Source organism: Kribbella sp. NPDC003557, assembly GCF_040610805.1.
Classification (GTDB): Bacteria; Actinomycetota; Actinomycetes; order Propionibacteriales; family Kribbellaceae; genus Kribbella.
On the sequence record NZ_JBEXMY010000012.1, the window covers coordinates 108,635 to 165,418 of the forward strand.

The 56,784-nt window shown below is 69.9% G+C and carries 52 protein-coding genes (2 of these 52 only partly in view); 33 read left to right on the forward strand and 19 right to left on the reverse strand.

The genetic code is table 11. The annotated features are described in order from the left end of the window. The 3 genes in view from pdhA to ABZW60_RS37805 are tightly spaced (at most 3 nt apart) and all read left to right on the forward strand, a layout consistent with a single transcriptional unit that may run on beyond the window. A protein-coding gene (gene pdhA / locus ABZW60_RS37795; RefSeq protein WP_355485464.1) for a pyruvate dehydrogenase (acetyl-transferring) E1 component subunit alpha crosses the window boundary here: on the forward strand, positions 1 to 894 show its 3' portion. The gene continues 168 nt to the left of window position 1, outside the view; only the last 894 of its 1,062 coding nucleotides appear in the window; the start codon falls outside the window, past its left edge; its stop codon occupies positions 892 to 894. 3 nt (positions 895 to 897) lie between these two features. Then, positions 898 to 1,875, forward strand: a complete 978-nt coding sequence (locus ABZW60_RS37800) for an alpha-ketoacid dehydrogenase subunit beta (protein WP_355485291.1) — start codon at positions 898 to 900, stop codon at positions 1,873 to 1,875. Then, positions 1,875 to 3,443 carry a 2-oxo acid dehydrogenase subunit E2 gene (locus ABZW60_RS37805; protein WP_355485293.1) on the forward strand — a complete coding sequence of 523 codons (1,569 nt, stop codon included), beginning with the start codon at positions 1,875 to 1,877 and terminating at the stop codon, positions 3,441 to 3,443. The genes ABZW60_RS37800 and ABZW60_RS37805 overlap by 1 nt, the downstream gene beginning before the upstream one ends. Before the next feature lie 75 nt (positions 3,444 to 3,518). Here the strand turns inward: ABZW60_RS37805 and ABZW60_RS37810 are convergent, their stop codons facing one another. After that, a complete protein-coding gene (locus ABZW60_RS37810) occupies positions 3,519 to 4,352 on the reverse strand; it encodes an SDR family NAD(P)-dependent oxidoreductase (protein ID WP_355485295.1) in 834 nt (277 codons plus the stop codon). A 150-nt stretch (positions 4,353 to 4,502) separates the two neighbouring features. On the opposite strand from ABZW60_RS37810, the gene ABZW60_RS37815 reads away from it, so the two are divergent. Further along, positions 4,503 to 4,931 carry a MerR family transcriptional regulator gene (locus tag ABZW60_RS37815; protein ID WP_355485297.1) on the forward strand — a complete coding sequence of 143 codons (429 nt, stop codon included), beginning with the start codon at positions 4,503 to 4,505 and terminating at the stop codon, positions 4,929 to 4,931. Further along, a complete protein-coding gene (locus ABZW60_RS37820; RefSeq protein ID WP_355485298.1) occupies positions 4,928 to 5,884 on the forward strand; it encodes an NAD-dependent epimerase/dehydratase family protein in 957 nt (318 codons plus the stop codon). The genes ABZW60_RS37815 and ABZW60_RS37820 overlap by 4 nt, the downstream gene beginning before the upstream one ends. Here ABZW60_RS37820 and ABZW60_RS37825 read toward each other — a convergent pair. Beyond that, complete coding sequence (locus ABZW60_RS37825; RefSeq protein ID WP_355485300.1) at positions 5,867 to 6,811, reverse strand: hypothetical protein; 945 nt, start codon at positions 6,809 to 6,811, stop codon at positions 5,867 to 5,869. The two genes, ABZW60_RS37820 and ABZW60_RS37825, sit on opposite strands and share 18 nt — an antisense overlap. 60 nt (positions 6,812 to 6,871) lie before the next feature. On the opposite strand from ABZW60_RS37825, the gene ABZW60_RS37830 reads away from it, so the two are divergent. Further along, on the forward strand, positions 6,872 to 7,702 hold the full coding sequence (locus ABZW60_RS37830; protein WP_355485302.1) for an EamA family transporter: 831 nt from the start codon (positions 6,872 to 6,874) through the stop codon (positions 7,700 to 7,702). 328 nt (positions 7,703 to 8,030) lie between these two features. On the opposite strand, the gene ABZW60_RS37835 is transcribed toward ABZW60_RS37830, so the two are convergent. Together ABZW60_RS37835 and ABZW60_RS37840 are read right to left on the reverse strand one after the other, a co-directional pair. Then, positions 8,031 to 9,011, reverse strand: a complete 981-nt coding sequence (locus ABZW60_RS37835; protein ID WP_355485304.1) for a VOC family protein — start codon at positions 9,009 to 9,011, stop codon at positions 8,031 to 8,033. Positions 9,012 to 9,313: 302 nt separating this feature from the next. After that, positions 9,314 to 10,723 carry a S8 family serine peptidase gene (locus ABZW60_RS37840; protein ID WP_355485306.1) on the reverse strand — a complete coding sequence of 470 codons (1,410 nt, stop codon included), beginning with the start codon at positions 10,721 to 10,723 and terminating at the stop codon, positions 9,314 to 9,316. 268 nt (positions 10,724 to 10,991) lie between these two features. Here ABZW60_RS37840 and ABZW60_RS37845 point away from each other — a divergent pair, with 268 nt between their 5' ends. The 5 genes from ABZW60_RS37845 to ABZW60_RS37865 all read left to right on the forward strand — a co-directional run bounded on the left by ABZW60_RS37845 (position 10,992) and on the right by ABZW60_RS37865 (position 15,462). Beyond that, positions 10,992 to 11,723 (forward strand): GntR family transcriptional regulator, encoded by a 732-nt coding sequence (locus ABZW60_RS37845; protein WP_355485308.1) that lies wholly within the window; start codon positions 10,992 to 10,994, stop codon positions 11,721 to 11,723. Further along, positions 11,720 to 13,036, forward strand: coding sequence for an MFS transporter (locus ABZW60_RS37850; RefSeq protein ID WP_355485310.1), 1,317 nt, complete (start codon positions 11,720 to 11,722; stop codon positions 13,034 to 13,036). The genes ABZW60_RS37845 and ABZW60_RS37850 overlap by 4 nt, the downstream gene beginning before the upstream one ends. 119 nt (positions 13,037 to 13,155) lie before the next feature. Then, entirely contained in the window at positions 13,156 to 14,136 is a 981-nt protein-coding gene (locus ABZW60_RS37855) for an ATP-binding cassette domain-containing protein (RefSeq protein WP_355485312.1), read from the forward strand. After that, positions 14,133 to 14,945, forward strand: coding sequence for an ABC transporter permease (locus ABZW60_RS37860; protein ID WP_355485314.1), 813 nt, complete (start codon positions 14,133 to 14,135; stop codon positions 14,943 to 14,945). Before ABZW60_RS37855 ends, ABZW60_RS37860 begins: the two co-directional genes overlap by 4 nt. 73 nt (positions 14,946 to 15,018) lie before the next feature. Beyond that, complete coding sequence (locus ABZW60_RS37865; protein WP_355485316.1) at positions 15,019 to 15,462, forward strand: VOC family protein; 444 nt, start codon at positions 15,019 to 15,021, stop codon at positions 15,460 to 15,462. Here the strand turns inward: ABZW60_RS37865 and ABZW60_RS37870 are convergent. After that, a complete protein-coding gene (locus ABZW60_RS37870; protein ID WP_355485318.1) occupies positions 15,459 to 16,811 on the reverse strand; it encodes a serine hydrolase domain-containing protein in 1,353 nt (450 codons plus the stop codon). The genes ABZW60_RS37865 and ABZW60_RS37870 overlap by 4 nt on opposite strands. Positions 16,812 to 16,896: 85 nt before the next feature. Here ABZW60_RS37870 and ABZW60_RS37875 point away from each other — a divergent pair, with 85 nt between their 5' ends. Continuing rightward, positions 16,897 to 20,142, forward strand: a complete 3,246-nt coding sequence (locus ABZW60_RS37875; RefSeq protein WP_355485320.1) for a BTAD domain-containing putative transcriptional regulator — start codon at positions 16,897 to 16,899, stop codon at positions 20,140 to 20,142. Here ABZW60_RS37875 and ABZW60_RS37880 read toward each other — a convergent pair. From ABZW60_RS37880 to paaI, 5 genes are all read right to left on the reverse strand, one after another. Then, positions 20,139 to 20,765, reverse strand: a complete 627-nt coding sequence (locus ABZW60_RS37880; RefSeq protein WP_355485322.1) for a TetR/AcrR family transcriptional regulator — start codon at positions 20,763 to 20,765, stop codon at positions 20,139 to 20,141. The two genes, ABZW60_RS37875 and ABZW60_RS37880, sit on opposite strands and share 4 nt — an antisense overlap. A gap of 76 nt (positions 20,766 to 20,841) precedes the next feature. Then, positions 20,842 to 21,369 (reverse strand): DinB family protein, encoded by a 528-nt coding sequence (locus ABZW60_RS37885; protein ID WP_355485324.1) that lies wholly within the window; start codon positions 21,367 to 21,369, stop codon positions 20,842 to 20,844. A gap of 162 nt (positions 21,370 to 21,531) precedes the next feature. Further along, the gene (paaK, locus tag ABZW60_RS37890; RefSeq protein WP_355485326.1) at positions 21,532 to 22,830 is read right to left on the reverse strand and encodes a phenylacetate--CoA ligase PaaK; all 1,299 of its coding nucleotides are present in this window, start codon (positions 22,828 to 22,830) and stop codon (positions 21,532 to 21,534) included. 8 nt (positions 22,831 to 22,838) lie between these two features. After that, the gene (gene pcaF / locus ABZW60_RS37895; protein ID WP_355485328.1) at positions 22,839 to 24,041 is read right to left on the reverse strand and encodes a 3-oxoadipyl-CoA thiolase; all 1,203 of its coding nucleotides are present in this window, start codon (positions 24,039 to 24,041) and stop codon (positions 22,839 to 22,841) included. Continuing rightward, positions 24,038 to 24,457, reverse strand: a complete 420-nt coding sequence (gene paaI, locus ABZW60_RS37900) for a hydroxyphenylacetyl-CoA thioesterase PaaI (RefSeq protein WP_355485329.1) — start codon at positions 24,455 to 24,457, stop codon at positions 24,038 to 24,040. Before paaI ends, pcaF begins: the two co-directional genes overlap by 4 nt. 71 nt (positions 24,458 to 24,528) lie before the next feature. Here paaI and paaN point away from each other — a divergent pair, with 71 nt between their 5' ends. The 12 genes from paaN to ABZW60_RS37960 all read left to right on the forward strand — a co-directional run bounded on the left by paaN (position 24,529) and on the right by ABZW60_RS37960 (position 37,640). After that, the gene (paaN, locus tag ABZW60_RS37905; protein WP_355485331.1) at positions 24,529 to 26,202 is read left to right on the forward strand and encodes a phenylacetic acid degradation protein PaaN; all 1,674 of its coding nucleotides are present in this window, start codon (positions 24,529 to 24,531) and stop codon (positions 26,200 to 26,202) included. A gap of 120 nt (positions 26,203 to 26,322) precedes the next feature. Beyond that, positions 26,323 to 27,702, forward strand: a complete 1,380-nt coding sequence (locus ABZW60_RS37910) for a serine hydrolase domain-containing protein (protein ID WP_355485333.1) — start codon at positions 26,323 to 26,325, stop codon at positions 27,700 to 27,702. Further along, a complete protein-coding gene (locus tag ABZW60_RS37915) occupies positions 27,699 to 28,217 on the forward strand; it encodes a flavin reductase family protein (protein ID WP_355485335.1) in 519 nt (172 codons plus the stop codon). The genes ABZW60_RS37910 and ABZW60_RS37915 overlap by 4 nt, the downstream gene beginning before the upstream one ends. 43 nt (positions 28,218 to 28,260) lie before the next feature. Then, positions 28,261 to 28,824, forward strand: a complete 564-nt coding sequence (locus ABZW60_RS37920) for a WHG domain-containing protein (RefSeq protein WP_355485337.1) — start codon at positions 28,261 to 28,263, stop codon at positions 28,822 to 28,824. Next, entirely contained in the window at positions 28,821 to 29,375 is a 555-nt protein-coding gene (locus ABZW60_RS37925; protein ID WP_355485339.1) for a hypothetical protein, read from the forward strand. The genes ABZW60_RS37920 and ABZW60_RS37925 overlap by 4 nt, the downstream gene beginning before the upstream one ends. A gap of 15 nt (positions 29,376 to 29,390) precedes the next feature. Then, the gene (locus ABZW60_RS37930) at positions 29,391 to 30,422 is read left to right on the forward strand and encodes a zinc-dependent alcohol dehydrogenase family protein (RefSeq protein WP_355485341.1); all 1,032 of its coding nucleotides are present in this window, start codon (positions 29,391 to 29,393) and stop codon (positions 30,420 to 30,422) included. Between the two features lie 201 nt (positions 30,423 to 30,623). Next, complete coding sequence (locus tag ABZW60_RS37935) at positions 30,624 to 31,907, forward strand: ABC transporter substrate-binding protein (RefSeq protein WP_355485342.1); 1,284 nt, start codon at positions 30,624 to 30,626, stop codon at positions 31,905 to 31,907. Positions 31,908 to 31,950: 43 nt separating this feature from the next. Further along, positions 31,951 to 32,853, forward strand: coding sequence for a sugar ABC transporter permease (locus ABZW60_RS37940; protein ID WP_355485344.1), 903 nt, complete (start codon positions 31,951 to 31,953; stop codon positions 32,851 to 32,853). Further along, positions 32,850 to 33,743: a carbohydrate ABC transporter permease gene (locus tag ABZW60_RS37945; protein WP_355485345.1), complete on the forward strand. Its 894-nt coding sequence runs from the start codon at positions 32,850 to 32,852 to the stop codon at positions 33,741 to 33,743. Before ABZW60_RS37940 ends, ABZW60_RS37945 begins: the two co-directional genes overlap by 4 nt. Before the next feature lie 130 nt (positions 33,744 to 33,873). After that, a complete protein-coding gene (locus ABZW60_RS37950; RefSeq protein ID WP_355485347.1) occupies positions 33,874 to 35,508 on the forward strand; it encodes a hypothetical protein in 1,635 nt (544 codons plus the stop codon). Positions 35,509 to 35,550: 42 nt separating this feature from the next. Further along, positions 35,551 to 37,332, forward strand: a complete 1,782-nt coding sequence (locus tag ABZW60_RS37955; protein WP_355485349.1) for an NHL domain-containing thioredoxin family protein — start codon at positions 35,551 to 35,553, stop codon at positions 37,330 to 37,332. 59 nt (positions 37,333 to 37,391) lie between these two features. Continuing rightward, complete coding sequence (locus ABZW60_RS37960; protein ID WP_355485351.1) at positions 37,392 to 37,640, forward strand: DUF6458 family protein; 249 nt, start codon at positions 37,392 to 37,394, stop codon at positions 37,638 to 37,640. Positions 37,641 to 39,061: 1,421 nt separating this feature from the next. Here ABZW60_RS37960 and ABZW60_RS37965 read toward each other — a convergent pair. The 5 genes from ABZW60_RS37965 to ABZW60_RS37985 form a co-directional block, all read right to left on the reverse strand. After that, a complete protein-coding gene (locus ABZW60_RS37965) occupies positions 39,062 to 39,829 on the reverse strand; it encodes a DUF4097 family beta strand repeat-containing protein (RefSeq protein ID WP_355485352.1) in 768 nt (255 codons plus the stop codon). 117 nt (positions 39,830 to 39,946) lie between these two features. After that, a complete protein-coding gene (locus ABZW60_RS37970) occupies positions 39,947 to 41,176 on the reverse strand; it encodes a hypothetical protein (protein WP_355485354.1) in 1,230 nt (409 codons plus the stop codon). Continuing rightward, positions 41,173 to 41,820 (reverse strand): hypothetical protein, encoded by a 648-nt coding sequence (locus ABZW60_RS37975; RefSeq protein WP_355485356.1) that lies wholly within the window; start codon positions 41,818 to 41,820, stop codon positions 41,173 to 41,175. The genes ABZW60_RS37970 and ABZW60_RS37975 overlap by 4 nt, the downstream gene beginning before the upstream one ends. Continuing rightward, positions 41,817 to 43,049: a hypothetical protein gene (locus ABZW60_RS37980; RefSeq protein ID WP_355485358.1), complete on the reverse strand. Its 1,233-nt coding sequence runs from the start codon at positions 43,047 to 43,049 to the stop codon at positions 41,817 to 41,819. Before ABZW60_RS37980 ends, ABZW60_RS37975 begins: the two co-directional genes overlap by 4 nt. Before the next feature lie 290 nt (positions 43,050 to 43,339). Then, positions 43,340 to 45,199 carry an acyl-CoA dehydrogenase gene (locus ABZW60_RS37985; protein WP_355485360.1) on the reverse strand — a complete coding sequence of 620 codons (1,860 nt, stop codon included), beginning with the start codon at positions 45,197 to 45,199 and terminating at the stop codon, positions 43,340 to 43,342. A gap of 86 nt (positions 45,200 to 45,285) precedes the next feature. On the opposite strand from ABZW60_RS37985, the gene ABZW60_RS37990 reads away from it, so the two are divergent. Both ABZW60_RS37990 and ABZW60_RS37995 read left to right on the forward strand, forming a co-directional pair. Beyond that, positions 45,286 to 45,801 (forward strand): histidine phosphatase family protein, encoded by a 516-nt coding sequence (locus ABZW60_RS37990; RefSeq protein WP_355485362.1) that lies wholly within the window; start codon positions 45,286 to 45,288, stop codon positions 45,799 to 45,801. Positions 45,802 to 45,850: 49 nt separating this feature from the next. Beyond that, the gene (locus tag ABZW60_RS37995) at positions 45,851 to 46,081 is read left to right on the forward strand and encodes a hypothetical protein (RefSeq protein ID WP_355485364.1); all 231 of its coding nucleotides are present in this window, start codon (positions 45,851 to 45,853) and stop codon (positions 46,079 to 46,081) included. 46 nt (positions 46,082 to 46,127) lie between these two features. On the opposite strand, the gene ABZW60_RS38000 is transcribed toward ABZW60_RS37995, so the two are convergent. Continuing rightward, the gene (locus tag ABZW60_RS38000; protein ID WP_355485366.1) at positions 46,128 to 47,036 is read right to left on the reverse strand and encodes an endo-beta-N-acetylglucosaminidase H; all 909 of its coding nucleotides are present in this window, start codon (positions 47,034 to 47,036) and stop codon (positions 46,128 to 46,130) included. Between the two features lie 189 nt (positions 47,037 to 47,225). On the opposite strand from ABZW60_RS38000, the gene ABZW60_RS38005 reads away from it, so the two are divergent. From ABZW60_RS38005 to ABZW60_RS38025, 5 genes are read left to right on the forward strand one after another with little or no spacing between them, the layout of a single operon-like run. Beyond that, a complete protein-coding gene (locus tag ABZW60_RS38005) occupies positions 47,226 to 48,503 on the forward strand; it encodes an MFS transporter (RefSeq protein ID WP_355485368.1) in 1,278 nt (425 codons plus the stop codon). 1 nt (position 48,504) lies between these two features. Beyond that, positions 48,505 to 49,656, forward strand: coding sequence for an anhydro-N-acetylmuramic acid kinase (locus ABZW60_RS38010; protein ID WP_355485369.1), 1,152 nt, complete (start codon positions 48,505 to 48,507; stop codon positions 49,654 to 49,656). Between the two features lie 15 nt (positions 49,657 to 49,671). Further along, on the forward strand, positions 49,672 to 50,190 hold the full coding sequence (locus ABZW60_RS38015) for an AAA family ATPase (RefSeq protein WP_355485370.1): 519 nt from the start codon (positions 49,672 to 49,674) through the stop codon (positions 50,188 to 50,190). 34 nt (positions 50,191 to 50,224) lie between these two features. Then, positions 50,225 to 51,238, forward strand: coding sequence for a MerR family transcriptional regulator (locus ABZW60_RS38020; protein WP_355485372.1), 1,014 nt, complete (start codon positions 50,225 to 50,227; stop codon positions 51,236 to 51,238). Continuing rightward, entirely contained in the window at positions 51,235 to 52,410 is a 1,176-nt protein-coding gene (locus ABZW60_RS38025) for an MFS transporter (RefSeq protein ID WP_355485373.1), read from the forward strand. Before ABZW60_RS38020 ends, ABZW60_RS38025 begins: the two co-directional genes overlap by 4 nt. Here the strand turns inward: ABZW60_RS38025 and ABZW60_RS38030 are convergent. Further along, positions 52,377 to 52,817 carry a GNAT family N-acetyltransferase gene (locus ABZW60_RS38030; protein WP_355485375.1) on the reverse strand — a complete coding sequence of 147 codons (441 nt, stop codon included), beginning with the start codon at positions 52,815 to 52,817 and terminating at the stop codon, positions 52,377 to 52,379. The genes ABZW60_RS38025 and ABZW60_RS38030 overlap by 34 nt on opposite strands. A gap of 78 nt (positions 52,818 to 52,895) precedes the next feature. Here ABZW60_RS38030 and ABZW60_RS38035 point away from each other — a divergent pair, with 78 nt between their 5' ends. Together ABZW60_RS38035 and ABZW60_RS38040 are read left to right on the forward strand one after the other, a co-directional pair. Next, positions 52,896 to 53,495 (forward strand): DJ-1/PfpI family protein, encoded by a 600-nt coding sequence (locus tag ABZW60_RS38035; RefSeq protein ID WP_355485377.1) that lies wholly within the window; start codon positions 52,896 to 52,898, stop codon positions 53,493 to 53,495. After that, positions 53,492 to 54,016 (forward strand): helix-turn-helix domain-containing protein, encoded by a 525-nt coding sequence (locus ABZW60_RS38040; RefSeq protein WP_355485379.1) that lies wholly within the window; start codon positions 53,492 to 53,494, stop codon positions 54,014 to 54,016. Before ABZW60_RS38035 ends, ABZW60_RS38040 begins: the two co-directional genes overlap by 4 nt. On the opposite strand, the gene ABZW60_RS38045 is transcribed toward ABZW60_RS38040, so the two are convergent. Then, a complete protein-coding gene (locus ABZW60_RS38045) occupies positions 53,994 to 56,498 on the reverse strand; it encodes a polysaccharide lyase family 8 super-sandwich domain-containing protein (protein ID WP_355485381.1) in 2,505 nt (834 codons plus the stop codon). The two genes, ABZW60_RS38040 and ABZW60_RS38045, sit on opposite strands and share 23 nt — an antisense overlap. 131 nt (positions 56,499 to 56,629) lie before the next feature. Then, positions 56,630 to 56,784, reverse strand: the end of a protein-coding gene (locus ABZW60_RS38050; protein ID WP_355485383.1) for a hypothetical protein. 1,975 nt of this gene lie beyond the right edge of the window; 155 of the gene's 2,130 nt are visible here — the last part of the coding sequence; its start codon lies off the right edge, out of view — the gene reads right to left on this strand; its stop codon occupies positions 56,630 to 56,632.

Below are 56,784 nucleotides of genomic sequence, written 5' to 3' on the forward strand. Positions count from 1 at the left end.
CAGGAGGCCGCCCAGATCGGCTCCGGCCGGGCGCTGAACAAGAAGGACATGGTCTTCCCGACGTACCGCGAGCACGGCGTCGCGTTCTGCCAGGGCGTCAACCCGCTGAACCTGCTCGGCCTGTTCCGCGGCGTCGACCAGGGCGCGTGGGACCCCAAGGACAACAACTTCCACCTGTACACGATCGTGATCGGCGCGCAGACGCTGCACGCGACCGGGTACGCGATGGGCCAGCAGCGCGACCACGCGGTCGGCGACCCGGACAACGGCGAGGCCACGATCGCCTACTTCGGCGACGGCGCCAGCAGCCAGGGCGACGTGAACGAGGCGTTCATCTGGTCCTCGGTGTTCAACGCGCCGGTGGTGTTCTTCTGCCAGAACAACCAGTGGGCGATCTCGGAGCCGATCGACCGGCAGACCCGGATCCCGCTGTACCAGCGCGCCGCCGGCTTCGGCTTCCCCGGCGTCCGCGTCGACGGCAACGACGTGCTCGCGACGTACGCCGTCACCCAGCAGGCTCTGAAGCGCGCCCGCGAGGGCAGCGGGCCGTCGCTGATCGAGGCGTACACGTACCGGATGGGCGCGCACACCACCTCCGACGACCCGACGAAGTACCGGCTGAACGAGGACCTCGAGCACTGGAAGCTCAAGGACCCGATCGAGCGTGTGCACGCGTACCTGACCCGGCACGCCGGGGTCGGCAACGACTTCTTCGACGACGTCGATGCCGAGGCGGACAAGATCGCCGCCGAACTACGGGCCGGCTGCCTGGCACTGCCCGACCCGGTGCTCACCGACTTCTTCCAGAACGTGTACGTCGAGGAGACGCCGCAACTGGCCGAGCAGCGCGAGCAGTTCGCCGCGTACGCCGCTTCGTTCGAAGGCGAGGGCTGAGCGATGACCAAGATCACTCTCGGCAAGGCCATCAACGCCGGACTCCGGGCGGCGATGGAGAAGGACGCCAAGGTCGTCGTGATGGGCGAGGACATCGGCAAGCTCGGCGGTGTGTTCCGGGTGACCGAGGGCCTGCAGAAGGACTTCGGCGAGGACCGGGTGATCGACACCCCGCTGGCCGAGTCCGGCATCATCGGTACCGCGGTCGGCCTGGCGCTGCGCGGATACCGGCCGGTCTGCGAGATCCAGTTCGACGGGTTCGTGTTCCCGGCGTACGACCAGATCATCAACCAGGTCGCCAAGATGCACTACCGGTCGATGGGCAAGATCCGGATGCCGGTCGTCATCCGGATCCCGTACGGCGGCGGCATCGGCGCGGTCGAGCACCACTCCGAGTCCCCGGAGACGCTGTTCGCGCACGTGCCGGGGCTCAAGGTGATCTCCTGCGGCGACCCGGTCGACGCGTACTGGATGATCCAGCAGGCGATCGAGTCCGACGACCCGGTGGTGTTCTTCGAGCCGAAGCGGCGCTACCACGAGAAGGCCGAGCTGGACGAGGACGTGCCGCCGGCGCTGCCGCTGCACAAGGCGAAGGTCATCCGTGAGGGCACCGACGCGACACTGCTCTGCTACGGCCCGATGGTGAAGACCTGCCTGCAGGCCGCCGAGGCCGCGGTCGAGGACGGCCGCAACCTGGAGGTCGTGGACCTGCGGACGATCGCGCCGTTCGACCTGCCGACGATCTTCGCGTCCGTGAAGAAGACCCGGCGCGCGGTCGTTGTGCACGAGGCGCCGTACTCGTTCGGGCCCGGGTCGGAGATCGCGGCGCGGGTGACCGAGGAGTGCTTCTACCATCTCGAGGCGCCGGTGCTCCGGGTGACCGGGTACGACACTCCGTACCCGCCGTCGCGGATGGAGGACGACTTCCTGCCGGACCTCGACCGGGTGCTGGACGGCGTCGACCGGGTGATGGGGTACTGATGGGCGTCCAGCAGTTCCGTCTCCCCGACGTCGGCGAAGGACTCGTCGAGGCCGAGATCGTCAGCTGGAAGGTCAAGCCCGGCGACACGGTCAAGCTCAACGACACCATCGTCGAGATCGAGACCGCGAAGTCCCTGGTCGAACTCCCGGTCCCGTTCGCGGGCGTCGTCACCGAGCTGTTGGTACCGGAAGGCGAAACGGTCCCGGTCGGCACACCGATCATCTCGGTGCAGACCGAGTCCGCCGAAGCCGCCGAGGCTCTCGCCGACGACATGGTCCCGTCGGTCCCGGAACCGGAGGAATCCGGCGGTCGCACGGCGGTCCTGGTCGGCTACGGCCCCAAAACCACCGAAGCCAAACGCCGCCAACGCAAGCCCGCAGCCCCCGCCGGCTCGGCTCCGGCTCCGGCTGCTGATGGGGTAGTCGCCCCACCGCCGGCCGCAGGCAGCACACCGGCGGCGTACGCCGCCGCGCCGGGCTCTGCCGTGCCGGGCTCTGCCGCGCCGGGTGCTGGCACGCCGGGCTCCGCCGCCCCAGGGTTCACGGCCCCGGGCTCCACCGCTGGTGGTGTCGCTCCGGCCGCAGTTGCTCCGGCTGCGGCTGCCGCCGCTCCAGTGGGTGCGCAGGGTGGCCTCGGCGCCGCTCCTCTCACCCCGGCGCCGCAGGCGCCGGTTGCTGGAGGCAACGGGTCTGTGCATGTGCTGGCCAAGCCTCCGGTGCGGAAGCTCGCCAAGGACTTGGGGATCGACCTGGCTGCGGTCGCGCCGACGGGCCCAGGCGGGGTGATCACCCGGGCGGACGTGGAGGCGTACGCGGCGGCTCCGGCCGAAGCGCCGGCGGCGTACGAACCTGCTCCGGTCGTCAGTGGACGCGAGGACACGCGCGTCCCGGTGAAGGGCGTGCAGAAGGTGATGGCGCAGGCGATGGTCGCCAGTGCATTCACCGCGCCGCACGTGACCGAGTGGATCACCGTCGACGTCAGCGCCACCATGGAGCTGGTCGAGCGGCTGAAGGGCGACAAGGCGTTCCGCGACCTCAAGGTCTCGCCGCTGCTGATCGTCGCGAAGGCCGTCACGCTGGCAGCCCGCCGTACGCCGATCGTCAACGCGGCCTGGGACGAGCAGGCGCAGGAGATCGTCTACAAGGGTGCGGTCAACCTCGGCATCGCCGCCGCCACCCCGCGCGGCCTGATCGTCCCGAACATCAAGGGCGCCGACGCGCTCACCCTGCCGGACCTGTGCAAGGCACTGAACGACCTGGTCGCGACCGCCCGCGAGGGCAAGACCCAGCCCGCCGACCAAGCAGGCGGCTCGTTCACGATCACCAACGTCGGCGTGTTCGGCGTCGACGCCGGTACGCCGATCATCAACCCGGGCGAGGCCGCGATCCTCGCCTTCGGCGCGGTCCGCAAGCAGCCGTGGGTGGTGGACGACGAGATCGTCCCGCGCTGGATCACCACGCTCGCGCTGTCGTTCGACCACCGCCTGATCGACGGCGAGAAGGGCTCCACCTTCCTCGCCGACGTGGCCGGCATCCTCGAGGATCCGGCCCGCGCACTGATGTTCTGACCCCGACCGGCGAAGCTGGGGAGGATCTTCTGCCCGAACAGGGACGGGATCCTCCCCAGGCCGGCGGCGCCGCGTTCAGCGGGCGTGTGCGCGGGCGGAGAAGTCCTGCCAGTCGGACCACGTCTTCAGGCGATCGGCGTACGCCTGCTCGATCATCGGGTAGAAGCCCTGCCCGAAGAGCACCCGCAGCGGCGGGTTGTCGGCGTCGACGAGCTCGAGCAGTGCCTGAGCCGCCGCGGCCGGATCCCCGGCCGGCTGCTTCCCCACGAGCTGACCGAGACGCCGACGGAGCCCGTCGTACGCCGGGTTGGGCTCGGCCAGGTGCCCGTTGTCGAGCGGGTTCGGGTTCTTGCCGTCGCGGGTCGCGTACCCGGCCGGCTCGATCACGGTGACCTTGACACCGAAGTCCGCGACCTCGCCCGCGAGGGCCTCGTTGAGTCCCTCGAGCGCCCACTTGGATGCGTGGTAAGCGCCGCCGAGCGGCATCGCGACGATCCCGGCCGCCGAGGACAACTGGACGATGTGGCCCGCGCCCTGCGCGCGGAGGTGCGGCAGCACGGCCTGAACGACCCAGACCGCACCGAAGAGATTGGTCTCCATCTGGTTGCGGAGGTCCTGTTCGGTCAGCTCCTCGATCGCGCCGATCTGTGCGTACCCGGCGTTGTTCACGACGACATCGATCCGCCCGAAGTGTTCGACAACCCGCCGAACCCCGTCGAACACCGCATCCCTGTCGGTCACGTCCAGCTCCAGCGGGAGGACGGCGTCGCTGAACGCGGCGACCAGGTTCTCGAGACCTTCGACGTTCCGGGCTGTTGCGGCCACCTTGTCGCCTCGGGACAGCGCGGCCTCGACGAAGTTGCGCCCCAAGCCACGCGACGAACCGGTGACGAACCAGACCTTGCTCATGATGTCCTTCCGTTCTCTCGATCCTTCCTTCGACCATGAGGTGCCGGCCACACGATCCCTGTGACAGCCGACGGACGTGACGCCGGGCACAGGGGACGCGGGACCAGGACTGTTGACCTCAAGCGCTTGAAGTGTGTGAGCGTGGTCGGCATGACGAGCTTCACCATTCAAGAAGTCGCGCGGCGGAGCGGGCTGAGCGAGCCGACCCTGCGGTACTACGAGGACGTCGGGCTGGTCGGGCCGATCAGCCGGGACGAGAGCAGCGGGCACCGCCGGTACGGCAGCACGGATGTGGACACGCTCGAAGCCCTGGCCTGCTTGCGCGCGGCCGGCGTCGGCATCGAGGACATGCGGACCTACCTTGCCAACCGCCTGCGCGGGCGGGAGGCCGCAGCCGAGCAGCGTGACCTGTTGCTGCTGCACGCGGAGCGGATCGAGGCCGAGATCGCCGCGCAGCAGGTGCGGCTCACGTACCTGCGCGAGAAGGCCTCGCTGTGGGACGCCCGCGATCGCGGCGACGAATCCGCGGAGGCCGACGCGATCCGCCGGCTCGTGCCCGTGGTGGGTGAGCTGCGATGATCCTCGTCACCGGCGGTTCCGGGTACTTGGCGACCCACCTGATCGCGCGGCTGCTGCGTGACGGGCAGGAGGTCCGTACGACGGTGCGCTCAGCGGCTCGCTCGGCCTCGGTGCGGGCCGCCGTACGGCGTGGTGCCGCGGACGACGGCCGGCTGGAGATCGTCGAGGCCGACCTGATGTCCGACGACGGCTGGAAGGCCGCGGTCGACGGCTGCGCGGAGATCCACCACGTCGCCTCGCCGATCCCGGTCGCCCAGCCCGACGACCCGGACGAGCTGATCGTCCCGGCCCGCGAGGGAACCCTGCGCGTGTTGCGGGCAGCGCGGGACGCCGGCGCGCGACGCGTCGTACTGACCTCGTCGTTCGCCGCGATCGGGTACACGCCGAAGCCGGGAGCCGAGTTCACCGAGGCGGACTGGACGGACCCCGATACGCCGGGCCTCGCGCCGTACCCCCGCTCGAAGGCCATCGCCGAGCGCGCCGCGTGGGATTTGATGCGCGACGCCCGCACCGAGCTGGTGGTCGTCAACCCGACCGGCATCTTCGGCCCGACGCTCACCGCGGACCTGCGCTCGTCGACGCAACTGATCACGATGATGCTCGACGGCACGATGACGGTCGCGCCGCGCGCCCGCTTCGGTGTGGTCGACGTCCGCGACGTCGCCGACCTGCACGTCCGCGCAATGGCCGCCCCGGATGCCGCCGGCCACCGCTACCTCGCCGTCGCCGACGGCCCGACGGTGAGCTTCCTGGAGATCGCCGAGATCCTGCACCGTCGCCTCGGCGCGGCCACACCGACCGAGGAAGCCCCCGGTCCCGACCTGCCGCGTCCGATCATCCACAACGACCGAGCCCGCGCCCTCGGCTGGCAACCACGCCCCGTGGAAACCACCATCGTCGAAACCGCAGAGAGCCTCCGCGACCTGGGACTGTGGTCACCAGGCGTCTTGTGAACGCCAACGCCACCCCGCGATGGAGGGCCGTCCGCGGCGACCGACCATCATCGAATGGAACGTTGCGCGCCACTTCGCGGGCGGCTGCCGGAGGGTTCGCAGTATCTCCTCGGCCAGCCGCTCGGGGGCTTTCATCGGGAAGCGGAGAAACACCTGGAACTGCTCGGCTTCGACAACCAGCGCAACCAGGAACTGCCGTGGATCGCGATGATCCGGCGCGGCCCAACTGAGCCCCAGGCCCGCAGCGGCCAGGAGCTCGCGGTCAGCGGATTCGAGGACCGCTCGCGCGACGGTGTCCGCCGGGCCCTGCCAACTCCGGTCGCCGCCGATCCGCTCGACCTCGGCGTCGTACGCCCCCGCCTCGAAGGAGACGCCGTGACCCAGGGGTACGTCGACGGACCAGTCCCAGTGGACAACGCCGTCGTCCCGGGTGATCCGGGCCTGGGTCGAGCCGCAGCCAACCTCCCCGCAGGAGCAGCGGGCAACGATCACGTCCCGGGGCTCGGTGGTCGCGACGAGCTGGTTGGCGGGGACGAACAGATCGAACGGGCGCATGCCCATGCCGGCACCGGCTTCGGTGATCTCCAGCCCGTTGACGTGGATCAGGACCTCTTCACCGCTGCTGATCTCGAGCCGGATGGTGTCCGAAGGGAGACGCGCGTACGACGTACCGCTGACGCGCTGACCAGGTGACGTGCCGTCGGGCAGCGGGATGTCGAGCTCTTCCAAGGCGTCGAGGAGGAGGCGGCGGAGCGGCCCGGATCGGGCGGACTGTGGTTCTCCGGCGAGCTGGCGCAGGGCGGGCGAGTCGAGTCCGTCCGCGAGGGCCAGGGCGGCGGCTTCGATCGGGCGTGCGTCGGCCCAGTGCGGATCCGCGGAGCACCGCGCTGCGGCGTCGTACAGGCGGTGCCTGGCTGCGGTGTCCACGTGACCATCATCGCGGCTAATCCAGCTGACCGCCTGGACCGCCGGTGAGAGGGTGTGGGGGTGGTGGTCATCCTGGTGGTGCTCGGGGCGGCGGTTCTGCACGCGACCTGGAACGCGATGGCTCACGGGACGCCGGATCGGGTGGCCGGGCTGGCGTTGTTCGAGCTCGCGGCCGGGGTGATCGGGCTCGTTGCGGTCCTGGTGATGGGGCTGCCGCCGGCCGGGACGTGGTGGTTCATCATCGCGTCTGCCCTGCTGCACCTCGCGTATCTGGGCGGGCTGCTGGCGTCGTACCAGCTGGGGCAGTTCAGCCAGATGTACCCGTTGGCCCGCGGTACGTCGCCGTGGGTCGTGGCGGTGGTGTCGATCGTCGTACTGCATCAGAGCCTGGCCGCTTTGGAGTTGGCCGGAGTGCTGCTCGTATCAGCCGGCCTCATCGCGCTCGTCTTCATCGGCCGGCCCGGTCGCAGTCAGATCCCGGCGCTGTTCGCGGCGATCGGGACTGGGCTGATGATCGCGTCGTACACGGTCGTCGACGGGGTCGCCGTCCACAAGATGCCGGTGGCCACGTACATGGGCTGGGTCTTCATGCTCCAGGGCTTCGCCGTTCCCCTGGCAGTCCTCGCCTGGCGCGGCCCACGAGCTTTCGACCTCCCCCGCTCCGCGATCCTCTCGGGTCTGGCAGGCGGCGTCGTCTCGATGGCGGCCTACGGCCTCGTCCTCTGGGCCCAAACCCGAGGCACCCTCGCCGCCATCGCCGCCCTCCGCGAAACCAGCATCATCTTCGGCGCCATCATCGGCGCCCTCTTCTTCCACGAACGCTTCGGCCCCAAACGAGCCGCCGCCGCAGCCGTAGTAGTAGCCGGCATCATCCTGATCACGACCGGCTAGGGAAGTACCGAAGGGAAAACCTGGCACTGGAAGGGAATCTGGTACTGAACCGGGAAGTGATACTGACGGGGAAAGTGGTCAGCCCAACGCGGTGCTCCGGGCGGCTCCTCCGCGCCGCTCCCACCCACCCCCGGCTTAACGCCGGACCACGCGCTACCGCGCGAGCGACTGCCTGGTGGCCACGCGCGGAGTTGGTCAGCGAGCGACGGCGAGAATCCGAGGACCGGTGGCGCTTGCATCCGAGGCCATCACGGGGGACCACCGCAACGTCAGCGGAGGCGCGTGGCTGGATGACTAGGCTCGACCTCTGGGCTTGGTTGCCGTTGGTTCACTCGCCCTTGTAGCAAAGGCAGAATGGGTGGCCGGCGGGGTCGGTGTATACGGGGCAGCTGCCGCCCTGTGGGGGTAGCTGTGTGCCTCCGAGTTGGAGGGCTAGGCGTTCCTTTTCGGTTCGGTCGTCGAAGCCGACGTCGAAGTGCATCTGTGGCGGGTAGTCGGGGTCGGGCCAGCGTGGTGGTTGGTAGTTGGGGACGCGCTGGAGGGCGAGCATCGGCAGGTGGTCGTCGGCGCGGGCTATCACGATGCGGTCGGGTGAGTGCTCGACCGTACGGGGCATGTCGAGCATCGCGGCCCAGAACTGTGCCAGTGGTCGTGGATCGGCGCAGTCGAGCACCACGCGCGCCAGCGTGCCGAGTCGGTCTGTGGGGTTGGTGAGGCCGGGGTACAGGCAGAAGGGATGGCCTACCGGATCGGCGTACACGCGCCAGCCGGGGAAGTCCTCCAGTTTCGTGGCGCCGTGCTCCAGCACCGCGTGCTCGGCGGCGTCCAGGTCGGCGACCTGTACGTCGAGGTGGATCTGCGTCGGGTTTGCCGGGTCGCCCCAGCATGGAGGGCGCATCGGGCCTTCGCCTGGGCTGATCCGTCCCTGCGTGAGCATCGTGTAGAACGCCCGCAGCTCGTCCTCTCGCTCCTCGGGGCAGCCCATGACGACCCAGAATCGGCCGTCCTGCTCGTCGGAGTCGACCGATGTACCGACGACCCTGGCGGCGTCGTCGAGCACGACGCTCACGAACGCCTGTCCGCGGTTGCCGACCAGGACGACGCGGACCATGTGGTCGTTGATCTGTCGGGCACTGCTCACCGTCCGGTCCGGACCTGCGAACTGCTCCACATCTGGATGCCACGTCTCGGCGATCCACGGACCTGGATCCCATCCGACGAGACCGCTGACCGCGTTGGCCGCTGGTACGTCCGCTCGCTCCAACGCATCGACCCAGCGGCGTGCGGCTTCGACAAGCTCGTCCGGCATCTCCGTAGTCTCACGCCGACACGCCACCCGATCAAGGATCAGCCAGCCGAGGGTGCTGAGCTGGTCGTCGCTCGCGAGCGTTGGCGAGCAGAAGTCGGGCGGCAGCCCGCAGAGCGCCGGCGGCAGCCGGCAAAAGGAAAGACCGGCGCTCAGCCGGGGGTGGGTCGGAGCGTCGCGTAGCTCGGCGACGGAGGAGCCGTGCGTAGACGACGCGTGGGGCTGACCAGCAGTCTGCTGGCAGCCCCACTTATCAAGTCGTTGCTGGTGGAGCGGGGGTCCCGGGCGGGGGACCCCCGCTCGGATCAGGGGGTTACGGCGTCCAGGGCGTCGGCGATGCCTTCGCCGTAGAAGGCGTTGTTGGCGGTGGTGCCGGTGCAGCGGGGGTCGGGGGTGGTGGGGCAGGCGGTGTCGTCGGCTTCGGTGTGGAGGGCTCGTTCGATGTCGCGCGGGCCCCACCACGGGTGGGTGGACTTCATCAGGGCCGCGACGCCGGTGACGTGCGGAGAGGCCATCGACGTACCGCTGGCCAGGCCGTAGCGGCCGCCGGGGAGGGTGGACAGGATCGAGCTGCCGGGGGCGGCGACGTCGATCTTGTTGAGGCCGAAGTTCGAGAAGCTGCTCTTCGCGCGGGCCTGGGTGGTGCTGGCGACGGTGATCACGCCGGGCAGCTCGGTCGGCATGTCGAGGCAGTCGTTGTTGATCGTCCGCGTGACGGGCGTCGTGTCGTTCGGGCTGTTGCTGTCCGTGGTCTTGTTGGACAGGTCGTAGTTCGAGTTGCCCGCGGCCGCGACCGAGAGCGTGCCCTCGTCGGTCGCCCAGGCATACGCGCGCCGGACGGCTTCCTGCACCGCGCCCTGGTCACCGTTGTCCTTGCACCAGAACTCGAACGGGTCGATGAAGTAGCTGTGGTTCGTCACGGCCATCTTGTGCTGCGCGGCCCACACGATCCCGCAGATCGAGTACTCCGGGTAGATGAAGCCGTCGTCGTTCACGACCTTGACGGACGCGATCCGCACGCCGGGCGCGACGCCGACGATGCCGACGCCGTTGCGCGCCGCCGCGACGGTGCCTGCGACGTGGGTGCCGTGCGAGCTGGTCGTCGGCCGCCAGGCGCCCGCGGTGGTGTCCGCGACGCCGTTGTCGACGCAGCTGACCGAGTCGGCCGCGTCGAAGTTCGGCGCGAGGTCGGGGTGGGTGTCGTCGACGCCGCTGTCGTTGATGCCGACCAGGACGCTCCGGGAGCCGTCGGTGATCGCGTGCGCCTGGTCGGCCTTGATCTGGGCCATGTCCCACTGCTCGCCCTCGCGCGGGTCGAGGACCGGGGTCGCCTCGGCGTCGTCGATCCCGTTCAGCCCGCCGGGGCCTTCGCTGACGGCGGCGGTCCGGGTGGCGCCGACGGACTGCACCTCACGGCCGTTGTGGGTCGCGCGGATGTCGGTCCGGAAGTTCGGGTTGGTCGACTGGGCGACGACCACACCGAACTGCCGGTACGAGACGAGCACGGTGCCGCCGGCGTCCTTGACCGCGTCCTCGGCCTTGCGGACGTGACCCGGCGTGGCCTTCGTGTTGACCACATAGTTCATCAGCGGACCCGCTGCTGCGGCGTCGGTTGTCGCTGCGGTCGCCTCGGTCGCGGCGGCCAGCGACACGCACGCCAGCGCGGCGGCGGACAGACCGGCCGCCAGCCGGCGGGGACGGGACGTTCGGGACACAGTGCCTCCTCAGGGCAGCGCCCGGGCGGACGGGCCCGGGCCGGTAACCCGAGACTCTAGGCCGAATCGTGGACGGACGGAGTTCTTCATCCACAACGCGAGGGAAACCCTGCATGCAGCCGGCGGATCACGCTCAGTTGCCCACATCCTGTGGATCTGCCTGTGGATAACTCGTGGACAAGCTGGGGAATACCGGCTGTCCGCGGTGGATTATCTGTGTGTGTAAGATAGATACAATAGAGATACGAGTCGTATGGGTAGGAGTTCAGTGGCAGGCGGGGAGCCGGCGCAGGCGCCGGACGCAGTGATGTTGGGTGACGAGACCGCGGAGATCGCCCGCGTGGTCGTCGAGGCGGCGCCGGGGGTGGAGAAGATCCCCGCGGCCGAGCGTGTCTACGCATACGTGAAGGCCGCGATCCTCGACCGGACGTATCCGGGCGGCGAGCTCCTCACCGAGGGTGAGCTCGCGACGGCGGTCGGTGTCTCCCGTACGCCGGTCCGCGAGGCGTTGCTGCGCCTGGAGGAGTCCGGCCTCGTCAAGCTGTACCCGAAGAAGGGCGCGCTCGTCCTCCCGGTGCTACCGCAGGAGATCGACGACGTCCTCGAGGCCCGCGAGCTGATCGAGACCAACGCCGCCGCCAAGGTGTGGCCGCGCCGCAAGCAGCTGATCGAGAGCCTGACGCAGCGCGTCGACGAGATGCGCGCGCATCGCAAGGCCGGTGACGCGAAGAGCTTCCTGGAGGCGGACCGCGCGTTCCACGAGGCCATCGTCGGTGCCGCCGGCAACCAGATCCTGGCGAAGCTCTACAACAGCCTGCGGGACCGCCAGGTCCGGATGGGCGTGCCCGGTATCGAGATGCAGCCGGCCCGGATGGACAAGTCGATCACCGCGCACCAGGAGATGATCGACGCGCTCGGCGGCAACAGCGTCAAGCGCTTCCGCGAGCTCGTCGTCTCCCACATCGCCGAAGCCGCGACAGATCTGCGGGGCACCCGGTGACCGAACTTCTCTACCCCCTGGGCGGACGGCGAGCCTGGGCGGTGTGGGCCACTGCTGTCCTGACGTACCTGGTGACTGTGCTGCACCGCGGCTCGATGAGTGTCGCCGGGCTGCAGGCGGCCGAGCGCTTCGACATCTCCGCGTCGGCACTCGCCAGCTTCACCGTCGTCCAGCTCACGGTGTACGCCGCGATGCAGGTGCCCGTCGGCGTACTGCTCGACCGGTACGGCTCCAAGCGGCTGCTGATCGCTTCGTCCGGACTGCTCTTCCTGGCCCAGTCGGCCTTCAGCCTGGTCGACTCGTACCCCGCTGCGCTCGCCGCACGCGCCGTACTGGGTGTCGGCGACGCGCTGGTCTTCATCAGCGTTCTGCGCGTGGTTATGTCGTGGTTCCCGGCGCTACGCCAGCCGGTGATGTCACAAGCGACCGGAATGCTCGGTGGTCTGGGAGCGATCATGTCGACCGTCCCGATGGCTGCAGCCTTCCATGCCTTCGGCTGGACGCCGACGTTCGCTGCCGCGAGCGTGCTGAGCGTCGTGACCGGGCTGCTCGTGCTGTTCCTTATCAAGGACACCCCGTACGACGAGCCGCTCCGCCGCGCCAAGCAGCCGCTGCACGAGGTGAAGACGAACCTGCGCCGCGCCTGGAAGGAGCCGGGCACACGGCTCGGTCTGTGGACCCACTTCACCACCAGCTTCTCCGGCAGCACGTTCGGCCTGCTGTGGGGCTTCCCGTTCCTGGTGCAGGGACAAGGACTCGCTCCGACGACCGCTGCGGCGATGCTGATCATCCCTGTACTGGCCGGCCTCTGCTACGGCCCACTGGTCGGGCGGTACGCCGCGAAGTTCCCGTTCTACCGGTCGTGGATCGTGCTGGCGGTGATCGGGGGATCCGTGGTGATGTGGACCGTCGTCCTGCTCTGGCCAGGGCGGGCGCCGCTGCCGGTGCTCCTGATGCTGATCGTCGTACAGGCGGCCGGTGGACCCGGCTCGATGCTCGGGCTGGACTACGCGCGGACCTTCAACCCGACGACACGGTTCGGTGCGGCCAACGGGATGGTCAACACCGGCGGCTTCATCGCCACGCTGATCTGCATCGGCATGGTGGGCGTCCTGCTGGACGCGTCGTCCGGTGGTGCGCCGATGGCGATCGACGACTTCAAGTTCGCGCTGGCATTCCAGTACGTGCTGTGGGCGATCGGCACGCGGCAGATCCTCAAGTACCGCCGCAAGGCCCGTGGCCACCTGGCGCGCTACAACCCGGAGGCGTACCAGGCGCTCCTCGCCAACCAGATCGTCCCGCTGAAGGGCTGAGACAGCGGCCCGTCAGCGGAGTGCCAGGCCCGTGCCAGAGCACCCAGCCACGGTAGTCCCAGTGAATTGAATCCAACAGCCGGCCTTCGGCCGGGTTGGGAAGCTGGGAGGAACCCGAGATGACCACAACGAACCAGGTCGCCATCGAGGCGGTCGGCTTGGTCAAGAAATATGGCAGTACGACCGCGCTTGCCGGCGTCGACCTGAGCGTGCCGACGGGCACCGTTCTCGGGGTCCTCGGCCCGAACGGCGCCGGCAAGACGACCGCGGTCCGCATTCTCGGCACGCTGCTGCGGCCGGACGCCGGCCACGCCACGGTCGGCGGGTACGACGTCGTCCGGGAGGCCGGCAAGGTCCGGAGCATCATCGGGCTGACCGGGCAGTACGCGTCGGTCGACGAGGACATGTCCGGCCGCCGGAACCTGATCATGATCGGCCGGCTGCTCGGGTACTCGCGGCCCCAGGCCCGTACCAAGGCGGACGAACTGCTGGAGCGGTTCGAGCTGACCGACGCCGGTGACCGGATCGCGAAGACGTACTCCGGCGGTATGCGACGCCGGCTCGACCTGGCCGCGAGCCTGGTCGGCAACCCGAGCATCCTGTACCTGGACGAGCCCACGACCGGTCTGGACCCGCACGCCCGCAACGGCGTCTGGGAGACGGTCCGCAACCTCGTGCTCGACGGGACCACGGTGCTGCTCACCACGCAGTACCTGGAGGAGGCCGACGCCCTGGCCGACTCGATCGTGGTGTTCGACAAGGGCGCCGTGGTCGCGAACGGGCGGCCCGCGGAGCTCAAGGCGCAGGCGGGCAAGCAGTCGCTGGACGTCCGCCCGGCGGAGCCCGCGCATCTCGAGCGGGTCGCCGCGATCGTCGCGGAGTCGGTCGGCACCCGGCCGTCCGTCGACGTCGTGAACGCGCTGGTCAGCGTGCCGGTCACGGACGGCTCGTCGATGCCGGTCGTCGTCCGGCGGCTGGACGAGGCGGGGATCGCGGTGACCGAACTGTCACTGCGGTTGCCCAGCCTGGACGAGGTGTTCCTGGCGCTGACCGGTCACACCGCCGAAGAGCAGAAGATCCTGGAAGGAGTGGGCCGATGACCACCGCAACACTCGAGCCGGCGCACGTCGCCAGGCGCGCCAATCCGTTCGCGTGGGTGCAGCAGAGCCTGACGCTGGCCTGGCGGAACGTCGTACGGATCCGGCAGAACCCGGAAGCGCTGGCGGACGTGACGTTCCAGCCGATCATCTTCCTGGTGCTGTTCCTGTTCGTGTTCGGCGGGGCGATCGCGCAGGGCGCCGGCTGGCGGGACTACCTGCCGTTCCTGCTGCCCGGTCTGCTGGTGCAGACGGTGGTGTTCTCCACGATGGGCACCGGGGTCGCGCTGAACGACGACTTCGCGAAGGGCGTGTTCGACCGGTTCCGGTCGCTGCCGATCGCCCGGGTGGCGCCGCTGGTCGGCGCGGTGCTCGGCGACGCGGTCCGGTACACGCTGTCGATCGTGATCCTGATGGGGACCGGGTTCGCGCTCGGCTTCCGGTTCCAGAACGGCGTCGGGTACGGCGTCCTCGCGCTGGTGGTCGTGCTGGCGTTCGCGCTGTCGATGTGCTGGATCTGGGTCTGGCTCGGGCTGTCGCTGAAGACCGCCCAGGGTGTGCAGGGCGTCGCGTTCCTGGTGATGTTCCCGCTCACCTTCGGCAGCAACGTCTTCGTCCAGACCGACACGCTGCCGGGCTTCCTGCAGGCGTTCGTGAAGGTCAACCCGGTCAAGTACCTGGTCGACACGATGCGCGGCCTGATGCTCGGCGGGGACATCCAGCGGCCGCTGCTGATCACGCTGGCCTGGATGGTCGGGCTGGTCGCGGTCTTCGCCCCGCTGGCGATCCGCGCCTACCGCCGCCGTACCTGATCGGCAACGGGGTCGGCAACCGGGTCGGCAACCGGGTCGGCAACTGTCGGTGGTGAGCGTCAGAGTGGTCGGTATGACGACCAACTGGACGCTCACCATCGACTGTGCCGACCCGGCCCTGGTCGCACGCTTCTGGTGTACGGCGCTCGGCTACACCGAGTCGGATCCGCCGACCGGCTGGGACAGCTGGGAAGCCTGGCTCACCGACCTGGAGGTCCCCGAGGAGGAGTGGGGCGACGGCGCCTCGATCTCCGATCCCGAGGGCGTCCTGCCGTCGATCTCCTTCCTCAAGGTCCCCGAGCCGCGCACGGTCAAGAACCGCCTGCACCTCGACCTGCAGGTGGCCGGCGGCCGCGCCGAGCCGCACCACGTGCGCGAGCAGCGCATCCGCGCGAAGGCCGCGACGCTGATCGAAGCCGGTGCCACCCTGGTCCGGGAGATCCCGATGGACAACTCCACCACCCTCGACCACCTGTGGCTGGCGGACCCGGAGGGCAACGACTTCTGCGTCGTCTAGCCGGGGTTGATCTCGCCGAAGGACAACGGCTCGCGGGTGCAGAGGTACGTTGCCCAGTGCAACTTTGTGGGATGCCCGGCGGGGTCGCGGGTGATGCGCAACAGCTCGCCGGTCTCACGGCCGGAGACGGTGCGGTAGACGTCGTCGGAGACGCGCTCGAAGACCGCGGGGGACTGGTACTCGGCGGCGGCCGGCGACTTCGCCTCGAGCACACCCTTCCTCACCGCGAACACGAACGGCGAGCCCTCGGAGAACCAGGTGCCGAGGACGCCGGCCAGTTCGGCGGGGACCTCGGTGCCGGGGACCCAGGCCTCCGGCGGCAGCGGGTCGTCCTCGAGCACCTTGATGACCAGGTCGGTGGCCAGCGCGCTCGGCGCCGGCGACGACGTGGAGCCGAACAGCGCGATCCCCGCCGTACCGGACGAGCGGTCGACGAAGGTCGAGGTGATGTGGCCGGGCATGCCGCCGTCGTGGCCGACGAACAGCCGGTCGCCGCGGCGCAGCAGCATGAACCCGAGTCCGAAGGCGAGCTGCCAGCGGTCCACGTCGGCCATGATCTGCACCTGGCACATCTCGTCCAGGGTGTCCTTGGACAGCACCTCGTCGACCGGGTTCGCGACGAACATGGCCCACTTCGCGAGGTCCTCCGCGGTCGACGCGAGTCCGCCGCAGGCGTCCATCGCGCCGATGTCCAGCAACGGCTCGCGCACCGGCACGTCGGTCCACGGCGGCACGTAGTACCCGGTCTGCGCGGGCCCGCCGTCCATCCCGACCGTGGTCCGGCGCATCTCCAGCGGGTCCAGGATCCGCGCCTTGACCGCGTCGTACCAGGACCGGCCGTCGAGCCGCGCGACGATCTCACCGAGCAGCGAGAACACCAGGTTCGAGTAGTGGAACCGATGGTGCGGCTTGCCGATCCGCTCGGCCCCGTTCCAGCCCGGCACCAGCTCCTCGCGGGAGGGGAACTTCATCAGGTCCCAGACGTCGCCGACCGGCTCACGCTGCATCCCGCTGGCGTGGCTGAGCATCTGCCGCACGGTGATGCCCTCGTGTTTGCTGTCCGGGATCAGCTTCTCGATCGTGTCGTCGAGGCTGAGCTTGCCCTCATCGCGCAACGCCATGATCGCCACCGCCGTCAGTGTCTTGCTCTGCGACGCGATCAGGAACTGGGTGTCCGCGGTCGGCGGTACGCCGGGGTTGTCCAGATCGGCCGATCCGGCTCCGGTCGACCAGGCCAGCGCCCCGGCGCGGGCGACGGCGCCCACCACACCGGGCACCCGGCCCTTGGACTGACGTTCGGCGACGATTCTGGAGAGCGCGATCTGCGTCTGCGCGGCGATTTCGGTCACGACCCCCGACCTTAAGCCGCGAGATGACAAAAGGCACGGGTGTTTGGTCGGGAGGATGTGCGAGGCTGGTGAGGTGCGCATAGCGGTGCTTGGGCCTCTCGCGATGTGGGCGGCCGACGGGACTCCGCTCGACATCCGCGGCGTCCGCCTGCGCGGACTGCTGGCGCGGCTGGCGTTGAGCGCCGGGCGGCCGGTGAGCGTCGAGACCCTGGTCGACGGACTGTGGGGCAGCGAGGCCCCGAGCGCGAACGCTCTGCAGTCGCTCGTGTCGCGCCTGCGGGCGAGTCTGCCGGCCACCGAGTCGAGCGTGTCCGTCCAGTCGGGCCCGGCCGGCTACACCCTGACGCTGGGCCCGGACTGTGTCGACGCCCTTCAGTTCGAAGAGCTGGTACGACGCGGGCGCGCGCTGCTGACGTCCGACCCGGAGCAGGCGCACGCGCTCCTCACCCAGGCCGAGAAGCTGTGGCGGGGCGACGCTCTCACGGACCTCCGCGACCTGCCGTTCGCTGCCGTCGAGGCGGACCGGCTGGCAGAGCTGCGCCTGGCCGCGTCGGAGGACCTGGCCGAGGCCGCGGTCAGTTGCGGCCACGCCCGCGACCTGATCAGCGACCTGGAGCACCTGGCTGTCACGCATCCGCTCCGCGAGCGCATCCACGAGCTCCTCATCCGCGCCTTGTACGCCGACGGTCGCCAGGCGGAGGCCCTGGCGGCGTACGAACGCATCCGCACCACACTGGCCGACGAGCTCGGTGCAGACCCCGGCACCAGGCTGCGCGACCTACACGTCTCAGTACTGCGTGGCGACGCCGTAGATCCCGCTGCGACGACTGCCGCCGTGCCGGCGCCTGTAGCGCCCCGCAGCAATCTGCGTGCTCCGCTGACGAGCTTCGTCGGGCGGCGTGAAGACGTGGCCGAGCTGACGCGTCTGCTGAGCAACGGGACCCGTCTGGTGACCATGGTCGGCCCAGGAGGTGCCGGTAAGACCAGACTGGCGACAGAGACCGGTAGATCGCTGGTGGGCCAGTCCGGCGATGGCATCTGGTTCGTGGAGCTCGCACCACTCGGTGACGCGGCCGACGTGGCGCCGACAGTCCTGTCCACGCTCGGCGCCAGCGAGTATGTCGACCTGGCAGGGGCGCGCCTTGCGCCCAAGCACATCCCGACCAGCCGCGCAGCGACCCAGCGACTCGTCGAGGTCATCGGTGACCGGCGCATCCTGCTCGTCTTCGACAACTGCGAGCATCTGGTCCAGGAGGTCGCCGGACTCGTCGACTCGCTGCTGGCCTCCTGCCCGCGGCTGCGGGTGCTGACCACGAGCCGTGAGCCGTTGAGCATCCCCGGCGAGCACCTGCATCCGGTCGGTCCGCTCGGGCTGCCGCCGGAGGACTCGGCCACCGACGAGTACCCGGCCATGCAGCTGTTCGTCGACCGCGCCCGCGCCGTACGTCCTGACTTCCAGCTGACCGACGCGAACCGGGACTCGGTCGCCGAGATCTGCCGGCGGCTGGACGGGATGCCGCTGGCGATCGAGCTCGCCGCGGCCCGGCTTCGCGCGCTGACCCCGCCGCAGATCGTGGACCGGCTCGCGGACCGGTTCCGGCTGCTGACCAGCGGCTCCCGGACCGCGCTGCCTCGCCACCAGACCCTGCGCGCTGTCGTGGAGTGGAGCTGGGACCTGCTGGACCCGGACGAGCAGGCGGTCGCCCGGCGACTCTCGCTGTTCTCCGGCGGCGCGACGCTCGAGGCCGCGGAGCAGATCTGCAGCGACGAGAGCCTTCCCGCCGAGTCCGTGCTCGGCGTCCTCGCGTCCCTGGTGGACAAGTCCCTGGTCGAGGCCGCCGCGGACGAGCGGTCCGTGCGCTACCGGATGCTGGAGACGGTCCGTGCGTACGGCGCCGAGCAGCTGAAGGCCTCGGGGGAGTACGAGCGCTTCCGGCACGCGCACCGGACGTACTTCAGCCGCATGCTCCGCAAGGCCCGCCCGAAGCTGCGGACCGGCGAGCAGATCGAGTGGATCGCCCGGCTGACCGCCGACAACGAGAACCTGATCGACGCGCTGCGATCGGCGATCGACGCCGGGTCCGCGCGGGTCTCCGTCCAGATGGTCGCCGTCCTGGGGGAGTACTGGACGATGAGCGGTCGCCCCGCCGAGGCGGTGAGCTGGATGCAGGCCGCCCTCGCCGTACCGGGCAGGACTGTTCCGCTGGACAAGGCCGAGGCGCTGTACCTGCTCGCGCTCGGCCGGATGTCCTCCGAGGAGGATCCGGCTACGGCGTTCCAGCAGATGATCCGTGGACTCGCCACCGTCCGCTGGATGACCCGGCGGCACCGGATCCTCGTGGACTCCGGGATCGGCCTGTTCACCAACGCGGTGTGGGCGGCGATCCGGCGGGACAAGGCGACCTGCTTCGCCGAGCTCGAGGCGGCCGGCCGGCACCCGGATCCCTGGATCCGCAACATGGGCGTGATGACCAGCGCGATGTTCCGCGAGAACGAGGGTGAGGTCGACGAGATGGCGGTCAACCTGACCATCGCGCTCGACGGCTTCCGCGAGCTCGGCGACCGCTTCGGTACGTCGATGGCGCTGCGCGGGCTGGCCGGCTACCAGGCCAACGACGGCGACCACGCCCAGGCGCTCGAGTCGCTGACCGAGGCGCTCCGGCTCGTCGAGGAGCTCGGCACGACCGAAGGCGTCGCGCAGCTGCTCGGCAGTTGCGCGATGAGCCGGACCGAGCTCGGCGACTACGACGGCGCCCGGGCCGACCTGGAGCGGGCCATGCGGCTGTCCGAGGAGACCGGCTCGCGCGGCGGCCAGGCGATGGCGCACATGGGCTTCGCCCGACTCGCCTACCGGACCGGCCGCTTCGAAGAGGCGAAGGAGCTCGCGGAGCGCGGCTACGCGATGCTCGACGCAGCGGCGGAGCGGGTCGCACCGCATGGACAGGCGGCCCTGCTCTCGCAGCTCAGCCGGGTCTACGCGGCCACCGGCGACGTCGAGAAGGCGCAACAGTGCGGCCGGGAGGCGGTGCAGTTGGCGCTCAGCACGGAGGACATGCCGGTCGCCGCCGCCGTTGTCGAGACGTCGGTGGACTCGTTGGTGGCGGCCGCCGGGACGCGGACCGCCGAGCTGACGGCCGCCGCGCGCACGCTCGGTCTCGCGGCCGCGATCAAGGGCACGCGCGCGATCCCGGACGCCGACGTCCAGCGTCTCGTCGACGCCCTTCGCGATGCCCTGGGCAACGAAGCGTACGAGACCGCGTACGGCGAAGGCGCCGCGCTCACCCGCATCGACGCGGTCGCCGAACTCCGCAAGCGTTACACCACCGACTAAGCGGTAATCAGCTGCACGGCCAAATCGCGCAGGGAGTTCTGGACCTTCTGCTCCGGTGGCCGGGGTTCAGTGAGCATCCAGTCGTGGACGACCGCGTTGACCGCGCCGAAGAACGCCAGCGCGAGGAACCGGAAGTCCTTGCGCTTGATCTCGCCGCGCTCGACCGCGGTGTCGCCGAGGTCCCGGACGTTCTTGATCAGCAGGTCGCGGAACGCGATCCGCTGCTCCTCGACCGCCGGGCTGGCGCCGACCACCTCGACGAACGAGATCCGGGCCCGCCGGAGGTCGGTCATGATGGTGCGCAGGTACGAGTCGACGGCCGCGGCGATCCGCTCCCGGACCGGCCGGTCGGCGGTCCGGCGCAGCGCGTCGCCGGTGCTGCGGACGGCCAGCTCGATCACCTGCGCGTGCACCGCGAGCAGCACGGCTTCCTTGTTCTGGAACTCGTGGTAGAAGTGCCGCGTGGACACTTTCGCCTGTGTGCACAGGCGTTCCACGGATGTCGCCGGATATCCTTCGGTCCCGAAGAGTTCGAGCGCGGCGGCCAGTAGCCGTTCCCGGCGCGCGGCCTTCCACTCCTCGACTGACCGCCCGGAATAACGGCGTACGGAGGGTTCCCTCATCACACCTCTTGTCGCTACCCCGTGCCAGATGCCGGACATCCTATCCACCCCTCGGCGCGGGCGTAACCGGGTCACGTCACTCCGGTTCGGTGTAGCCCTTCACCCCGTCGATCAGCTCCCGGATGATGTCCAGGTGGCCGACGTGCCGGGCGGTCTCCTCGATCATGTGGCACAGCGCGAACCGCAGCGACGCGGCCTCGCCCTTGGCGGCCCACGGTCCCCGCTCGAGGGTGTCCAGCGGCAGGTCCGCGATCGTCGCGTTGGAGCGCGCGCATTCGGCGTCGTACTCGTCGAGCAGCTGGGCGATCGGCACATCGTCGACGAACATCTCGGCGTCGACGTGTCCGCCCTCGGTCCAGGGGGTCTGGCCGGTGTCGGGGACGCCCATCAGGCCGAGCTGGAACCACGTGTACTCGACCCAGCGCAGGTGTGAAACGACGCCGGCCGGGGTCATCAGCGGCGAGGTCGGCAGGACCTTGCGGTGGGCATCTTCCTCGCTGAGTCCGGTGCACTTCATCCGGACGAAGGAGCGTTGCAGGTCGAGCCAGCCGATCAGCTGGGTGCGCTCGTCGGCGGTGCGCGGAGGCCGTTGTACTTGAGTCATATGCGCGCACCGTACCGCCCGGTTTTGCCCGCTCACCAACCATTTTCCCGGACTCGTGGCATGCGCGTCGGGTCGGCGACCGCCTTCCACACGACGCGGCGGATGACCGACGGCTTGTTTCACCGCTGGCGTGTTGTAACGCGCCAGCCGTGAAACAACCCGCTAGCGGCGCTCGTCCCGGATGCGTTTCGCCTTGCCCAGCGAGCGTTCCAGGGCGTGGGGGTCGACGACCTGGACGGCGGCCGTTACGCCTACCCTGTCCTTGATCCGGCGGGCCAGGTTGGCCGCGGCGGTGGTGTGGTCGGCCAGGTCGGGGGCCGCTTCTACCTGGACCGTCAGTTCGTCGAGGCGGTGCGGGCGGGTGAGGACGCAGAGGTAGTGCGGGGTGAGGCCCTCGACCAGAAGGATCTGTTCCTCGATCTGGGTGGGGAAGACGTTCACGCCGCGGACGATCATCATGTCGTCGGTGCGGCCGGTGATCTTCTCCATCCGGCGCAGGCCGGGGCGGGCGGTGCCGGGGAGCAGGCGGGTGAGGTCGCGGGTGCGGTACCGCAGGACCGGGAAGGCCTCCTTCGTCAGCGTGGTGAAGACCAGTTCGCCCTCGGAGCCGTCCGGGAGCACCTCGCCGGTGACCGGGTCGATGATCTCCGGGTAGAAGTGGTCCTCCCAGATGTGCAGGCCGTCCTTGGTCTCGACGCATTCCTGCGCGACGCCGGGCCCCATCACCTCGGACAGGCCGTAGATGTCGACCGCGTGGATCCCGGTGCGCTCCTCGACCTCCTGCCGCATCTGTTCGGTCCACGGCTCGGCGCCGAAGATCCCGATCCGCAGCGAGGTGTCGCGGGGATCCATGCCGCGCTCGGTCATCTCGTCGACGATCGACAGGAAGTACGACGGCGTGACCATGATGATCCGCGCCCCGAAGTCCCGGATCAGGTCCACCTGCCGCTCCGTCATGCCGCCGGAGACCGGTACGACGGTGCACCCGAGCCGCTCCGCGCCGTAGTGCGCGCCGAGCCCGCCGGTGAACAGCCCGTACCCGTACGCGACGTGACAGACGTCGCCCGCACGCCCGCCCGCGGCGCGGATCGACCGCGCCATCAGGTCGGCCCAGTTGTCGAGGTCCCGCCGCGTGTACCCGACCACCGTCGGCCGGCCGGTCGTGCCCGACGAGGCATGCACCCGGACCACCTCGGTCCGGGGCACCGCGAACATGCCGAACGGGTAGTTGTCCCGCAGGTCCTTCTTCGCGGTGAACGGCAGCCGGCTCAGATCGTCCAGCGACTGCAGATCACCCGGCTTGAAACCGACCGAGTCCAGCGCGGCCCGATAGTGCGGCACGTTCTCGTACGCCCGCCGTACGGTTTCCTGTAGCAACGACAACTGGCGGGCCCGCAGTTCGTCGACCGACAGCCGTTCGCCGGCGTCACGCAACTCCGGCGGGCAGGCTTCACCGAGCATGAGGACTCCTAAGGACGAGCGAGCAGGGTCGCGATGCCCTGGCCGACGCCGATGCACATGGTGGCCAGCGCGTACCGGGCGTCGCGGTGGCGAAGCTCCAGGGCCGCGGTGAGGGCGAGGCGGGCACCGGACATCCCCAGCGGGTGGCCGAGGGCGATGGCGCCGCCGTTCGGGTTGACGTGTTCGGCGTCGTCGGGAAGTCCGAGCTCGCGCAGTACGGCGAGCGACTGCGACGCGAACGCCTCGTTCAACTCGATCACCTCGACGTCCGCCAGCGCGACGCCGGTCCGCCCGAGCACCTTCCGCGTCGCCGGCGCCGGCCCGATCCCCATGATCCGCGGCGGTACGCCGGCCGCCGCCGTCCCCACCACCCGCGCCAACGGCGTCACCCCGTGCTCCTCGACCGCCTCGGCGCTCATCACCAGCAGAGCCGCCGCCCCGTCGTTCACCCCTGAAGCGTTTCCCGCCGTCACAGTGCCAGGCGATCGGAACGGGGTCTTCAGACCGGCCAGCGCCTCGAGCGACGTCTCCCGCGGATGCTCGTCGGCATCGACCACAGTCACCGCACCCCGCTTGCCCGGTACGTCGACCGCGACGATCTCCTCCGCCAGCCGCCCGTTGGCCTGCGCCTTCGCCGCCCGCTGCTGAGAGCGCAACGCGAACAGGTCCTGGTCCTCCCGGCTGATCCCGAACTCGGCCGCGACGTTCTCCGCGGTCTCCGGCATCGAATCGATCCCGTACTGCGCCTTCAGCGCCGGGTTCACGAACCGCCACCCGATCGTGGTGTCGAACACCTCGGCCTGCCGGGAGAACGCGGTCGTCGCCTTCGGCATCACGAACGGCGCGCGCGACATCGACTCCACACCACCGGCCACCACGATGTGGTTGTCCCCGGCAATGATCGACCGGGCGGCGGACGCGACCGCGTCGAGGCCCGATCCGCAGAGCCGGTTGATCGTCGTGCCCGGGACCGAGTCCGGCAGCCCGGCGAGCAGGACCGCCATCCGCGCGACGTTGCGGTTGTCCTCGCCGGCCTGGTTCGCGCAGCCGAGGATGACGTCGTCGATCAGCGCGGGGTCCAGCGCGGTCCGGTTCAGCAGCGACGAGATCGCGTGCGCCGCGAGGTCGTCGGGGCGGACCGCGGCGAGCGCCCCGCCGTACCGCCCGATCGGCGTGCGCACACCGTCGACGAGAAAGGCCTCCCGCGTCATGACTCCTCCAGGATGGTTCCGGACAGTTGGCGGCTGCGGCCGCGGAACTCGGCGATCACCTCGTCGCCACGAGTGACCGTGATGTCGTAGATCCCGTTCCGGCCGAACGCGGTCCGCTCCCGGGCGTCGGCGACCAGCCGGTCGCCGCGGCGGGCCGGGGCCACGAACACGATGTCGCAGGCCTGCGCGACCGTCACCCGGTTGCGGGAGTTGCAGGCGAACGCGAACGCCGAGTCGGCCAGCGTGAACACGAATCCACCATGCGCGATCCCGTGCCCGTTGACCATGTCCTCGCGGATCGTCATCTCCAGGCGCGCGGTGCCCTCGCCGACCGTGACCAGCCGCATGCCCAGCCCGGCGCTGGCCGTGTCCTCCGCCCACATCGCCGCGGCCACGCGCGCCGCCAAGTCGTCCATACGCTGCCCAATCGAGAAGAGCCTTGTGACACCCTGGTCCTGATCGCGTCAACGACTGTAACATCGCAGGCATGACCACCGACCTGCTCTCAACCCATCGCGACCGCCTGAACGGCGCGCTGAAGGCGATCCACGACCGCGGGTACCACTCCGCGTTCCCGGAATCGCCCAGCCCCCGGGTGTACGGCGAGACCGCGGCGGCCGACGGCAAGGCGGCCTTCGAGGCCCACCTGGCAACGACGTACGCGCTCGACATCCCCGGCGCGCGGGGCACGGTCGTCACCGAGCAGTCGCCGTACGGGATCAGCCTGGACGTCTCGTACCCGCGGATGGTCGAGGACGGCCTGGACGAGCTGCTGGCCGCGGCGCAGCAGGGCCTCGCGGACTGGCGCCGGGCCGGGATCGACGGGCGGACCGGCGTCACGCTGGAGATCCTCGACCGGCTGCACAAGCGGGTGTTCGAGCTGGCCAACGCGGTGCAGCACACCAGCGGTCAGGCGTTCGTGATGGCGTTCCAGGCCGGCGGCGCGCACGCGCTTGACCGCGCACTCGAGGCGGTCGCGTACGCGTACGAGGAGATGAGCCGGTATCCGGCCACCGCGACCTGGGAGAAGCCGGCCAAGGGCGACCCGATCCGGATGGAGAAGACGTTCACGGTCACCGGCCGCGGCGTCGCGCTGGTCATCGGCTGCAACACGTTCCCGACCTGGAACTCGTGGCCCGGCCTGTTCGCGTCCCTGGTCACCGGCAACGCGGTCGTCGTGAAGCCGCACCCGCTGGCCGTGCTGCCACTGGCGATCACCGTCGAGGTCTGCCGCGAGGTGCTGGCCGAGGCCGGCTTCGATCCGAACCTGGTCACCCTGGCCGCCGAGCGGGCCGGTGACGGCCTGGCCAAGCCGCTGGCGACGCGGCCCGAGGTGAAGCTGATCGACTTCACCGGCGGCAGCGAGTTCGGTGAGTGGCTGGAGCAGAACGCCACCCAGGCGACGGTGTTCACCGAGAAGGCCGGTGTGAACGCGGTGGTGATCGACTCCACCGACTCCTTCAAGGCGCTCAGCAACAACCTCGCCTTCACCCTGAGCCTGTACTCGGGCCAGATGTGCACCACCACCCAGAACCTGTTCGTCCCGGCCGGCGGGATCGAGACCGACGAGGGCCACAAGTCCTTCGAGGAGGTCGGCGCCGGGATCGCGACGGCGATCTCCAAGCTGCTCGGCGACGACGCCCGCGCGGTCGAGATCCTCGGCGGCATCGTGAACCAGGCCGTGATCAGCCGCCTCGAGCTCGCCGACGAGTACGGCGACGTGGTGCTGGAGTCGCGCGCGATCCAGCACCCGGCCTTCCCGGACGCGGTCGTCCGGACGCCGCTGCTGGTCGCGATCGACGCCAAGGACTCCGAGGTGTACTCCCGCGAGTGCTTCGGCCCGGTGTCGTTCCTGGTGAAGACGGCCGACACCGGGCAGTCGATCGACCTGTTCCGGTCGACCGTCACCGAGGACGGGGCGATGACGGCCGGGATCTACTCGACCGACGAGAAGGTGCTCGAGCAGGCCCGCGAGGCCGCGCTCGACGCCGGCGTCGCGCTGTCGGAGAACCTCACCGGCCAGGTCTTCGTGAACCAGTCGGCGGCGTTCAGCGACTTCCACGGCACCGGCGCGAACCCGGCCGCGAACGCCACCTACACCGACGGCGCCTACGTAGCGGGCCGGTTCCGCGTCATTCAGTCACGCCGCCACGTTGGGTGAGCGCCTCCCGGGACTCGCGGTCAAGTTGCTGCTGAAGCGTCTTTGAGCTGACCCTGAGGCGGAAGGTATGACTGAACTGCCGTTCTGATCTCCATCCGCCGAACCGTCCAGGAGACCGCCGTGACCCAGAGCTTGACCGAGGTACTCGCCTACTACGACAGCTGGCTGGCGTTCAACCAGCACTATCAGCGGGTCCCCGGGGTCCAGGCCGCGGTGTACGCCGGAGACGCCGTCGCGTTCTCCGGCGCGTACGGTCTCGCCGACGTGGAGAACGACGTACCGCTGACCGAGCAGCACCTGTTCCGGATCGCATCGCACTCCAAGACCTTCACCGGCACGGCCGTCCTCCAACTGGTCGAGCAGGGCCGGCTGCGGCTGGACGACAAGGTCGAGCAGCACGTCATCGAGATCGTCGGTACGCCGCTCGGCGAGCGGACGGTCCGTGAGTTGCTCGCCCACGCGGGCGGTGTCACGCGCGACGGTCTGGACGCGGACTGGTGGCAGCTGTCCCGGAGCTTCCCGGACCGTGACCAGTTGCTCGACATCCTGCGGCAGGCGTCGTCGGCCGTGATCCCGGAGAACGACCGGTTCAAGTACTCGAACATCGGCTACGGCCTGCTCGGTCTCGTGGTCGAGGCCGCGAGCGGTACGTCGTACAACTCCTACGTGCAGACCGCGATCGTCGGCAAGCTCGGCCTCGCGGGCCTGGGCCCGGAGCTGGACCCGTCCCGGCTGGCCGAGTACGCCGCCGGGTACAGCGCGCTGTCGTACGCCGAGAAGCGCGTCCCGATCGAGCACGTCGACACCCGGGCGCTGGCCTCGGCGACCGGGTTCTTCGGCAACGCGCGTGACCTGGTCACCTACTTCTCCGCCCACCTGCCCGGCGACGACCGGCTGCTGTCGGACAAGTCCAAGCGCGAGATGCAGCACCCGCTGTGGACGACCGGTTCCGACGAGAAGGCGCGGTACGGCCTCGGCCTGTCGGTGACGAAGGTCGGCGAGCGGAACGTGTTCGGCCACGGCGGCGGGTACCCGGGCCACATCACCAGGACCATCGTCGACCCCGAGCAGCGGATCGTCGTGTCGGTGCTGACCAATGCGATCGACGGGCCCGCGGCGCAACTCGCGGAGGGCCTCTTCCGGCTCCTCGACCTCGCCGACTCCAAGGACAGGGGCGACGCTGTCGACACTGCCGGCCTGGAGCGCTTCACAGGCCGCTTCGCGAACCTCTGGGGCGTCACCGACTTCGTCCTGATCGGCGGTCGGCTCTACGCGACCGACCCGACCGGAGCGAACCCGGCCGACGAGCCGCAGCCGCTCGAGGCCGACGGCGATTCCCTCCGCGTCACCGGCGGCAACGGCTACGGCTCGTACGGCGAGTCCTACCGCTTCGAGTTCGACCCGAACGGCACGGTCCGGACGGTCCACGGCTCCAGCGGCCTCACCCTGCACCCGATCGACCGGTTCGGCCTGGGAGAACGGGTTACCGTGGCTCCGTGACGATTCACGGTGACCATCCGTTCCTGCCGCCTGAGTCGGAGCGGAGTCCGGTCCGGCGGTTGCGCGGGCGGCTGGCGTCGCCCGTCGGGCTGTGGACGACGGCGTACGAGGGGAAGCGCGCCGGTCTCACCGTGTCGTCGATGCTGGTCGCGGACGGCGAGCCCGGGTACGTGATCGGGCTGCTCGACCCGGACTCCGACCTGTGGGAAACGTTGCGTGAGGCAAGGACCGCGGTGGTGTCGCTGCTCGGCGAACCGCATCGCCAGCTGGCCGACGCGTTCGGGTACGTCGCTCCCGCGCCGGGCGGGCCGTTCCGGCTGATCGACTGGACCGACACCGCCTGGGGGCCGGCGCCGGTCGGTGTCAGCACCTGGGCCGGCTGCACGCTGGTGGACCAGGATCCGCCCGAGGTGGGCTGGGGACTGCAGGTGCAGCTCGAGATCGCGCACGTGGAGTTCGCCGCGGACGACGTACCCGCCCTGGTCCACCGCCGCGGACGCTACGCGGCGATCTGAAACCTGTTGACGACGACTGGCTAATGCCATTAGCCTCTGGGCTATGGTTGTTAAAAGGTCGCTGACGCCCGCGGCCGTGGTCGAGGTGGCGCTGGGCATCGTCGACGAGCACGGGCCGGACGGCCTCACGCTCGCCGCCGTCGCCCAGGGCTGTGGGGTCGCCACACCGTCGCTGTACAAGCACGTGACGAATCTCGGCGAACTGAAGGCGCTCGTCGGGGTCCGGGTGCTGGAGGACATGACCGAGCAGTTCACCGCCGCCGTCCTGGGCATGGGCGGTGACGAGGCCGTCACCACGCTGATGCACGCCTATCGCGCCTACGTCGCCGCGCATCCGAAGCGGTACGCCGCGATGCCGATGGACCCGCTGCACGATCCGGTGCAGGAGGCCGCGGGTAAGAAGTTGGTCGGCGTCATGTACGCCACGCTGCGCGGCTACGGGCTCGAGGGCCCGGCGGCGGTGCATGCGACCCGGCGGCTGCGGGTGCTCGTCCACGGCTTCGCGTCCGTCGAGTCGGCAGGCGGCTTCGGCCTGCCCGAGGACCTCGACGAGACCTACGACCAAATCGTCCGGATGTATCTCGCCAGCCTGAGGAACGAATCATGAGGATCCCACTGTCCGTCGCAGGCGTTCTGTTCCTGCTCTACCCCGCCCTCCGCCCGTGGGAGGACGAGTCGACCACCGCCGGCGCCGCCGCCGCGATGGGCGCTACCGCCTGGGTCGTCGCACATCTGTGCGCGATGATCGGCTTCATCCTGGTCGCCGTCGCGTTGCTGGACGTCAACCGCACGGCGGCGATCGTGTTCTGGATCGGAGCCGGCCTGACACTGCCCTACTACGGCGCCGAGGATTTCGGCCTGCACGCGATGGCGAGCCAGCCGAACATCCTCGACCTGGCCGAGGACGTGCGGTACAACCCCTTCGCGATGACGATGTTCGGCGTCGGGCTGCTGACCATGGCCGCGGGTGCGATCATCGTCGCGGTCCGGCAGCGCACCGTACCGGCGATCCTGTTCGCGGTCGGGTTCGGGCTGTTCCTGCCGCAGTTCTTCGGCCCGCCCGCCCTGCGGATCGGCCACGGCGCGCTGCTCGCGGCCGCCTGTGTGTGGCTGGCCTGGAGTGCCAAGCGGGTCGAGAAGGTCCCCGTTCCGGCCTGATCTAGTGTGGGCCCTATGCGAGCCACGGTGATCCACGGAGCGTTCGACGTCCGGCTTGAAGATCGTCCCGATCCGCGGATCGACGGTCCGGGGGACGCGGTCGTCAAGGTCGTTGCCTCGTGCATCTGCGGGTCCGACCTGTGGCCCTACCGCGGCGAGAACGCGGTCAAGGAGCCGCGGCCGATCGGGCACGAGTTCGTCGGCATCGTCGAGGAGATCGGGTCCGAGGTCCGCACGGTCAAGCCGGGCGACTTCGTGGTCGCGCCGTTCGTGGTCAGCGACGGCACCTGCCCGCACTGCCTGGCCGGCTACCAGACCGCCTGCCAGAACCTGGTCGGCTACGGCAGCGACCGGGCCGACGGCGGCCAGGGCGAGTACGTGAAGCTCCCGTACGCCGACGGCACGCTGGTCGCGACGCCCGAGATTCCCGACGACTCGATGGTCCCGTCGCTGCTGACACTGTCCGACGTGATGGGCACCGGGTGGCACGCGGCCCGGTCGGCGCGGGTGAAGGCCGGCGACACGGTCGTCGTCGTGGGCGACGGGGCGGTCGGCCTGTGCGGCGTGCTCGCCGCCTCGCGGATGGGCGCGGAGCGGGTCGTTGCCCTGTCGCGGCATCTGCCCCGGCAGGAACTGGCGAAGGAATTCGGTGCCACGGACATCATTTCCGAGCGCGGCGACGCGGCCCGGGACGCCGTCCTCGAGCTGACCAAGGGGGTCGGTGCCGATGCCGTGCTGGAGTGCGTCGGCACCGGGCAGTCGATGACGACCGCGTTCGACGTGGCCCGGGCCGGTGCGACCGTCGGCTTCGTCGGAGTGCCGCACGGGGTCGAGGTGCCGATCAGGACGATGTTCAGCCGCAACGTCGGCCTGAACGGCGGCGCGGCGCCGTGCCGGGCCTACCTGCCGGACCTGATGGCGGACGTGCTGGCCGGGGAGATCAACCCGGGCAAGGTGTTCGACTCCGAGATCCCGCTGGCCGAGGTCGCCGAGGGGTACGTCGCGATGCACGAGCGGCGGGCGATCAAGGTACTGCTCAAACCCTGAGTTTTGCGCAACTCCAGTGCGCGCAGTGCCCGTTCGAGCCGTGAATGTGCGCGCTCTCACACTGTCAAGGTGCACGGGGTCACGGCTGCGCAACGCGCCTGCGCGGAACGTTGACACCCGGTAGTCCGCGTGCCCAGAGTTGGGCCGTCAAGGGGGCATCGTTGTCACAGGCGGCTCCATCGACTGATCGGAGAGTGAATCATGCGTGGTGGTCTGAGCAAGACCCTCGCGGTGCTGAGCGCGGCGGGTCTACTCGCAGTGAGCGCCTGCGGGAACAGCGACGACAGCAGTAGCGACGGTGGTAGCGCATCGGCGACCAAGGACGTCACTGTCTTCACCTGGTGGGCCGACGGTGGCGAGAAGGCCGGCCTGGACGGCCTGGTGTCCGTGTTCGGCACGGACTGCAAGGACTACAAGTTCGTCAACTCCGCCGTCGCCGGTGGCGCGGGCTCGAACGCCAAGCAGGTGCTGGCCAACGACCTGCAGGCCGGCAAGCCGCCGTCCACCTTCCAGGCGCACGCCGGTGCGGAGCTGAAGGACTACATCAACGCCGGGCAGGTCGATGACGTCAGCGGGCTGTACAAGGACTTCGGGCTGGACAAGGCCTTCCCGCAGAACCTGATCGACAACCTGACCGTCGACGGCAAGATCTACTCGATCCCGGCGAACGTCCACCGGGCGAACGTGGTCTGGACGAACCCGACGGTGCTGAAGAAGGCGAACATCGACGCCGCGACGGCCCCGGCCAGCGTGGACGCGTGGATCGCCGACCTGAACAAGCTCAAGGCCGCCGGCGTGAAGGCGCCGCTGGCGATCTCCAAGGGCTTCGCCCAGGAGATGCTGGTCGAGGCCGTGCTGCTCGCCGAGCTCGGTCCGGACAAGTTCGACGGTCTCTGGAACGGTAAGACCGACTGGTCCGGTGCGGACGTCACGGGCGCGCTGAACAAGTACAAGACGCTGCTCGGGTTCACCAACGCCGACCGCGAGGCGATCGACTGGCCGGACGCGCTGGGCTACGTCAACAAGGGCCAGGCCGGCTACACGCTGATGGGTGACTGGGTCGCCGCGCAGCAGCTGGCCGACAAGGTCCCGGACACCGCCTACACCTACTGGCCGGCACCGGGTACCGCGGGCAACTTCCAGTACCTGGCGGACTCGTTCACGCTGCCGACCGGCGGTGTGAACCCCGACGGTGCGAAGTGCTGGCTGAAGGTCGTCGGTTCGGCCGAGGGCCAGAAGTCCTTCAACACCAAGAAGGGTTCGATTCCGGCCCGTTCGGACGCCAACCCGGCCGACTACCCGAAGTACCAGCAGACCGCGATGGCGGACTGGAAGAAGGACAAGATCGTCCCGTCCTGCGCCCACGGTGCCGCGTGCACGCTGGGGCAGAACAACGACATCCTGTCCGCGATCAGCCAGTTCAGCGGGAGCCAGGACGTCGCCAAGCTGCAGCAGGCGCTCGGCCAAGCGATGAAGACGAGCTGATGCAGGTCGAGTTGCGGACCGGTTCCCGGGCGGTGAGCTGAGCATGCACGGAAGAATTCGCACCTGGGGCCCTGGAGCCCTGGTGCTACTGCCGACCGTGCTGCTGCTCGGGTACTTCGTGTACGGGCTGATCGCGTGGACGTTCAACACCTCGTTGACCGATCGGCACACCGCGCGTAGAGGGGGCACGGTCGACTACGTCGGGTTCGAGAACTACACGAACCTGTTCCAGGAGGACCGGTTCCTCAACTCGCTGAAGAACCTCGGCGTGCTCACGGTGCTGTTCATCGTGGGCACGCTGATCTTCGGTCTGATCTGGGCGCTGCTGCTGGAGAAGGGCGTCAGCGGCGAGGGCGTGTTCCGGTCGATCTTCCTGTTCCCGATGGCGATCTCGATGATCGCCTCGGGTGTCGTCTGGGGCTGGTTGCTGAACCCGTCCCAGGGTGACGACGCGCGCGGACTGAACCGGCTGTTCCATATCCTCCAACTGAATTTCCTGGAGAATTCGTGGTGGACCGCCGGGAGCAGGTGGACGACGATGGCGGCCATCGCCCTGCCGGCGGTCTGGCAGCTGTCCGGGTACATCATGGCGCTGTTCCTGGCCGGTTTCCGAGGGATCCCGCCGGAGCTGCGGGAGGCGGCCCGGGTCGACGGTGCCTCGGAGTTCAAGCTGTACCGGCACGTGCTGTTCCCGCAGCTGTCGCCGATCGCCTTGTCGGCGCTGATCATCCTCGGCCACATGTCGCTGAAGCTGTTCGACCTGATCTACGCGATCACCGGGCCGAACCAGTTCCGCACCGAGGTGCCCTCGATCCTGATGTGGAACACGTTGCTGCGCGGCGACCAGGCCAAGGCGGCCGCGATCGCGATCGTGATGCTCGCGGTCGTCGCCGTCCTCGTCATCCCGTACGTCGCGTACACCGTCCGGCAGGAGAGCAACGAATGACCGCCGTCGATGCCGCCACCGGCACCACCGCGAGCGCGATCCGCCACAAGCCCCGGGCGGGCTCCGACGGGACGACGCGGCTGAGCCGGACGATCAAGTACGTCATCCTGCTGCTGTTCCTGCTCTTCGTGCTGATCCCGGTGTACGTCGTGGTGGTCGGCAGCTTCAAGACGTCCGCCGACACCACGGCCGCCGCGCAGTGGAACCTGCCGGAGGTCTGGACGCTGGAGCCGTGGCGCAAGTCCTGGGACGTGCTGCAGCCGTACATGGTCCGGTCGCTGTCACTGGCGATCCCGGCCGCGATCATCTCGTCGATGATCGGATCCGTGAACGGGTTCGTGCTGGCCCGCTGGCGGTTCCCGGGCGCGAACATCGTGTTCGCGTTCATCCTGTTCGGGATGTTCATCCCCTACCAGGCGGTGATGCTGCCGCTGCGGACGACCTTCACCGAGCTGGACGTCACCCGGGGTATCCCGACGCTGATCATCGCGCACTGCATCTACGGCATCCCGATCTGCACGCTGATCTTCCGCAACTACTACGCCACCGTCGTGCCGAACGAGATCATCGAGTCGGCCCGGGTGGACGGCGCCGGGCTGCTCCAGACCTACGCCCGGATCATCCTGCCGATCTCGATCTCCGGGTTCGTGGTGACGCTGATCTGGCAGTTCACCTCGGTCTGGAACGACTTCCTGTTCGCGCTGTTCCTCACCACGCAGCAGAACGGCCCGGTGACGCTGGGCCTGGCCGCCCTGGCCGGTGGGCAGAAGGTCGACTACGCGGCCAGCATGGCCGGCGCCCTGATCACGTCGTTCCCGACGCTGATCGTGTACATCGTGCTCGGCCGCTGGTTCATCGGCGGCCTGATGGCCGGTGCGCTGAAGGGCTGACACACCGACCTGAGGGGTTGTGCACCGCAACGTTCGGTGCGCAACCCCTCTGTCGTGTCGGCAGGCGGTTATCCACAGGGCGCGCGGACGGGCCTGCGAGGGAGCGGCACCGGGCGGTAATCTCACGGAGGTGACCAAGTCTCCGAGCGGACGGGACGGACGACGCAGCCATCTGCGGCTCGTCGGCTCCGAGCCCGGTGAGCCGCACGTGCCTCCGGCGGGTGTCGACGTCGACACCACGCCGAGCGTCGCCGTGCTGGAGACGCTGCTCGAAACGCTGGCCCTCGACCTCGCCGCCGCACCGGCCGCGCTGCACCCGGTGATCGCGGAGGCGTCGGTGGCGCGTTCGGCGGCGATGCTGGCCGACCAGCTGTGGCCGGCCGGGCGTCCGGACGAGATCGGCGAGGTGGAGCGGTTCTTCTGGGCCGACGCGGCCCGGGTGCTCGGCGAGCGCCGCGACCCCGAGTCCTTCGTGCTGCTCACCAGCCTCGCGCGGACGGTCGGCCCGGCCGGGCGGCTGCCGCTGCAACGAGCCCACGTGTCCCGCCTGCGGACGCAGGACGAGGTGCCCGAGTGGGTGACCCGGATCGCCGGGTTCCGGCTGACCAGCGCGATCGTGTCCGAGGACATCACCGGTGACGGGCTGAGCGTCGTGCTCGACTACGACGACGAGCAGCATCCGCACACCGTGGTGGTGTTCATCGACAACAACCTCGGCGCGATCATCAAGGACGTCTTCGTCGGCCCGCCGGTCGACCGCGTCCTGGAGGCGTACGAGCGCGGCGGCCGGGTCACCATCCGGACCGTGCGCCCGCCGATCGCGGCCGGCATCATCCTGCAGGCGCTCGGCGAGACCCGCGACTTCGACGATCCGCCGGTCAGCGAGGACTTCGAGTTCTTCACCGGCCTGCTGGTGAACCGGCTGACCCAGATGCCGGAGCGCCCGGTCCGCCCGCCGGTCCGCCCGCTGCTGACCCCGCGGCAGCGTGACCAGCTGGTCGACGACTTCCTCGACTCGCGGTTCGCCGAGGAGCTGCCGGACGATGCCGCGGACATCGCGCGGTTGTGGATCGACCACGCGGTCGACCACACCGTCGGCGGGCCGCTGCGGGTCAGCGCCGTCCTGGTGGAGCTGTTCCTCGCGCACTGGCTGCCGCGCAAGGTGCTTGCTGACAGCACCTACTTCGACGCCGTTCCGGTGGTGGTGAAGGCCTGGCTGGAGTTCGCCGGCGACCGGACCCACTTGCCGCTGGACGCCGTCGACGAGGCGGTCGACGCCGTCGACGTCTGGCAGCCCGCGCTGGAGGCCGCCGCGATGATCGACCCGGTCGGCTCGAAGCCGGGCGAGCGGGTCTTCCTCGATGACGCGACCAACGACCTGGAAGACGCTTACCGAGCCCTCGCCGGTCTCGGCTCCCCGCCCCAGCCCGACCTCCGCGGCCTGGACAACCACCAGGCCGCGACCCTCTCGGTGCTGGCGCCGCACGCCTGGCTGATGGCCGGCGAAACCCTCGGCACGTCGTATGCGCCGGACGCCTTCGACATCGCCGAGCGCCTGGTCCGCGACGCCCCCGACCTGCTCGCCAAGGCCCGCCTCTCCACCTGGCCCCGGGCCATCGTCTGGCTCCTCGCCCACCGCCACCGCCTGGTCGGCCCCGGCGAGACCCTGACCCCCTACACCCTCGCCACCGACCTGTCTTCCTCCCCGGCCACCCTCCGTAAAACCGCCAAACTCCTCACCGACACCCTGATCCTGCCGCGCTGACCCGGCGGCCGGGCCGGTTGCGTCGCGGCGGACAATGGGGGCATGCATGTGCGTGCGCCGGAGTTGCGGGGTCGTGGGTGGTTGAACACGGGTGGGCGGGAGTTGTCGCTCGCGGACTTCCGGGGGCGGTTCCTGCTGCTCGACTTCTGGACGTTCTGCTGCATCAACTGCCTGCATGTGCTCGACGAGCTGCGGCCGTTGGAGGAGAAGTACGGGGACGCGCTGGTGATCGTGGGGGTGCATTCGCCGAAGTTCGCGCACGAGGGCGAGGAGGCCGCGGTCCGGGCCGCCGTCGAGCGGTACGAGGTCGGCCACCCGGTGCTGGACGACCCGGAGCTGATCACCTGGCAGAACTACACCGCAAGGGCCTGGCCGACGCTCGTCCTGGTAGATCCGAACGGGTACATCGTCGCGCAGTACTCCGGTGAAGGGCACGAGCACGCCCTGGACGCCCTGCTGGCCGAGCTGATCGTGCAGCACGAACAAGCCGGCACCCTGACCCGTGGCCAGTCGCCGTACGTCGCGCCGACGCCCGAGCCGACGGACCTCCGCTTCCCCGCCAAGGTGGTTGCGTTCGACAACGGGTTCCTGGTGGCGGACGCCGGCAACCACAGCATCGTCGAGCTCGCCGCCGACGCGACCACCGTCGTACGACGGATCGGAACGGGACACCGCGGCTTCGCGGACGGCGCTGCCGACCAGGCGAGCTTCTCCGAGCCGAACGGGCTCGTGGTGCTTCCGCCGGACGTCGCCGGCCAGGTCGGGTACGACGTGGTGGTCGCGGACACCGTCAACCACGCGTTGCGCGGGGTGTCGCTCGCCGACGGTCAGGTGCGGACGCTGGCCGGCACCGGTAAGCAGTGGATGGACGGCGACGGGACCGGCGTCCTGAGCTCGCCGTGGGATGTCGCCTGGTGGGGCGGCAAGGTGTGGATCGCGATGGCCGGCGTACATCAGCTGTGGACGTTCGACCCGTTCACCGGGGAGACCGTCGTCGCGGCCGGGACGACCAACGAAGGGCTGAAGGACGGGCCGCTCGAGGAGGCGTGGTTCGCGCAGACCAGCGGTCTCGCGGCCGACGGCGAAAGGTTGTGGCTGGCCGACTCCGAGATCTCCGCGCTGCGCTGGATCGACACCGAGGTCCACACGGCCGTCGGCACCGGGCTGTTCGACTTCGGCCTGCGCGACGGCAAGGCGAGCGAGGCCCTGCTGCAGCATCCGCTCGGCGTGACCGTGCTGCCGGACGGGTCGGTGGCGATCGCGGACACGTACAACGGCGCCGTACGTCGCTACGACCCGCGCACCGAGACGGTCGAGACGATGGCGACCGGCCTGGCCGAGCCGAGCGGAGCCGTTGTCGTAGGCAACGAGCTGCTCGTCGTCGAGTCGGCCGCGCACCGCCTGACGCGGGTGCCGCTGGGCGCGTCGGCGACCGCTGACGAGTTCAGCACGCGGACACAGCGGCCGCCGATGGATGTGGCCGCGGGTGAGGTCACGCTGGAGGTCGTCTTCAACCCGCCGCCCGGCCAGAAACTCGACGACCGGTACGGCCCGTCGACGCGGCTGCTGGTCTCCTCCACACCGGACAATCTGCTGCGCGAAGGAGCCGGCGACACCACCGATCTCGTACGGCGTCTTGTCATCGACCCGCACGCCGGGTCCGGAGTCCTCCACGTGGCAGTGCAGGCCGCCTCGTGCGACGACTCCGCCGAGGTGGAATTCCCCGCCTGCCACATGCACCGCCAGGACTGGGGAGTGCCCGTCCGTATCACTCCCGACGGCCCGACCCGAGTAGAACTGGTTCTTTCCGGCGCGAGCGCGTGAGCTTGCGTTTGGCAGCGGGTACCGTCGGAAGTGTAAGGGCTACTCGCTGGGAGGCTCTGATGAGCATCGGTGTGGGGATCTTCTTGATGGTGGTCGGCGCCGTGTTCGCGTTCGCCGTCCGCGACACCTGGGACGCCGTGAACCTGCAGGTCGTCGGCTACATCCTGCTGCTCGCCGGCCTGGCAGGCATCCTGCTGTCCTTCTACATCACCAACCGCCGCCGCCGCGTCGAGACGAACGCCATAGATCCTGCAGTAGAAGAGGAATACCGGGTCGTGGAAGAACACCACCGCGACATCAAGGAGTAGTTGTAGCGAGCCTCACTTAGGTCTGTGTTGGCTTCTGCTCTCGTCGACGCGGTGGCAGTTGGCCGACGTAGCCGTTGGTCTGCGGCGCTCTGACAGTCGGTCGCAATGTGGTGGCAGTTAGCCGTGGCGAGGTAGTAGTACTCGCGACCCGCGACGCGGAGGCAGTTACGCGCGACGCGGTACTACTCCGCACTGAGGTGGTCAGTCACCCGCCGACGCGCTAGCAGTCGCCCGCGATCTGCCGGCAGGCGCTCGCGACGCGGTAACAGTCACCCGCGGTCTGCCGGCAGGCGCTTGCGACGGCGTAGCAGTCTGGTGCGACCCGACAGCAGCACGCGAAAGGCGCGTGCCAGCCAGGGCAGGCAGCGCCCGTCCGAGAAGCTTCTGCTGGCCGGCCAGACGATGCTCGTGCCGGGCACCCCCCAGCACAGCTCGCGGGTGTAGCCGAGCCAGCAGCCACTCGCGAGCGCCAGCGAGCAACCCGCGGCCGCCAGCCCGCAACAATCCGGCGCCAGCCGGCAGCACCGGCGCCAGCCGGAACATCCGGCGGTAGCCGGCACTGCCGGGCCGTTGGCCGGAGCATCTGGCGCCAGCCGGAACATCCGGCGGTAGCTGGCACTGCCGGGCCGTTGGCCGGAGCATCTGGCGTTGGCCGGAACATCCGGCGGTAGCTGGCACTGCCGGGCCGTTGGCCGGAGCATCTGGCGTTGGCCGGAACATCCGGCGGCAGCCGGCACTCCCCGGCCTCTGGTCGGAGCAACCGGCGGCAGCCGGAACAACCGGCGTTGGCCGGAACTCTCGGCGCCAGCCGGAGCACTCGGCGGTAGCCGGAAACAACCGGCCCTGGCCGGAAGTTGGTGTTCCGGCGCTAAGCCGGGGGTGGGTGGGAGTGTGTGTGGAGCTAGTGCGCTGAGGAGCGCAGCGACGAAGTAAGCGCCGGCGCAGCACGCGCGGGGTCGTCTCACCCGGCGGCGGCAGCCGGAGCCACCAGGCGCTAGCCGGAATACCCCGGCGCCAGCCGGAAACTCCCGGCGTCAGCCGGAACATCCGGCGTCAGCCGGAACATCCGGCGTCAGCCGGCACTCCCCGGCCTCTGGCCGGAGCACCCGGCGTCAGCCGGTACAAGCGGCGTCAGCCGGAAACCCCCCGGCGGTAGCCGGAAACCCCCCGGCGGTAGCCGGAAACCCCCGGCGGTAGCCGGAACTCCCCGGCCTGGCCGGGAGCTTGTGTTCCGGCGTTAAGCCGGGGGTGGGTGGGAGTGTGTTGAGCCGGTGCGCTGAGGAGCGCAGCGACGAAGTAAGCGCCGGTGCAGCACGCGCGGGGTTCTCTTGCCCGGCCCAGCACGCGCGGGGTTCTCTTGCCCGGCCCACCACGCGCGGGGTCTCCTTACCCGGCCCACCGCGCGGGGCTGTTCGCCTGGCTCAGTTGGTGCGGAGTTCGATGTCGCCCGAGGTCGTGGTGGCGGTGAGGGTGTGAGCGGCCGTGGTGTTGTTGCCGAGGTTGTTCTCGACCTCGCCGTGCTTGGATTCGGTCGTGACCTTGTAGTCCCCACCAGGAGCGCTGATCTCGATGTCGCCGCTGGTGCCCTTGGCCTGTACGTCGGCCGCCTCGGTGAGGCTGAGTTCGATGTCGCCGGACGTGGTCTCGACGTTCGCCCCACCCTTGACCCCGGACGCCTCGATGTCGCCGGAGTTGGCTTTGACGTCGAGTTTGCCGGTCAGGCCCTGGACCGAGACATCGCCGGACGTCACGTCGAGGTTGACGTCGCCGTCGACGTCGCTCAGCTCGACCTTCCCGGAGCGGGACTTGGCGTCGACCCCTGCCACGCCGGCGATCTGGATGTCGCCGCTGCCGTTCTCGCCGGTGACCTTGGTGCCGCGCGGCACGGTCACCTCGAAGTCGGCGGTGCATTGCCAGCCGCAGTCGCCGTCCAGCTTCAGTACGCCGTCCTTCACCGAGTACGCGTCGCCGTGCTTGAAGAACCAGAACTTCCGCTTCTCCTGCACGGTGGTCGTGTCGTCGTCGGACACCTTGATCGTGATGTCGGCGCTGCCGGAGGCGAGCTGAACGGTGGAGATCTTGTCGTCGACCTTGTGCGTGTCGTCGGAGTCCCGGTCCCCGAACTGCCAGAACGCCAGCCCGGCCGCCGCTACCAGCAGGATCACTCCGAGCTGCTTGTTCTCCGCCATCGTCCGCCTCTTCTCGAGCCCACCCACGTTGTCGCAACGACAGTAGGCTCCGGCGTCCGGCCGCTGGATCCGGCAGATCCCCCGACGCGTCCCTGAACCGCCCTCAGGGAAGCCCTCTCACCGACGCAGCTCGCCCCGAGACACCGCGCCGGCGAGATCGTCCCCGGTGGTACCGAAGAACGTCCGGGCCCAGAGCGAGTCCTCGTACCAGTAGGGCCCGTCCTTCCCGGGCAGCGACGCGGGCGCCGAGTGACGCTTCAGGGCCTGCCGGCACTCGGCACACAACGGCAGCGTCAGCGTCGTACCGTCGGACTCCACCTTGGTCGGACGACCCGACGCCCGGCCGTGCAGCGGGTTGAAAGCACACAGGTCCGGTACGACGTCCACGCGCCGGTCGGCCGCGATCGCGACCGCGGCGTCGTACTCCCGTCGCGCCTTGTCCAGCAGCACCATCGCGCCGACCAGGTCGACGAGGTCAGGCGAAGAGTCGAGGACCCGCGCCGCGGCGGCGTGCCCGTCGAGCGCGGCCTGCTGGTGCGCCAGCCCCACGCCGTCGGTCGTCGGCAGCGCTGCAAGCTCTGATCCGAGCGCGGTGAGCTCCGCGTCCGTCTCCCGGGTCAGCCGCCGGCGCCGCTCGGCCGCCACGGTCGCGGCCACGTGCGGCGGGATGTGGAACGTCTTCTGCCGCCCCGGACCCGAACCGCGCCTCCGCCCGATGAGCAGCCCGAGGCCGACCAGGACGACGAGGCCGCCGACGATCGACACCGCGACGATCCAGCCGTGCCCGCCCGGGTCCGCGATCCGGCGCGCCGGCGTGCCGCTGCTCGGCCGCTTCGAGGTCTTCGGGATCCCCGGCTGGGCGAGCAGCTCGTACATCCGGGCCAGCACCTCGGTCGGCCCCGCGTCGTACCCTTCGTCGTCGAGTGCACGCGTGCGCGCCGCGTCCAGCTTCTCCTCGCTGACCTGCGACGTGTCCCGCAGCTCGTACCACGGGAAGCGGCTGCCGCCGTCGACCACGACGTACAGCCCCGGCTGCCGCAGCGCGTCCATCACGAGGGTGAGCGCCGTGCTCTCCTGGCCCTGGAATTCGTCGCTCGGCGTCAGCGGCAGCACCATCGTGTACACCGGGTACCCGAGCGCCTTCGCCTTCGCCCGCACGTCCTCCTGCAGGTTCGCGGGCAGCGCGGTCCGGTACGCCGGGTCGATGTACAGCGGGTCCTTGCGCAACGCGGTCGCGATCTCCTGCGCCCGCTCCGCTGGGGTCCGCTCAGTACCGGCTTCGGCCGGAGCCGCGACCAGCAGGGTCAGCGCCGCCGCCACAATCGTCAGCAGGAACCGGGTTCTCACTCGCGTCCTTCCCGTCGCCGCGGGCGGGAGAGCGCCGCCACGATCAGTACGATTCCACCGAGGATGCCGCCGCCCATCAGGCCGAGGACGGCGCCGCCGACGCCGTTGCCGATCGCCTTGCCGACGGTGAACTTCTCTTCCGGGTACGTCCGTTCCGGTTCGGGCGGCAGCGGCGTGGTCCGGGCCGGCTTCGGCGTGCTGGACCGATACTCCCGCACACCGTCGAGATACTCCGAGAGCTGCTTGCTCAGCGACTCGTCGCGCTCGCCGTAGGTCCAGCTCGGCGCATACGCACCGAGCTGATGCATCGCGCCGTACGACCGGTCGCCGTCCATCACGACGTACAGCCCCGGCTTGCCGTTCGCGGCCGCCATCCGGCCGGCCAGCATCGTGGTGTCGCCCTGCTCCGGGAACCACTCGCCGAACGGTACGACGGCCACGAACACCGGCACCTTCGCGCCCGAGATCACCTGGAGCGTCTCGGCGCGGTCGGCGACCGAGCTGTAGTCCGGGTCGACGTACAACGGCTCCGTCGCCCACGCCGCGACGGCGGCGGTGATCCGGGGATCCGTCGGCGTGGCCGCCGACGCGCTCCCGGTCAGTAGGTAAACAGTTGCCACCAGCAACAGGGCGAGCCGCCTCATCGGACCTCGTCCTTCCGCGCCGTGATCCGCTCCGCCAGGTCGTCGGACAACGCGCCGAAACCGCTCGCGACCATCGGGCTGTCCTCCGGGTCGAGCGTCCAGTACGGCACCTGTTTGCGGTCGTGCCCGAGCAGGCCCGACCTGGCCGGTACCAGCAGGCCGCGCGGCGTCTTCCCCCGCCGTACGATGCTCGCGCACGGCTGACACGCCGGCACCTCGACGTCGTCCGACCAATCGACCTTCGCCGACCCGGGTGCGTGCGTCGGATCGAAGAAGCACGGCGGCTGGAGGGCCGCGCCGGACGCGATCCGCTCGGCCTGCCGGGCGAGCACGAGCGCGCCGGCGGCGGCCAGTACGTCGTCATCGTGGTCCGCGCGCAGCGCCTTGGCGGCGTCCAGCCGGCGGTACGCGTCGTCGCGCCGGTCCAGCTGCTGGGTCGTCTTGTTGCGACGCCGGTCGAGCCGCGCCAGGGCCCGCCCGGCCTGCGTGATCTTCCCGTCGGCCTTCAGCTCCACCCCGCGCGCGTCGACCGGCGAAGCGTCGACCGGCCGCCCCTTGTGGGTGCGCTTCGATCCGCCGCGGCGGCGCAGCCCGATGACCAGCGTCAGCACGAGCCCCAGCAGCCCGCCGGCGCCGAGCCCGACGTACACCGCCCGGTCCGACTTGTCGGTGACCGAGAGACCGCGGTTCGGGCGCTCCGGCTCCAGGTCACCCGCCGGGACCGCGGGGAGCGCGCGGCCGTCGAACGCCGTCGACGCCTGCTGGATGGTGCGGACGATCTGCGGCGCCGGACGGTCCGAGACGATGTCGAGGCGCCGCTTGTCGTCCGAGCGGACGCTGATCAGGGTCCGCCCACGGAGCCCGGCCGGGCGGTACAGCTCGGCGTTCGTCGACCAGTAGTCGCCGTCCACGACCGCAATCACGTAGACCCCCGGGGCCCCGACCCGCGCGTGCAGCAGGGTCGGCAGGTCGAACGTGATCTTCTGCAGCGCCGGCGTCCGCGGCGCGATCGCGACGTACACGGGAACGGCGGCGGTGCGCATCGCGGCCCGGATCCGGTCGAGCTCGGTCGCCGGGATCCCGGCCCGCAGGCGCTCGTCGACGAACAGGTGATCGGTGCGCCAGGCGGCGGCGATCCGGTCGGGCGGCTCCGGGGTCTCCGCGGCGGCCGGGAGGGCCGGCAGGAACGCGAGCGCCGCGAGCAGGGCGGTGAGGAATCGGACGGGCATCGCGGACAGCGTACGACGACCGAGGCTGAACACATTCACACGGACGCACGGCGACATCTGCTGGTTCCACCCCGGACGAGTTGGCGCGACCCTGGCCCGGACAGGGGAGACCGAGCCAGGGTCACGGTGTTTCAGGGCAGAAACGTTGCTACACCGACACGCTCCGCAACAGGGCAGATGGTGGGGCAACCTGGGGCAGATCAGCCGATTTCATGCCCCGGCCTTTTCTTGCCGACGGCCCCGAACCTCCGGCTCGACCCGCGCAAGTGGCCGAGCCGGAGGAGTACGGGTCAGAACGCGGACTCGGGAAGGTCCATCACGTCGAGGTCGGTGAGCTCGGCCTTGACCCGCTCGGCGCGCACCGACGGCATCGTCGTGCGGACGAACCACTGGGCCGCGGCGAGCTTGCCGGCGTAGAAGTCCTGGTCGGCCGCGGACAGCTCGCCGCCCAGCTTCTCCAGCGCGACCTCGGCCTGGCGGAGCATCAGCCACGAGCAGACCACGTCGCCGAGGACGAACAGCAGCCGGGAGGTGTTCAGCCCGACCTTGTAGACGTTCCGCGGGTCGCCGTTCTCGGCCTGGGGGTTGGCGGCCATCAGGGCCTGCCCCATGATGCCCAGGATCTTCTGGGTGTCATCGAGGCCCTGCGCGAGCAGTCCGCGCTCCTCCTTCAGCCGGCCGTTGCCGGCCTCGGAGGCGACGAACCCCTGCACCTGCTCGGCGAGGTGGCCGAGCGCCTTGCCCTGGTCCTTGATGATCTTGCGGAAGAACAGGTCCTGGCCCTGGATCGCGGTCGTGCCCTCGTAGAGCGTATCGATCTTCGCGTCCCGCACGTACTGCTCGATCGGGTAGTCCTGCAGGAAGCCGGACCCGCCGAACGTCTGCAGCGACTCGGTGCCGAGCAGCGTCCAGGACTTCTCCGAGCCGTAGCCCTTGACCAGCGGCAGCAGCAGGTCGTTGACCCGCTCGGCCAGGTCGTCGTGCTCGCCGGCGTACCGCGCCTGCTCGGCCCGGTCCTGGTACGTCGCGGTGAACAGCACGAGCGCCCGCAGCGCCTCGGCGTACGCCTTCTGCGTGATCAGCGAGCGGCGGACGTCGGGGTGGTGGGTGATCGTGACCCGCGGCGCGTCCTTGGCCGGCTGCGTCAGGTCGGCGCCCTGCACCCGCTCCTTCGCGTACTCCAGCGCGTTCAGGTAGCCGGTGGACAGCGTCGCGATCGCCTTGGTGCCGACCATCATCCGCGCGTACTCGATCACCTGGAACATCTGCGCGATGCCGTCGTGCACCTCGCCCAGCAGCCAGCCCTTGGCGGGCACGCCGTCGCCGAAGGTGACCTCGCAGGTCGTGGACACCTTGATGCCCATCTTCTTCTCGACGTTCGTGACGAAGGCGCCGTTGCGCTCGCCGGTCAGCTCACCGGTCTCGAGGTCGAAGTGGTGCTTCGGGACCACGAACAGGCTGAGGCCCTTCGTGCCCGGACCGCCGACGCCCTCGACGCCCTGCGGACGGGCCAGGACCAGGTGGATGATGTTCTCGGTCATGTCCTGCTCGCCCGAGGTGATGAAGCGCTTCACGCCCTCGATGTGCCAGGAGCCGTCGTCCTGCAGGGTGGCCTTGGTCCGCCCGGCGCCGACGTCGGAGCCCGCGTCCGGCTCGGTCAGCACCATGGTGGCGCCCCAGCCGCGCTCGATGATGTGGTGCGCGATCTTCTGGTCGCGCTCGGTGCCGTTGCGCCAGAGCACGTGCGCGAAGTTCGGCCCGGCGGCGTACATGTGCACCGGCGGGTTGGCGCCCAGCACCAGCTCGGCGGCGGCCCAGCGCAGCGACGGCGGGGTCGGCTGGCCGCCCAGCTCGGCCGGCAGCTCCAGCTTGAACCACTCGGCGTCCATGTAGGCGCGGTAGCTCTTCTTGAAGGCTTCCGGCATCCGGACCTCGTGGGCCTCGGGGTCGAAGACCGGCGGATTCCGGTCGGCCTCCGCGAAGGACTCGGCCAGCTCGTGCTTGGCCAGCCGGTCCACCTCCGCGAGCACCTCGCGGGCGGTGTCGACGTCCATCTCGGCGTACGGGCCCTGACCGAGCACGTCGCCCCGGCCCAGGACCTCGAGCAGGTTGAACTCGATGTCCCGCAGATTCGACTTGTAGTGGCTCACGGAGTCTCTCCAATGCGACTTTACTCGTCAGTAACTTAAGTATATACCCGTCGGTAACGAGCTCCAAGAGAGATTGACTGTGAGGTATGAAGCTGATTTACGAGACGCACGCGACCACGGTCGACAACGAGAACGAGATCGCGACCGGCTGGCTGCCGGGCGAACTGTCAGCGGCAGGACGGCAGCAGGCGCGGGAGCTCGGGGAGCGGCGCCGGGACGTCGACGTGGTGTTCAGCTCGGATCTACGGCGGGCCGTCCAAACGGTGGAACTGGCCGGACTCGGCGTGCGTCACTTCCTGGACTGGCGGTTGCGGGAGTGCAACTACGGCGCACTGAACGGCGCGCCGCGGGAAGCGCTCGAGCCGAGGGTCGGGCGCGTCGCCACACCGTTTCCGGACGGTCAGTCGTACGGCGACGTGCTCGAGCTGACACGGTCGTTCGTTGCCGACCTCAAACGGTGGTACGACGACCGGGTGGTGCTCGTCGTCGCGCACTCGGCGAACCGTTGGTCCCTCGAGCACCTGTTCGGCAGTCGGGCGCCGTTGGAGCAGTTGGTTGCCGACGGCGTCAATTGGCGGCCGGGCTGGGTCTACGAGGTGTAGACCCTTCGAAAATCTACGATGTTGCGAACGCGAACATTAGGAGGCTGGCATGGTCAAGTTGCCTTGGGGGAACAACAGCGCGAGGGACGACCTCGCCGGTGACGTTGCGGAGACGAAGCAGCGGCAGTGGGGCAAGGTCGTCGACCGGCTCGAAACCAACGGTCAGACGAAGGCCGCGGACAACGTCCGGAAGGGTGGCGGGCGGGGCGACTCGCCCGAGGAACTGCAGCGGCGTGTCGACTCGGCCGCCAAGGACCGCAAGGGCCGCGGCCGCGACTGACTGAACGGGATGGCCGGCCTGGTGGTCGGCCATCCCGTTGCTGCTTCTACGGCGTGTAGACCGTCGCGCTGCCGTAGAGCTTCTGGGTGAAGGCGGTCATGTAGGACGCGGTGTTCGACTCCGTGAGGTTGTACGTGAGGAAGACGCCGTACCCCTCGCTGACGGTGCGCTGGGCCAGCGTTGCCGCCGTGCTCGAGCTGGTCGCCGTGTAGGAGACCGCCGCGGGGGAGAGCCGCGCCTTGTCGGTCGGGCCGCTCGGCACCGACCAGGTCCCGTAGTACGGGTTCCAGGCGTAGTCGAAGGTGTTCGCGATGCTCTGGCCGTTGTAGGTCAGGCGGTCGGCCGCCGGGCCGATGTCGTAGAGCGTGATGAGCTTGTTCGGAAGCTTCGCGCGCAGCGCCTGGACCAGGTAGACGAACGAGAAGTCGTTCGGCTGGCCGGTGCCGTTGTTGCCGTACTCGGCGTACTCGTCGTCGAAGTCGATGCCGTCCAGGCCGTACTGGTTGACGGCGTCGGCGAGCTGCTGCGCGAACGCGTCGGCGGAGGCCTGGTCGGGGAAGTTCGCGAAGCCGGCGCCCTGGTGGTTGCCGAGGACCGAGAGCAGGACCTTGATGCCCTTCTGCTGCAGCGGGCGGACCTGGGTGGCGACGTTGTTCAGGACGTTCGTCACCTGGTCGTTGAAGTGCAGGTATGCGCTGGTCCCGTCGTAGTTGATGTTCGCGGCGAAGATCACCGCGACGTCGATCACCTGCGCGCCGCCGTTGGCCAGCGTGTACTTGCCGGCGTTCAGCATGCTGTGGTCGTTGACCTCGATGTACGCGACGGTGACCGGCCCGGTCTTGGCCCGGGGGCGGCGCTTCGCGGCGGCCGCCGTGGCCTCCGTGGGCAGTGCGGCTCCGGTGGCGGCCGCGGCGGTCCCGGCGGCCAGGGCTGACAACAGGGTCCTTCGCTTCATGAGCTGATCGACTCCTCGTCACACAGATGGGCGGGCTGAACCGGGCGAGATAAACCGGTTTAGCGGATGCCAAATCATCGATCCCGTGCGGACGTTGTGTCAAGGGTCTGTTACCCGGGGTCGCGCGTTGGTCAGTGATAGACGAAGATGTTGGTGGCGGGCGGGAGAAAGTTACGAAAGAGGAGTCCGATGAGTGTCGCTGCCGAGGTCCGGACCCGGCGGTCGCTGGTGGCCGGGACGGTCGGGAACTTCGTCGAGTGGTACGAGTTCGGCGCGTACGGCTTCTTCGCCACCGTGATCGCCGCGAACTTCTTCAGCGCTACGGCGACCAGCGACGCGGAGAGCCTGATCAAGACGTACGCGTCGTTCGCGCTGGCGTTCTTCTTCCGGCCGATCGGGGCCGCCGTGTTCGGCCGGGTCGGCGACCGGATCGGCCGGCGACCGACGCTGATCGTCGTACTGCTGCTGATGACACTGTCGACCACGTTGATCGGCCTGCTGCCCACGTACGCGACGGTCGGCGCGGCCGCACCGTGGCTGCTGACGCTCGTGCGGGCGTTGCAGGGCCTGTCGGCGGGCGGTGAGTTCGGCGGTGCGGTGTCGATCATGACCGAGTTCGCGCCCCGGACGAAGCGCGGCCTGTACGGCGCCTGGCAGTCGTTCACGGTCGCGCTCGGCCTGCTCGCGGGCGCCGGGCTCGCGGCGATTCTCGCGACCACGCTGAGCAAGGAGGCGCTGTCGGACTGGGGCTGGCGGGTGCCGTTCCTGGTGGCGCTGCCGCTCGGTCTGGTGGCGCTGTGGCTGCGGCTCAAACTCGACGAGACGCCGAGCTTCGCGCGCGTCCAGGAGCAGCCGCGGCCGGCGTCGTCCGGTGAGGTGGCGAAGGCGATCGCGCTCGGCATCGGCCGGCTGATGGGCTGGTCCGCGGCCGGCTACACGTTCCTCGTGGTGATGCCGTCGTACCTGCAGGCGACGCTGAACGCGACCTTCCAGCAGGCGCTCGTCGCGACGGTGCTCGCGAACACCGGGTTCGCGGTCTCGATCCTCCCGGCCGGGTGGCTGAGCGACCGGATCGGGCGGCGGCCGGTGATGGTCACCGGGGCTGCCCTGGTCGTCGTGCTGGCCTTCCCGTTGATGAATCTGCTGCAGGACAAGGAGTCCGGCAACGCCGCGAAGGGCATCGCGGTGTTCGTGGCGGGCCTCGTCGTCGGTCTGATGGCGGGGCCGGGGCCGGCGATGCTGGCGGAGATGTTCCCGACCCGGGCGCGTTACACCGGGCTCGGGCTGGCGTACTCGTTGTCGAACGCGGTCTTCTCGGGCTCGGCCGGCCTGATCATCACCGAGTTGATCAAGCGGACCAAGAACGTCGACATCCCGGCGTGGTACGTGGTGGTCACCTGCGCGGTGAGTGTGATCGCATTGCTCACGTTGCGCGGGGACGACCATCGACGGGAGTTGCGGGACTGACATGCGAGTGATCGGGCTGATGTCGGGGACGTCGTACGACGCGATCGACGCCGCTGCCGCGGACCTGCGGCTGGACGGGGACCAACTGGTCCTGACACCGCTGGGGATGCTCAGCCAGCCGTACCCGGACGAGCTCCGGGCGGCGGTCGCGGCCGCGCTGCCGCCGGCGTCGACCTCGATGGAGCAGGTGTGCCGGCTGGATACCGGGATCGGGCAGGCGTTCGCGGCGGTCGCGCGGCAGGCGGTCGAGCAGCTGTGCGGCGGATCCGCGGACCTGGTCGTCTCGCACGGGCAGACGATGTTCCACTGGGTCGACAGCGGGGCGGTGCACGGGACGCTGCAGCTCGGGCAGCCGGCGTGGATCGCGGAGACGACCGGCGTACCCGTGGTGTCGGACCTCCGCTCGCGGGACGTCGCCGCGGGCGGACAGGGCGCGCCACTGGTCAGCATCATCGACGTGCTGTGGCTGCGCGGGCGTCCCGGCGTACCGGTGGCGCTGAACCTCGGCGGGATCGCGAACATCACCGTCGTGCACGGTGAACCGGTTGCCTTCGACACCGGCCCGGCGAACGCGCTGATCGACGCGGTCGTGACCGAGCTGACCGGTCGGCCGTTCGACGCGGACGGGGTGATGGCGGCGCGCGGGCAGGTCCGCGAGGAGCTGCTAGCGCGGCTGCGTTCCGATCCGTACTACGAGCGGCCGGCGCCGAAGTCGACGGGCAAGGAGCTGTTCAACCTCGCGTACGTGGCGCGGGCGATGGAGGGGCTGCCGGTGATCCCGGCCGAGGACCTCGTCGCGACCGTGACCACGCTGACCGCGCGGACGGTGGCCGACGCGGTCCGGCGGTACGGCGGGACCGAGGTGGTCGCGTCGGGCGGCGGGATCCGGAACCCGGTGCTGATGCACCTGCTCGCCGACGAGCTGGACATTCCGGTCCGGACCACCGACGAGCTCGGCCTGCCGTCGGCGGCGAAGGAGGCGTACGCGTTCGCCGTCCTGGGGTTCCTGACCGTGCACGGCCTCGGCGGAACGGTCCCGAGCTGCACCGGCGCCCGGCACTCGAGCGTCCTCGGCTCGGTCACCCCGGGGCCGGGCGGACTGCCGCTGATTTCGGCCGCGGCACGACCTCCTGTGCGCCTGCTGGTCGAATGACCGCACACTAGGTCTGTGACGAGGTTGTTCGTGGTGACCGGGGCGCCCGGGTCAGGGAAGTCCACGGTCGTGCCGGAGCTGGTCCGGCTGAGTCCGGGGAACCTGGTCGTGATGGACATGGACGAGCTGCTGGACGACAACGGCCGGCTGCTCGGGATCGACATCGCGAGCCCGACCGCGGCGCCGATCTGGCCTGCCTACAACGGGCTGTGGCTGCGGATCACCGAGCTGATCCGGCGCTCCGGGATCCCGGTGCTGCTGCTGACGCCGGCGCTGCCGACGGAGCTGCCCGAGGGGCGCTGGCTGCACCTCGACTGTCCGGACGCCATCCGCCGCAAACGCCTCGCGCTCCGGGGCTGGGCCGAGGACCAGATCGCCGATGCCCTGGCCGACGCCGCCGAGCTCCGCATCCGGGTGCCGCGCTCGGTCCGCGGCGACATCTCGCCCGAGCGGGTGGCGCGCGGCATCTACGACTGGATCCGCGGCGAACGCTTCGGCAAGACCCTCAGCCTCTGGGGCCGGTTCCGCGGTTGACCTTCGAGTTGGTGCAAGGGTGAGGGTCGGGCCCATGAGGCTGACGATCAGTGAGTTCGCGCGGCTCGTAGGACTGGCGCCGAGTGCGCTGCGGTTCTACGACGACTGCGGTCTGCTCCCACCCGCCGAGGTCGACGCGACGAACGGCTACCGGTACTACGACAGGTCGCAGGCCGAACGCGCCCGCCTGCTCCGGGACCTCCGCGAGATCGACCTGCCGCTCCCCGACGTCCGCCTCGCCCTGGACGCGGCGCCGGCGGAAGTCGCCGAGCTGGTCCGCGCCCACCTCCGCACTCTGGAGGCCAGGTCCACCGCAACCCGCGAGGCCGCCGGCCGCCTGCTGACCCAGCTCCTGGCCGAGAAGACCACGGCGGCCCTGGGCGGCCCCGAGCTGGCAAGCGCCATCCGCCAGGTGACCTCCGCTGCGGCCACCACGGACGAGTACGCCGGGCTGGACTGTGTGCAGCTTCAGTTGGCGCCCGAGGAAGTCACGTTCGTGGCGACCGACAGGTACCGGCTGGCGGTGCGGACCGTGCGGCCTCTGGAGTTCGGCGGGTCGCAGGCTCGGGTCCTGGTGCGCGCGGACGACTTGGCCGCGGCGAGCCGGTGGGCCGCGGCGGGGGACGTGGTGCGGGTGGAGGTCAACGGCGGGCTGGTGCTCGTGCGGGGTGACGAGTCGCGGTCGTTGGCGGTGGTGGAGGCGGAGTATCCGGCGTACGAGCAGATCCTCGACGGGCTGACGCCGCCGGTCTGCCGCGTGGTGGTGGATCGGGCCGCGCTGCTGGCCGCGCTCGCCGGGCGGGATGTCGTTGCCTTCGACATCGATCAGGAGAGTGTGCGGATCGGCGACGAGGTGAAGCTCGAGGCGATCGGGTCCGGGGCGGTGCGGATCGGGTTCACCGCGAGCCTGCTGGCGGCCGCGCTCGAGGCGAGTGTCGGGCCGGACGTCCTGCTCGAGATCTGCGAACCGGCCCGACCGGTCGTCGTCCGGTCGGCCGACCAGGGCACGTTCACCACTCTCGTCATGCCTGTCCGGCTGGACGGGTGAACCGGTCGTACTACGGCTGGCTGGCAGGTTCCACACTCTCGGTTCTCGGCGACACCGCGCTGTTCTTCGCGCTCGGGTGGGCCGCGACGGGGATCGGCGCGCACGTCGCCGCGCTGGTGCTGACCGGGTTCACCCTGCCGCGCGCCGTTCTGCTGCTGCTCGGCGGTGTCCTCGGCGACCGGATCGGTCCGCGCCGGCTGCTGCTCGCCTGCACCGCGATCGTCGGCACGTGCTGCTTGGTGCTGGCCGTCGCCGTCGGGTTGCGTGGGGTGTCGGCCGGGCTCCTGCTAGCAACCTCGGTCGTGGTCGGTACCGTCGACGCGTTCGCGCTGCCGGCCGCCGGCGTACTCCCACGGCTGTTCGTCTCCGACGAGCAGTTGCCTAGGGCAATGGCTTTGCGGACATCGGCGACGCAGCTCATCACGCTCGCCGGTGGACCGCTCAGCGGCCTGCTCGTCGCGACGGTCGGGCTGGTCGGGGCGCTGATGCTCGACGGGCTGACCTTCGCCGTCCAGTTCGTCGTCCTGCTGGCGCTCAGACCGCCGTACGACGTGACGCCGCCGCGCGACCGCCCGTCGGTGATCCGGGACGCCGTCGACGGGCTTCGGGTGGCAGTCGGCGACCCCGTACTGCGGACGATCCTCGCGGTGGTGGCTCTGGTCGCGGCCTTCGTCCTGCCGGTCACGTCCCTGTGTGTCCCGCTGCTCGCCCGTTCGCACGGATGGGCGGTCGGCCAGGCGGGTCTCGTGGTGGCGGCGAACGTGGCGGGTGGATTGCTCGTGACGATCCTCGTCGGACGCTTCGGGACCTTCGATCGCGCCGAGCTGACCGGCGGCTTCGGCTGCCTGCTCGCCGCCCTCGGGATCGCCGGTCTCGCCCTCGCGCCGTCCGTCCCGGCCGCGGTCGGCGCTGCCCTCATCCAGGGCGTCGGCATCGGCCTCTTCACCTCACATCTCGCGCCGCTGTTCGTCCGCAGTACGCCGAGATCGCACCTGACCCGGCTGCAGTCGCTCCTCTCGCTGGCCCAGACCGTGCCGCTGATCGGCTCCACCAACCTCCTCGCGACGCTCCCGGTCCGTCACGCGCTGGCCCTGGCCGCCGGCGCAACGACTCTGGCTGGCCTGGGCCTCCTGCGCGGCTACCGGGTGAACTCGATCGCGAAGGTCGGGTAGTCCGGCTGCGGACACGGCTGCCCGAGGTGCCCGAGCTGCTCGTAGAACGGCGCCGACCGCTCGTGATGCGCCTGCCACACCAGATGCCGCACCCGGGTCGACGCCCACTGCGCGACGGCGTCCATCAAGGCCCGCCCGACTCCGGCACGCCGCCGCTCGGGCAGCACGTACAAGTCGTGCAATCGCCCAACGTGCCGGCGCCCGGCCCGCAGGTGCGTGCCGTAGTCCTGCACGACCGCGTACCCGACGAGCCCGCCGTCGTCGTACCCCAACGCCACCCAGCGCGGATCGCCCACCAGTTCCGCGAAGAATCCCCGGCTCGTGTCCTCGTCGAACTCCGTCCCGAAGCCCTGCATCAACGGCCACAACTCGGCCCAGTCGTCCGGCACCAGCTCTCGTACGCTCATCCGTTCACCTTCTCAGCGGCGTGCGTCATCGGCATTCGAGTTATTGACAACATGTTGTCGTGATGACAAGTGTTGTCCATGAAGACAGCGTATGTAGCGGTGTACGACACGTTGGCGGACTGGGAGATCGGGCACCTGGTCGTGGAACTGCGGACCGGGCGGTTCACCGGGGTGCCCTGGACGGTCGTGACGGTGGGCGAGTCGCTGGAGCCGGTCGTGACGATGGGTGGGATGCGGGTCGTGCCGGACGTGACGATCGCGGACGTTGTCCCGGACGGGGGCGATCTGCTGGTGCTCGCGGGCTCGGGGCAGTGGGATGTCGGTGGTGGCGAGGCATTCACGAAGCTCGCGGGGCAGTTCCTCGACGCCGGTGCGCCGGTCGCGGCGATCTGCGGCGCGACGTCCGGGCTGGCCCGGGCGGGGCTGCTCGACGAGCGCAAGCACACGAGCGCGGCGAAGGAGTACTTGCAGGCGACCGGCTACCAGGGCGCGGACCGGTACGTCGATGCGCGGGCCGTCGTCGACGGCAACGTGATCACGGCGGGGCCGGACTCGCCGGTGCAGTTCGCGCGGGCCGTGATGGAGCGGCTCGGGCTCGCGGACGAGCGGAAGCGGGAGGCGTACGAGGGTGTGTTCCACCGCGCCGACCCGGCCGCGTACGCGACGCTGGTCGGATGACCGAGGACAAGCGATCGACCGCGCCGGCCGGGGAGCCGGATACGGCCGGCGTCCCGCCTCGGGCCGACTGGCCCGAGGTCGGGAAGCGGTCGGAGGGTGGGGTGGTGCTGACGGATGTCGTGCTCGCCACCTTCCGGCTGAACGCGCGGCTGATGGAGGCCGCGCAGGGCCTGGCCGCGAACGGCGGGATCACCGCGGCCTGGTGGCAGGTGCTCGGCGGCGTTCTCGACCAGCCGCGGTCGGTCGCCGACGCCGGCCGGCTGATGGGTGTCAGCAGGCAGGGCGTGCAGCGGATCGCGGACCTGCTGGTCGAACGCGGCCTCGCCGAGTACCGTCCGAACCCCGCGCATCGCCGCGCGAAGCTGCTCGCCTGTACCGAGGCCGGCTACTGGGCGATCCGGCAGATCTCGGTCGCCCAGGGCCCCTGGACCTCCGAGATCGCCGAAGCGGTCGATCTCGGCGACCTCCGGACGACGCTCGCGACGATGGAGGCGTTGATCACCAGGCTGGAACAAGCCTGATCGCGAGACTCCGCCCGAACAGGTGCCGGGTGGTGAAGGTCAGCCTGGTCCCGGTGACCGTGCGCGCCACCTGAACTCCCGCGACCGGCGCGGCGGGCTTCAGATACTGCCCCGGCAGCTTGATCGTGATCGTGTCGCGCTGCGTCGTCGGATCGGCGACCGCGACCTGCACGCTCGACGACTGCCGGCGAACGAGCAGCGAAGCCGGACCGTCGACGCTGAGCCCGGGAAGGTTGTGGGTGCCGGGTCCGAAGGCGTTGGCGGCGGTGAGGCGCAGGCCCAGATGGTGGACCGCCTGGAGTCTGGGGGTGTTGGCCAGCAGCGTCAAGCGACCGTGCTGGTAGGACTTCATCGCGGATTCTGTTGCGTTGGGCACCAATGCATAGGCGAGCGCACGCTTCGAGTCCGCCGGCTGGGTGGCGGTGAGGGCGAAGACCTGCTTCGTCACTGCGGTGTCCGGGTTGGACGTGCGCACTACCCGGCGGCTTCGCGTGACTGGCTGCAGGTCGACCGACAGAGCGGCCGGCTGGAGGAAGTAGTAGCCCACCGAGGCTGTGCCGTTCGAGTAGCGCAGCCAGCGCGGGTCCGCTGCCCCGGTGCCTGTCCAGGGGGTGCCGTCGCGCCGTGCGCCGGTGATCGTCACGGGAGCGGTGGGGGCGGCGATGCGGGTGTCGAGGGTCGTGGTGACCGCGCGGGTCGCGTCGCCGACGTCGGCCGCGAGAACGACGATCTCGTCGTCCAGCAGGAACCACGACTTGGTCGCCGACGCGTTCCGGTACGTCACGAAGTCGTCGGGAAGGGACTCGCGGGACGCGTAGGCGAAGTCGTCGGACTGCACCCACCCGGCGGCGCCGTACGCGTCGAGCGTCGCGCCGCCGGAGTACGCGTTCGTCCCGACCGGGAAGTAGACGTAGGTGTTCTGCGACTCCGACGAGGCCGTGAAGCCCAGCGCGGGATTGTCGTAGTACGCCGTCCCGTACAACTCCGGGATCGACTTGCGCGTCTCGACCGGCGCCGTCACGCCGCCCAGCGCGTACGGCGACACCGTGGTGAAGTAGTCGATGCCGAACGACTGTGTCTGGTCCTCACCGGCGAGATACAGGTAGTGCGCGCCGTCGCCCTGGAACCAGGGCATCAGGTTCTCGCCGCTCATGTACTCGTACTTGCTGATCCGCGACGAGTTCCGCGCCAGCGCGAACGCGTACCCGGGCCGCCGGTGCACGGTCCGGTCCATCGCGTTGAACGCCGTCGTGCTCGCGGCCGGGTTGAGGTCGGCCGGCACGATCGACGGATCGGACGTGAGGTCCGCGAACCGGGCGATGCTGACCGGCGACGCGAAGCTGCTCGGGTTGATGGTCGGCTGCGCGGTGAACTTCGCGTACGCCTTCAGCCGGGTCGCGTCGTCGCCGGTCGCGTAGTCGGCGAGGTCGACGATCGCCTCGACGATCACCGCGACGTCGGCGTACCCGGTAGTGGTCCGGGAGACCGCGCGGCCCTTGACGATCTCCATCATCCAGCCCTCGAAGATCAGCGGCGCGAACCCGTGCTCGACCCAGCCCTGCACCACGCCGACCAGGTCGTCGCTCTGCGCGTACTCCGTGCCGGCGAGCACCTTGATGGTCTGCACGACCCTGCTGAGCAGGCCCTTCCCGTACGAGCCGGTGTAGGCGACCGAGGCGTGCTGGATGAACGAGCCGTCGGCGTAGTACCCGTCCGTGACGCCGTGCTGCAGGTTGTACGGATCGACGGTCGCGAACACGGTGAACTGGTCCTGTAGCGCCTTCCGGATCCGCGCGTCGTTGTTCAGCAGGGCGCCCTGGAGGACGCGGTTCGCGGTGATGTCGACGAGGTTCGCGCCGGTGTGGAAGCGCGAGTCGAGGTCGACGTCGCCGTCCTTGCCGTTGCGCAGGTACGCGTCCATCGAGGCGACGTACCGCGTGACCAGGTCGGCCGGTGCGTCGATCAGCGCGAGCGTCTTCGACACGAAGGTCGAGATGCCGATCTCCCAGGTGAACCAGTTGCCGTAGTACCCCTTCGACTGGTCGCCGTAGTAGTTGTCGTGCAGCCAGACCAGCTTCTCGGCGATCCGCGCGCGGACCTGCTCGTTGCCCTGCAGGTCCGAGGCGGGGCCCGGGCGCCGGTACGCGAGAGCGATCTCGTACAGGTGCTGGTACGACGAGCTCAGGTTCGGGTCGCTGGTGCCGAGGGGGAGCCCGGCGAACAGCTCGCCGGCACCGGCACGGTCGAGCGCCGACAGCCAGGTGCGGGCGGTGCTGTCCATCGAGGTCAGCTTCGCGGCGACCTCGGGACGCGCGTTCGACGCGGACGTCCCGGCGTAGATCGCGATCGCGTTGGTCAGCAGTTGGCCGGGGTCGGCGGTCATCGCAGCCCCGGTGGCGTGGGCGGCCGGAGCCGGGTTGACCGCGGTCAGCAGGGCGGTCGCGGGGACGAAGGACAGCAGGCGGCGGCGGGTGAGGTCCACTGGTACTCCCGGGCGGATGGGAAAACCTAACCACCGAAGTCAACCAGCCGGAACTATCCTTCAGCAACCGCTTACCGCTGAGATGGCAGGAACTCGACCGCCCGGTCGGCGGCCGAGTTCACCTGGGAGGGTCAGGCGCCGCCGGCGCCGACCAGTTGAGGGTCGATCGACAGGACCCGGACGGCGTCGCCGCTTGCCTTGGCCGGGATGACGAGCGCGACCTGGTGCAGGTAGTCCTGGTGGATGGTCTGCGTGTACTTGACCATGCTGCTGAACGCGGTGGCCT

Coding starts and splice junctions, on each gene's coding strand:
- ABZW60_RS37800 (WP_355485291.1), top strand. CDS start 898: ATGACCAAGATCACTCTCGGCAAGGCCATCAACGCCGGACTCCGGGCG.
- ABZW60_RS37805 (WP_355485293.1), top strand. CDS start 1,875: ATGGGCGTCCAGCAGTTCCGTCTCCCCGACGTCGGCGAAGGACTCGTC.
- ABZW60_RS37810 (WP_355485295.1), bottom strand. CDS start 4,352: ATGAGCAAGGTCTGGTTCGTCACCGGTTCGTCGCGTGGCTTGGGGCGC.
- ABZW60_RS37815 (WP_355485297.1), top strand. CDS start 4,503: ATGACGAGCTTCACCATTCAAGAAGTCGCGCGGCGGAGCGGGCTGAGC.
- ABZW60_RS37820 (WP_355485298.1), top strand. CDS start 4,928: ATGATCCTCGTCACCGGCGGTTCCGGGTACTTGGCGACCCACCTGATC.
- ABZW60_RS37835 (WP_355485304.1), bottom strand. CDS start 9,011: ATGCCGGACGAGCTTGTCGAAGCCGCACGCCGCTGGGTCGATGCGTTG.
- ABZW60_RS37855 (WP_355485312.1), top strand. CDS start 13,156: ATGACCACAACGAACCAGGTCGCCATCGAGGCGGTCGGCTTGGTCAAG.
- ABZW60_RS37860 (WP_355485314.1), top strand. CDS start 14,133: ATGACCACCGCAACACTCGAGCCGGCGCACGTCGCCAGGCGCGCCAAT.
- ABZW60_RS37865 (WP_355485316.1), top strand. CDS start 15,019: ATGACGACCAACTGGACGCTCACCATCGACTGTGCCGACCCGGCCCTG.
- ABZW60_RS37880 (WP_355485322.1), bottom strand. CDS start 20,765: ATGAGGGAACCCTCCGTACGCCGTTATTCCGGGCGGTCAGTCGAGGAG.
- ABZW60_RS37885 (WP_355485324.1), bottom strand. CDS start 21,369: ATGACTCAAGTACAACGGCCTCCGCGCACCGCCGACGAGCGCACCCAG.
- paaK (WP_355485326.1), bottom strand. CDS start 22,830: ATGCTCGGTGAAGCCTGCCCGCCGGAGTTGCGTGACGCCGGCGAACGG.
- pcaF (WP_355485328.1), bottom strand. CDS start 24,041: ATGACGCGGGAGGCCTTTCTCGTCGACGGTGTGCGCACGCCGATCGGG.
- paaI (WP_355485329.1), bottom strand. CDS start 24,457: ATGGACGACTTGGCGGCGCGCGTGGCCGCGGCGATGTGGGCGGAGGAC.
- paaN (WP_355485331.1), top strand. CDS start 24,529: ATGACCACCGACCTGCTCTCAACCCATCGCGACCGCCTGAACGGCGCG.
- ABZW60_RS37920 (WP_355485337.1), top strand. CDS start 28,261: ATGGTTGTTAAAAGGTCGCTGACGCCCGCGGCCGTGGTCGAGGTGGCG.
- ABZW60_RS37925 (WP_355485339.1), top strand. CDS start 28,821: ATGAGGATCCCACTGTCCGTCGCAGGCGTTCTGTTCCTGCTCTACCCC.
- ABZW60_RS37930 (WP_355485341.1), top strand. CDS start 29,391: ATGCGAGCCACGGTGATCCACGGAGCGTTCGACGTCCGGCTTGAAGAT.
- ABZW60_RS37935 (WP_355485342.1), top strand. CDS start 30,624: ATGCGTGGTGGTCTGAGCAAGACCCTCGCGGTGCTGAGCGCGGCGGGT.
- ABZW60_RS37940 (WP_355485344.1), top strand. CDS start 31,951: ATGCACGGAAGAATTCGCACCTGGGGCCCTGGAGCCCTGGTGCTACTG.
- ABZW60_RS37945 (WP_355485345.1), top strand. CDS start 32,850: ATGACCGCCGTCGATGCCGCCACCGGCACCACCGCGAGCGCGATCCGC.
- ABZW60_RS37955 (WP_355485349.1), top strand. CDS start 35,551: ATGCATGTGCGTGCGCCGGAGTTGCGGGGTCGTGGGTGGTTGAACACG.
- ABZW60_RS37960 (WP_355485351.1), top strand. CDS start 37,392: ATGAGCATCGGTGTGGGGATCTTCTTGATGGTGGTCGGCGCCGTGTTC.
- ABZW60_RS37965 (WP_355485352.1), bottom strand. CDS start 39,829: ATGGCGGAGAACAAGCAGCTCGGAGTGATCCTGCTGGTAGCGGCGGCC.
- ABZW60_RS37975 (WP_355485356.1), bottom strand. CDS start 41,820: ATGAGGCGGCTCGCCCTGTTGCTGGTGGCAACTGTTTACCTACTGACC.
- ABZW60_RS37980 (WP_355485358.1), bottom strand. CDS start 43,049: ATGCCCGTCCGATTCCTCACCGCCCTGCTCGCGGCGCTCGCGTTCCTG.
- ABZW60_RS37990 (WP_355485362.1), top strand. CDS start 45,286: ATGAAGCTGATTTACGAGACGCACGCGACCACGGTCGACAACGAGAAC.
- ABZW60_RS37995 (WP_355485364.1), top strand. CDS start 45,851: ATGGTCAAGTTGCCTTGGGGGAACAACAGCGCGAGGGACGACCTCGCC.
- ABZW60_RS38000 (WP_355485366.1), bottom strand. CDS start 47,036: ATGAAGCGAAGGACCCTGTTGTCAGCCCTGGCCGCCGGGACCGCCGCG.
- ABZW60_RS38005 (WP_355485368.1), top strand. CDS start 47,226: ATGAGTGTCGCTGCCGAGGTCCGGACCCGGCGGTCGCTGGTGGCCGGG.
- ABZW60_RS38010 (WP_355485369.1), top strand. CDS start 48,505: ATGCGAGTGATCGGGCTGATGTCGGGGACGTCGTACGACGCGATCGAC.
- ABZW60_RS38020 (WP_355485372.1), top strand. CDS start 50,225: ATGAGGCTGACGATCAGTGAGTTCGCGCGGCTCGTAGGACTGGCGCCG.
- ABZW60_RS38030 (WP_355485375.1), bottom strand. CDS start 52,817: ATGAGCGTACGAGAGCTGGTGCCGGACGACTGGGCCGAGTTGTGGCCG.
- ABZW60_RS38035 (WP_355485377.1), top strand. CDS start 52,896: ATGAAGACAGCGTATGTAGCGGTGTACGACACGTTGGCGGACTGGGAG.
- ABZW60_RS38040 (WP_355485379.1), top strand. CDS start 53,492: ATGACCGAGGACAAGCGATCGACCGCGCCGGCCGGGGAGCCGGATACG.